50 protein-coding genes (2 of these 50 running past the window's edge) are annotated in these 56,644 nt (G+C 66.1%); 20 read left to right on the top strand and 30 right to left on the bottom strand.

Annotated features, from left to right (window positions below):
* Nucleotides 1–216, top strand: the final stretch of a protein-coding gene (ggt, locus tag RMR04_RS28130; protein WP_311915970.1) for a gamma-glutamyltransferase. The gene continues 1,386 nt to the left of window position 1, outside the view; only the last 216 of its 1,602 coding nucleotides appear in the window; its start codon lies beyond the left edge, outside the window; its stop codon occupies nt 214–216.
* Nucleotides 217–241: 25 nt separating this feature from the next.
* Nucleotides 242–1,207: a 2-hydroxyacid dehydrogenase gene (locus RMR04_RS28135; RefSeq protein ID WP_311911813.1), complete on the top strand. Its 966-nt coding sequence runs from the start codon at nt 242–244 to the stop codon at nt 1,205–1,207.
* 153 nt (nt 1,208–1,360) lie between these two features.
* Here RMR04_RS28135 and RMR04_RS28140 read toward each other — a convergent pair whose 3' ends face one another.
* From RMR04_RS28140 to RMR04_RS28150, 3 genes are all read right to left on the bottom strand, one after another.
* On the bottom strand, nt 1,361–4,543 hold the full coding sequence (locus RMR04_RS28140; RefSeq protein WP_311911814.1) for an efflux RND transporter permease subunit: 3,183 nt from the start codon (nt 4,541–4,543) through the stop codon (nt 1,361–1,363).
* Between the two features lie 99 nt (nt 4,544–4,642).
* The gene (locus RMR04_RS28145; RefSeq protein WP_311911815.1) at nt 4,643–5,848 is read right to left on the bottom strand and encodes an efflux RND transporter periplasmic adaptor subunit; all 1,206 of its coding nucleotides are present in this window, start codon (nt 5,846–5,848) and stop codon (nt 4,643–4,645) included.
* A 52-nt stretch (nt 5,849–5,900) separates the two neighbouring features.
* Nucleotides 5,901–6,737 carry an alpha/beta hydrolase gene (locus RMR04_RS28150; protein WP_311911816.1) on the bottom strand — a complete coding sequence of 279 codons (837 nt, stop codon included), beginning with the start codon at nt 6,735–6,737 and terminating at the stop codon, nt 5,901–5,903.
* A gap of 137 nt (nt 6,738–6,874) precedes the next feature.
* Between RMR04_RS28150 and RMR04_RS28155 the strand changes: the two genes are divergently transcribed.
* Nucleotides 6,875–7,825: a LysR family transcriptional regulator gene (locus RMR04_RS28155; protein WP_311911817.1), complete on the top strand. Its 951-nt coding sequence runs from the start codon at nt 6,875–6,877 to the stop codon at nt 7,823–7,825.
* 283 nt (nt 7,826–8,108) lie between these two features.
* On the opposite strand, the gene RMR04_RS28160 is transcribed toward RMR04_RS28155, so the two are convergent.
* The 4 genes from RMR04_RS28160 to RMR04_RS28175 form a co-directional block, all read right to left on the bottom strand.
* The gene (locus RMR04_RS28160) at nt 8,109–8,801 is read right to left on the bottom strand and encodes an SDR family NAD(P)-dependent oxidoreductase (RefSeq protein WP_311911818.1); all 693 of its coding nucleotides are present in this window, start codon (nt 8,799–8,801) and stop codon (nt 8,109–8,111) included.
* A 30-nt stretch (nt 8,802–8,831) separates the two neighbouring features.
* Nucleotides 8,832–10,148, bottom strand: coding sequence for an MFS transporter (locus RMR04_RS28165; RefSeq protein ID WP_311911819.1), 1,317 nt, complete (start codon nt 10,146–10,148; stop codon nt 8,832–8,834).
* 45 nt (nt 10,149–10,193) lie between these two features.
* A complete protein-coding gene (locus tag RMR04_RS28170; RefSeq protein WP_311911820.1) occupies nt 10,194–10,592 on the bottom strand; it encodes a MarR family winged helix-turn-helix transcriptional regulator in 399 nt (132 codons plus the stop codon).
* Between the two features lie 189 nt (nt 10,593–10,781).
* The gene (locus tag RMR04_RS28175; protein ID WP_311911821.1) at nt 10,782–11,516 is read right to left on the bottom strand and encodes a metallophosphoesterase family protein; all 735 of its coding nucleotides are present in this window, start codon (nt 11,514–11,516) and stop codon (nt 10,782–10,784) included.
* A gap of 148 nt (nt 11,517–11,664) precedes the next feature.
* Here RMR04_RS28175 and RMR04_RS28180 point away from each other — a divergent pair, with 148 nt between their 5' ends.
* The 3 genes from RMR04_RS28180 to RMR04_RS28190 all read left to right on the top strand — a co-directional run bounded on the left by RMR04_RS28180 (nt 11,665) and on the right by RMR04_RS28190 (nt 16,705).
* Nucleotides 11,665–12,567, top strand: a complete 903-nt coding sequence (locus RMR04_RS28180; RefSeq protein ID WP_311911822.1) for a LysR family transcriptional regulator — start codon at nt 11,665–11,667, stop codon at nt 12,565–12,567.
* Between the two features lie 101 nt (nt 12,568–12,668).
* Nucleotides 12,669–14,720 (top strand): hydantoinase/oxoprolinase family protein, encoded by a 2,052-nt coding sequence (locus tag RMR04_RS28185; RefSeq protein ID WP_311911823.1) that lies wholly within the window; start codon nt 12,669–12,671, stop codon nt 14,718–14,720.
* Nucleotides 14,721–14,722: 2 nt separating this feature from the next.
* Nucleotides 14,723–16,705 carry a hydantoinase B/oxoprolinase family protein gene (locus RMR04_RS28190; protein ID WP_311911824.1) on the top strand — a complete coding sequence of 661 codons (1,983 nt, stop codon included), beginning with the start codon at nt 14,723–14,725 and terminating at the stop codon, nt 16,703–16,705.
* A gap of 159 nt (nt 16,706–16,864) precedes the next feature.
* Here the strand turns inward: RMR04_RS28190 and RMR04_RS28195 are convergent, their stop codons facing one another.
* The 6 genes from RMR04_RS28195 to RMR04_RS28220 all read right to left on the bottom strand — a co-directional run bounded on the left by RMR04_RS28195 (nt 16,865) and on the right by RMR04_RS28220 (nt 24,335).
* Nucleotides 16,865–17,968, bottom strand: coding sequence for an NAD(P)/FAD-dependent oxidoreductase (locus tag RMR04_RS28195; RefSeq protein ID WP_311911825.1), 1,104 nt, complete (start codon nt 17,966–17,968; stop codon nt 16,865–16,867).
* Nucleotides 17,969–17,997: 29 nt separating this feature from the next.
* Entirely contained in the window at nt 17,998–18,741 is a 744-nt protein-coding gene (locus RMR04_RS28200; RefSeq protein WP_311911826.1) for an MOSC domain-containing protein, read from the bottom strand.
* 11 nt (nt 18,742–18,752) lie between these two features.
* Nucleotides 18,753–19,652 carry an ABC transporter permease gene (locus RMR04_RS28205; protein ID WP_311911827.1) on the bottom strand — a complete coding sequence of 300 codons (900 nt, stop codon included), beginning with the start codon at nt 19,650–19,652 and terminating at the stop codon, nt 18,753–18,755.
* Nucleotides 19,652–20,605, bottom strand: coding sequence for an ABC transporter permease (locus tag RMR04_RS28210; RefSeq protein WP_310158957.1), 954 nt, complete (start codon nt 20,603–20,605; stop codon nt 19,652–19,654). Before RMR04_RS28210 ends, RMR04_RS28205 begins: the two co-directional genes overlap by 1 nt.
* Before the next feature lie 33 nt (nt 20,606–20,638).
* Nucleotides 20,639–22,327 carry a peptide ABC transporter substrate-binding protein gene (locus RMR04_RS28215; protein ID WP_311911828.1) on the bottom strand — a complete coding sequence of 563 codons (1,689 nt, stop codon included), beginning with the start codon at nt 22,325–22,327 and terminating at the stop codon, nt 20,639–20,641.
* Between the two features lie 331 nt (nt 22,328–22,658).
* A complete protein-coding gene (locus RMR04_RS28220; RefSeq protein ID WP_311911829.1) occupies nt 22,659–24,335 on the bottom strand; it encodes a peptide ABC transporter substrate-binding protein in 1,677 nt (558 codons plus the stop codon).
* A gap of 263 nt (nt 24,336–24,598) precedes the next feature.
* Between RMR04_RS28220 and RMR04_RS28225 the strand changes: the two genes are divergently transcribed.
* The 5 genes from RMR04_RS28225 to RMR04_RS28245 all read left to right on the top strand — a co-directional run bounded on the left by RMR04_RS28225 (nt 24,599) and on the right by RMR04_RS28245 (nt 29,839).
* Entirely contained in the window at nt 24,599–25,231 is a 633-nt protein-coding gene (locus RMR04_RS28225; RefSeq protein WP_311911830.1) for a helix-turn-helix domain-containing protein, read from the top strand.
* Nucleotides 25,232–25,273: 42 nt separating this feature from the next.
* A complete protein-coding gene (locus RMR04_RS28230; protein WP_311911831.1) occupies nt 25,274–26,602 on the top strand; it encodes an NAD(P)/FAD-dependent oxidoreductase in 1,329 nt (442 codons plus the stop codon).
* A gap of 89 nt (nt 26,603–26,691) precedes the next feature.
* Nucleotides 26,692–27,036: a RidA family protein gene (locus tag RMR04_RS28235; protein WP_092174350.1), complete on the top strand. Its 345-nt coding sequence runs from the start codon at nt 26,692–26,694 to the stop codon at nt 27,034–27,036.
* A 41-nt stretch (nt 27,037–27,077) separates the two neighbouring features.
* Nucleotides 27,078–28,424 carry an amidase gene (locus RMR04_RS28240; RefSeq protein WP_311911832.1) on the top strand — a complete coding sequence of 449 codons (1,347 nt, stop codon included), beginning with the start codon at nt 27,078–27,080 and terminating at the stop codon, nt 28,422–28,424.
* An 89-nt stretch (nt 28,425–28,513) separates the two neighbouring features.
* Nucleotides 28,514–29,839: an NAD(P)/FAD-dependent oxidoreductase gene (locus RMR04_RS28245; RefSeq protein WP_311911833.1), complete on the top strand. Its 1,326-nt coding sequence runs from the start codon at nt 28,514–28,516 to the stop codon at nt 29,837–29,839.
* Here the strand turns inward: RMR04_RS28245 and RMR04_RS28250 are convergent.
* Both RMR04_RS28250 and argE read right to left on the bottom strand, forming a co-directional pair.
* Complete coding sequence (locus tag RMR04_RS28250; RefSeq protein ID WP_311911834.1) at nt 29,836–30,216, bottom strand: nuclear transport factor 2 family protein; 381 nt, start codon at nt 30,214–30,216, stop codon at nt 29,836–29,838. The two genes, RMR04_RS28245 and RMR04_RS28250, sit on opposite strands and share 4 nt — an antisense overlap.
* An 80-nt stretch (nt 30,217–30,296) precedes the next feature.
* Nucleotides 30,297–31,442, bottom strand: a complete 1,146-nt coding sequence (argE, locus tag RMR04_RS28255; RefSeq protein ID WP_311911835.1) for an acetylornithine deacetylase — start codon at nt 31,440–31,442, stop codon at nt 30,297–30,299.
* A gap of 247 nt (nt 31,443–31,689) precedes the next feature.
* Here argE and RMR04_RS28260 point away from each other — a divergent pair, with 247 nt between their 5' ends.
* A complete protein-coding gene (locus RMR04_RS28260; RefSeq protein WP_311911836.1) occupies nt 31,690–32,358 on the top strand; it encodes a haloacid dehalogenase type II in 669 nt (222 codons plus the stop codon).
* 5 nt (nt 32,359–32,363) lie between these two features.
* Nucleotides 32,364–33,836, top strand: coding sequence for an aldehyde dehydrogenase family protein (locus RMR04_RS28265; RefSeq protein WP_311911837.1), 1,473 nt, complete (start codon nt 32,364–32,366; stop codon nt 33,834–33,836).
* A gap of 302 nt (nt 33,837–34,138) precedes the next feature.
* On the opposite strand, the gene RMR04_RS28270 is transcribed toward RMR04_RS28265, so the two are convergent.
* Nucleotides 34,139–35,092 (bottom strand): LysR family transcriptional regulator, encoded by a 954-nt coding sequence (locus tag RMR04_RS28270; RefSeq protein WP_311911838.1) that lies wholly within the window; start codon nt 35,090–35,092, stop codon nt 34,139–34,141.
* 233 nt (nt 35,093–35,325) lie between these two features.
* Between RMR04_RS28270 and RMR04_RS28275 the strand changes: the two genes are divergently transcribed.
* From RMR04_RS28275 to RMR04_RS28300, 6 genes are all read left to right on the top strand, one after another.
* Nucleotides 35,326–36,411 carry an ABC transporter ATP-binding protein gene (locus RMR04_RS28275; protein ID WP_311911839.1) on the top strand — a complete coding sequence of 362 codons (1,086 nt, stop codon included), beginning with the start codon at nt 35,326–35,328 and terminating at the stop codon, nt 36,409–36,411.
* 41 nt (nt 36,412–36,452) lie between these two features.
* Nucleotides 36,453–37,157 carry an HAD-IA family hydrolase gene (locus RMR04_RS28280; protein WP_311911840.1) on the top strand — a complete coding sequence of 235 codons (705 nt, stop codon included), beginning with the start codon at nt 36,453–36,455 and terminating at the stop codon, nt 37,155–37,157.
* Nucleotides 37,158–37,163: 6 nt separating this feature from the next.
* Nucleotides 37,164–38,477: an NAD(P)/FAD-dependent oxidoreductase gene (locus RMR04_RS28285; RefSeq protein ID WP_311911841.1), complete on the top strand. Its 1,314-nt coding sequence runs from the start codon at nt 37,164–37,166 to the stop codon at nt 38,475–38,477.
* A gap of 103 nt (nt 38,478–38,580) precedes the next feature.
* The gene (locus RMR04_RS28290; RefSeq protein ID WP_311915972.1) at nt 38,581–39,591 is read left to right on the top strand and encodes an ABC transporter substrate-binding protein; all 1,011 of its coding nucleotides are present in this window, start codon (nt 38,581–38,583) and stop codon (nt 39,589–39,591) included.
* A 101-nt stretch (nt 39,592–39,692) separates the two neighbouring features.
* Nucleotides 39,693–40,556 carry an ABC transporter permease gene (locus tag RMR04_RS28295; protein WP_311911842.1) on the top strand — a complete coding sequence of 288 codons (864 nt, stop codon included), beginning with the start codon at nt 39,693–39,695 and terminating at the stop codon, nt 40,554–40,556.
* Nucleotides 40,553–41,338, top strand: coding sequence for an ABC transporter permease (locus RMR04_RS28300; RefSeq protein WP_311911843.1), 786 nt, complete (start codon nt 40,553–40,555; stop codon nt 41,336–41,338). Before RMR04_RS28295 ends, RMR04_RS28300 begins: the two co-directional genes overlap by 4 nt.
* A 165-nt stretch (nt 41,339–41,503) precedes the next feature.
* On the opposite strand, the gene RMR04_RS28305 is transcribed toward RMR04_RS28300, so the two are convergent.
* Nucleotides 41,504–42,781 (bottom strand): NAD(P)/FAD-dependent oxidoreductase, encoded by a 1,278-nt coding sequence (locus RMR04_RS28305; RefSeq protein ID WP_311911844.1) that lies wholly within the window; start codon nt 42,779–42,781, stop codon nt 41,504–41,506.
* Between the two features lie 208 nt (nt 42,782–42,989).
* Between RMR04_RS28305 and RMR04_RS28310 the strand changes: the two genes are divergently transcribed.
* On the top strand, nt 42,990–43,865 hold the full coding sequence (locus RMR04_RS28310; protein WP_311911845.1) for a GNAT family N-acetyltransferase: 876 nt from the start codon (nt 42,990–42,992) through the stop codon (nt 43,863–43,865).
* Nucleotides 43,866–43,904: 39 nt separating this feature from the next.
* Here RMR04_RS28310 and RMR04_RS28315 read toward each other — a convergent pair whose 3' ends face one another.
* The 13 genes from RMR04_RS28315 to RMR04_RS28375 form a co-directional block, all read right to left on the bottom strand.
* Entirely contained in the window at nt 43,905–44,360 is a 456-nt protein-coding gene (locus RMR04_RS28315) for an Lrp/AsnC family transcriptional regulator (protein ID WP_410492298.1), read from the bottom strand.
* Between the two features lie 149 nt (nt 44,361–44,509).
* Nucleotides 44,510–45,889 (bottom strand): aminotransferase class III-fold pyridoxal phosphate-dependent enzyme, encoded by a 1,380-nt coding sequence (locus RMR04_RS28320; protein ID WP_311911846.1) that lies wholly within the window; start codon nt 45,887–45,889, stop codon nt 44,510–44,512.
* A 51-nt stretch (nt 45,890–45,940) separates the two neighbouring features.
* A complete protein-coding gene (locus RMR04_RS28325) occupies nt 45,941–46,357 on the bottom strand; it encodes a helix-turn-helix transcriptional regulator (protein ID WP_311911847.1) in 417 nt (138 codons plus the stop codon).
* Nucleotides 46,358–46,578: 221 nt separating this feature from the next.
* A complete protein-coding gene (locus RMR04_RS28330; RefSeq protein WP_311911848.1) occupies nt 46,579–47,172 on the bottom strand; it encodes an NAD(P)-dependent oxidoreductase in 594 nt (197 codons plus the stop codon).
* 21 nt (nt 47,173–47,193) lie between these two features.
* Nucleotides 47,194–48,054: a GNAT family N-acetyltransferase gene (locus RMR04_RS28335; protein ID WP_311911849.1), complete on the bottom strand. Its 861-nt coding sequence runs from the start codon at nt 48,052–48,054 to the stop codon at nt 47,194–47,196.
* Nucleotides 48,055–48,095: 41 nt separating this feature from the next.
* Nucleotides 48,096–48,818, bottom strand: a complete 723-nt coding sequence (locus tag RMR04_RS28340; protein WP_311911850.1) for a cupin domain-containing protein — start codon at nt 48,816–48,818, stop codon at nt 48,096–48,098.
* Nucleotides 48,819–48,930: 112 nt separating this feature from the next.
* Nucleotides 48,931–49,956: an SIS domain-containing protein gene (locus RMR04_RS28345; protein ID WP_311911851.1), complete on the bottom strand. Its 1,026-nt coding sequence runs from the start codon at nt 49,954–49,956 to the stop codon at nt 48,931–48,933.
* On the bottom strand, nt 49,949–50,896 hold the full coding sequence (locus tag RMR04_RS28350; protein ID WP_311911852.1) for a carbohydrate kinase family protein: 948 nt from the start codon (nt 50,894–50,896) through the stop codon (nt 49,949–49,951). Before RMR04_RS28350 ends, RMR04_RS28345 begins: the two co-directional genes overlap by 8 nt.
* Nucleotides 50,893–51,969, bottom strand: coding sequence for an ABC transporter ATP-binding protein (locus RMR04_RS28355; RefSeq protein WP_311911853.1), 1,077 nt, complete (start codon nt 51,967–51,969; stop codon nt 50,893–50,895). Before RMR04_RS28355 ends, RMR04_RS28350 begins: the two co-directional genes overlap by 4 nt.
* Nucleotides 51,969–53,486 (bottom strand): argininosuccinate lyase, encoded by a 1,518-nt coding sequence (locus tag RMR04_RS28360; RefSeq protein WP_311911854.1) that lies wholly within the window; start codon nt 53,484–53,486, stop codon nt 51,969–51,971. Before RMR04_RS28360 ends, RMR04_RS28355 begins: the two co-directional genes overlap by 1 nt.
* Nucleotides 53,487–53,490: 4 nt before the next feature.
* Nucleotides 53,491–54,333: a carbohydrate ABC transporter permease gene (locus RMR04_RS28365; protein ID WP_311911855.1), complete on the bottom strand. Its 843-nt coding sequence runs from the start codon at nt 54,331–54,333 to the stop codon at nt 53,491–53,493.
* Nucleotides 54,333–55,253 (bottom strand): carbohydrate ABC transporter permease, encoded by a 921-nt coding sequence (locus tag RMR04_RS28370; RefSeq protein WP_410492299.1) that lies wholly within the window; start codon nt 55,251–55,253, stop codon nt 54,333–54,335. Before RMR04_RS28370 ends, RMR04_RS28365 begins: the two co-directional genes overlap by 1 nt.
* A 177-nt stretch (nt 55,254–55,430) precedes the next feature.
* Nucleotides 55,431–56,644 carry the 3' portion of an extracellular solute-binding protein gene (locus tag RMR04_RS28375; RefSeq protein ID WP_410492165.1) on the bottom strand. The gene runs 46 nt beyond the window's last position, so the window shows 1,214 of its 1,260 coding nt (coding positions 47–1,260); its start codon lies off the right edge, out of view — the gene reads right to left on this strand; its stop codon occupies nt 55,431–55,433.

Genomic DNA, 56,644 nt, shown 5'->3' on the forward strand with positions numbered 1-56,644 from the left:
CTGGAACTGGAGGCCGCGATCCCCGACAGCGTCGCTGACGAACTCACGGCGCGCGGTCACAGGATCGTCCGCATGCCGCGCATCGCCGGTGGCATGAACGCCATCTCCTTCAACCCCGACGGCACGCTGACGGGCGCCGCCTGCTGGCGCGCCGATGGCACCCCCGTCGCGATCTCCGGCGGGCTCGCCCGCGCCGGCGTGCGCTTCACCATCTGACCCTTCTGCGACCGGACCCCTGACCATGCCCGAAACCATCGTTCTGCTCGACATGACCTCTCCCGACCGCGCCGAGAAGCTGCGCGCTCTCCTGCCGCCCGGCTTTGTGCTGACCCACGGCACGGCGCGCGGCGACGAGCATATGAAGGAGATCATCGCCGAGGCCGACTACGCCATCTCCGGCCAGGTCGGCATTTCCGCCGATGTGCTGCGCGCGGCGAAGAAGCTGAAACTCCTGCATAAATGGGGCGTCGGCGTCGACAATATCGACGTCGCCGCGGCGAAGGAGCTTGGCATCAAGGTCGCCCGCACCACCGGCAGCAATGCCGTGCCGGTCGCCGAATTCACGCTCGGACTGATGCTCTCGACGCTGCGCTATATCGGCTATGGCCATGCCGAGCTGAAGAAGGGGCATTGGGCCACCGGACACCTTCCAGGCGAGACCTTCATGCTCTCGGGCAAGACGGTCGGCATCGTCGGGTTTGGGGCCATCGGCAAGAATGTCGCCAAGCTGCTCAAGGGTTTTGGCTGCACGATCCTCTATTCCAAGCGCCAGCCGCTCAGCGCCACTGAGGAAGCCGCGCTCGGCGTGAAGCACGCCACGATGGCCGAGCTTCTGGCCCAGTCCGACGTGGTCTCGCTGCATTGCCCGCTGACGCCGGAGACCACCAATCTGATCGACAAGGCCGCCTTCGCCGCGATGAAGAAGACCGCCGTGCTGATCAATGTCGCGCGCGGTGGCGTCGTCAACGAGGCCGATCTGGTGGTGGCGCTGCGCGCCAAGGACATCGCCGGCGCGGCGATGGATGTGTACTCGGTCGAACCGCTGCCGCCCGAGAGCGAGTTGCTGACGCTCGACAACCTCGTCGTGACGCCGCATCTCGCCGCCATGGCCGCCGATAATTTCGCACCGACGGTGGCGCGGATGTTCGCCAATATGGCCCATGTCTCGCGCGGCGAGCCGGTGCCGCCGCTCGATCTCGTCGTCTGAACGAAACATCGCCGGAGCGGGAAACGCTCCGGCGATGATGTCTTTCGAGAGCGTTTTCGAGCGAAGTGGAAACCGGTTCGCGTGAAGAAAACGCGCTAAAATAAAGAGATCGAGCGGTTTCCGATCCAATTGGATCGGAAACCGCTCGAGACCTTAGGCCGCTTCAGCCAGCGTCTGGGCAGGCGGGTGATCGACCTGCTTCAGCGGCTTATTGCCCGTCAGCTTGCGCATCAGCACGTAGAACACCGGCGTCAGGAAGATGCCGAAGGCGGTGACGCCGATCATACCGGCGAAGACCGCGACGCCCATGGCGTGGCGCATCTCGGCGCCAGCGCCGGTCGACGTCACCAGCGGCACCACGCCCATGATGAAGGCAAGCGAGGTCATCAGGATCGGCCGCAGGCGCAGGCGGCTCGCCTCGATCGCGGCCTGGACCGGCGTCCTGCCCTCGAACTCCAATTCGCGGGCGAATTCGACGATCAGGATCGCGTTCTTGGCCGATAGTCCCACCAGAACGACGAGGCCGATCTGGGTGAAGACGTTGTTGTCGCCTGCCGTCAGCCAGACGCCGGTCATCGCGGCGAGCAGGCCCATCGGGATGATCATGATGATCGCGATCGGCAGGGTCAGGCTCTCATATTGCGCCGCCAGCACCAGGAAGACGAGCAGGATCGCGATCGGGAAGACCAGCATGGCGGAGTTGCCGGCCAGGATCTCCTGATAGGTCAATTCGGTCCACTCGAAGGCGAAGCCCTTGGGCAAGGTCTCGGCAGCAATGCGCTCGACGGCGGCCTGCGCCTGCCCCGAGGAATAGCCCGGAGCCGGACCGGCATTGATGTCCGAGGCCAGGAAGCCGTTATATCGCATCGCCCGTTCGGGACCGGCATCGGCGCGCACGTTCAGCACGGCGCCCAGCGGCACCATCTCACCCGAGGCCGAGCGGACCCGGAGCTGGGCGATCTGTTCGGGATAAGCGCGGAAGGCGGCGTCGGCCTGAGCGCGGACCGTGTAGGTGCGGCCGAACTTGTTGAAGTCGTTGACATAGGATGAGCCGAGATAGATCTGCAGCGTGTCGAAGACATCCGTCACCGCGACGCCAAGCTGGCGCGCCTTGGTGCGATCGATATCGGCAAACAGCTGCGGGACATTGACCTGGAAGCTCGAGAACATGCCGGCGATCTCGGGCGCGGCCGCAGCCTTGGCCATGAAGGCCTTGGTCGCCTCGTCGAGAGCCTTGTAGCCCAGCCCGGCGCGATCCTCGATCTGCAGCTTGAAGCCGCCGATGGTGCCGAGCCCCTGGACGGGCGGCGGCGGGAACATCGCGATGAAGGCCTCCTTGATACCAGCGAATTGCTGGTTGAGCTGCATGGCGATGGCCGCCCCGCCCAGAGACGGGTCCTTGCGCTCCTCGAACGGCTTCAGCGTCACGAAGACGATGCCGGCGTTCGACGAATTGGTGAAGCCGTTGATCGACAGGCCGGGGAAGGCGACCGCACTCTGCACGCCGGGATGCTTCAGGGCGATCTCGCCCATCTTGCGGATGACGTCCTCGGTACGGTCGAGCGTCGCCGCATCGGGCAATTGCGCGAAGCCGACAAGATACTGCTTGTCCTGGCCGGGCACGAAGCCGCCCGGCACCGTGCGGAACAGCACGGCGGTCAGGCCGACCAGCACCAGATAGACCGCCATCATCACCGCCTTGCGCGAGAGGATGCGGCGCACGCCACTGCCATAGGCCTGCGAGGAGCGGTTGAAGAAGCGGTTGAAGCCGCGGAAGAACCAGCCCAGCGTCTTGTCCATGGCGCGCGTCAGCGCATCCTTGGGGGCGTGGTGCGAACGCAGCAGCATGGCAGCCAGTGCGGGCGAGAGCGTCAGCGAGTTCACGGCCGAGATCACTGTCGAGATCGCGATGGTGAGCGCGAACTGGCGGTAGAACTGGCCGGTCAGGCCGCTGATGAAGGCAAGCGGCACGAACACTGCCACCAGCACGAGCGCGATCGCGATGATCGGGCCGGAGACCTCGCGCATCGCCTTATAGGTCGCCTCGCGCGGCTCGAGACCTGCTTCGATGTTGCGCTCGACATTCTCGACCACGACGATGGCATCGTCGACGACGATGCCGATCGCCAGCACCAGGCCGAACAGGCTCAGCGCGTTGATCGAGAAGCCGAAGAGATGCATCACCGCGAAGGTGCCGACGACCGAGATCGGCACGGCGACGAGCGGGATGATCGAGGCCCGCCAGGTCTGCAGGAAGACGATGACGACGAGCACGACGAGCGCGATCGCCTCCAGCAGTGTCGAGACCACCGCATGGATCGAGGCGCGGACGAACTGGGTGGTGTCGTAGACGATCGAATAGTCCACGCCCTCGGGCATGTTCTGCTTGATCTCCTCCATGACCTTGCGGATCTGGTCGGAGATGGTGATCGCGTTCGAGCCCGGCGCCTGGAAGACCGGCACGGCGACGGCGGGCTTGTTGTCGAGCAGCGAGCGCAGCGCATAATCGGCCGCGCCCAGTTCGATGCGGGCGATATCCTTCAACCGCGTCACCGCCCCGGTTGGGCCGGTCTTGACGATGATCTCGCCGAACTCCTCCTCGCTCTGGAGGCGGCCCTGGGCGTTGACAGAAAGCTGGAGGTCGAGGCCCGCCGCGCTCGGCGAGGCGCCGACGACGCCGGCCGCGGCCTGGACGTTCTGGGCGCGGATCTCGCGGACCACGTCGCTCGGGGAAAGCCCGTGCTCGGCGACCTTCTGCGGATCGAGCCAGACGCGCAGCGAATAATCGCCCGAGCCGAAGAGCTGGACCTGGCCGACGCCATCGATCCGCGCCAGCCGGTCCTTGACGTTCAGGACGGCGTAATTGCGCAGATAGGTCATGTCGTAGCGGTTATTGGGCGAGAGCAGATGCACGACCAGCATCAGGTCGGGCGAACTCTTGATCGTGGTGATGCCGAGGCGGCGGACCTCCTCCGGCAGGCGCGGCTCGGCCTGGCTGACGCGGTTCTGCACGAGCTGCTGCGCCTTGTCGGCGTCGGTGCCGAGCTTGAAGGTGACGGTCAGCGTCATCACGCCGTCGGTCGTCGCCTGGCTCGACATGTAGAGCATGTTCTCGACGCCGTTGATCTGCTCCTCGATCGGCGTGGCCACGGTCTCGGCGATGACGCGCGGATTGGCGCCGGGATACTGCGCCCTGACCACCACGGAGGGTGGCACGACCTCGGGATATTCCGAGATCGGCAGGATGCGCAGCGAGATCAGTCCCGCGAGCAGGATCAGCACGGAGAGGACGCCGGCGAAGATCGGCCGGTCGATGAAGAATTTGGACAGGTTCATGGCACGCCCCCTTTGGAGCGGATGTCTTTGAGACGAAACGCGTCGTCGTCCCGGGCGACCCAACGGGTCCGGGACGACGTGGCGTTTGTGTTTGCTGGCTCAGCGTTGCGCGAGTTCGGTCTTGGCCGCGCGCAGTTCGGACTTTTCGGCCATCGGCACGGATTCGGGCGCGACGGTCGCTCCCGGCCGGATGCGCTGCAGGCCATTGACGACGATCCGCTCGCCGGCCTTCAGGCCGCCGGTGACGATGCGCAGCCCGTCATTCGATGCACCGAGCGTGACCTCGCGCCAGGCGGCCTTGCTGTCGGCGCCGACGACGAAGACGAACTTCTTGTTCTGGTCGGTGCCGACGGCGCGCTCGTTGATGACCAGCGCCGGCTCGGAGCGGGCCTGCCCCATCTGAACCCGGACGAACTGGCCCGGCATCAGCTTGCCGCCGGGATTGTCGAGCACGGCGCGTACGCGCACTGTGCCGCTGGCCGCGTCGATGCCGTTGTCGACGAAGCGCAGCTTGCCGGTAAAGGTCGCGCCTTCGCTCGTCGAAGTCGTGAGCCTGACCGGGATCTGCTCAAGCGAGCGATTATTCTCCGGTAGCGAGGCCAGCGCGTCGAGCACCGTCCTCTCATCGGCGTTGAAGGCGGCATAGATCGGATCGACCGAGAGCAGCGTCGTCATCAGCGGCGCGCCGGCTCCCGCCGCGACGAGATTGCCGATGGTGACCTCGAGCCGGCCGATGCGCCCGCTGATCGGCGCGCGGATCTGGGTGTAGTCGAGGTTGAGGCGCGCGGTCTGCTGGGCTGCCTGCGCCGCGCGCAGATTGGCCTGCGCCTCGCGCAGCGCATTGAAGCGCGTGTCGAGATCCCTCTGCGAGACGTTGCGGCTCGCCATCAATTGCTGGCCGCGCTCATTCTCGCCGGCAGCCAGCGCGACGCGGGCTTCCGCCGCCAGCACCTGCGCCTGCGTCCGCTCGAACTCGGCGAGATAGGGAGCCTGGTCGATGCTGATCAGCAGATCGCCCTGCTTGACGAGGCTGCCCTCGCGGAAATGCACGGCCTCGACCACGCCGGAGACGCGCGAACGCACCTCGACGCGCTCGATCGCTTCCAGCCGGCCGGAGAACTCGGCCCAGGCGACGAGATCGCGCTGCTCCACGGTCGCGACCGAGACCGGGGTCGCCGGCGGGGCGACGGGCGGGGTGTCGCCCTGCGCGCGATTGGCGGTGGCATTGACGATGATGATGGCCGCGAGCGAAGCGCTGGCGGCAAGGCCGCCCAAAAGGCGACGACGGGTCGTTCCCTGAAACATGGGTCCACTCCTTCCAAGAGATAAAAATTGAAAATTGCTGCCGGCAGCCCGTCTAGGGCGGTGCGGTCAAGGCATAGAATTCAGTGACATGGTTGCATGCCAGACAGAGGCAGGAGCCTTCCTCGGGAGCGCCGGCATAAGCATCCGGCCATTGCGTCGGGCCAGTCTGCACATGGTGGCGGACCGTCACACCCGCTTCCCGCAACCGCGTTGCATAATGCGCGGCTTCGTCCCGCAGCGGATCGTCCTGCGACGAGATCAGGAGCGCCGGCGCCAGGCCCGTCAGCCGCGAGGCGTTGAGCGGGGCGGCGTAAGGATGGGCCGCCTTGTCCGGCGTGCCGAGATAATCGGCCCAGCCATCGGCCCAGCGACAGCCGACCGGGCCAGCCTCAGCCGTCCGCAGCGAATAGGTGCCGAGGCAGGCATCAAGCATCGGCGAGAACAGGATCTGGCCGGCAAGCTCCGGACCGCGACGATCGCGCGCCATCAAGGCAAGCGCAGCGGCGAGGTTGCCGCCGGCCTCCTCGCCCGCCACATAAAGCGGCGCATGTTTCGAGGCCCAGCGGGCACGGCCCTTGGCGAGTGTCTGGAGCGCGGCATAGGCGGTCTCGAGCGCCTCGGGAAAGCGGTGGCCAGGCGCCAGCGGATAATCGATCGACATAACGATCGCCCCAGCCTCGGCCAGCGCCGTCGCGACCGCCTCGCCTTCGGCCAGCGAACCGCTGCTGAAGGAACCGCCATGGAGATGCAGGACCAGCCCGGCCTCGGGCTCGATCTCGGCCGGGGCATAGAGCCGGGCGGCAAGCGAGCCCTGCGCAGCCGCAATCGTCTCCTGCCGCCAGAAGACGGCGCGCCGGGTACGAAGTTGCGGAAGGAGCGAGACGGACATGGGGTGGCCGATTGGGGTCGCCGACTGGTGTTGCAGTGCAGCGTGATTTAAGTGATGCTCATGGAGCAATAAATGGCATATTTGCTCATTCATTATTTCCACAGGGAAACAATGGTTGAGCCGCCGAGGAGGATGGGATGGACCAGCTCAACGCCATGCGCGCCTTCGTCCGGGTCGTCGAAGCCGGCACCTTCACACGCGCCGCCGATCTGCTCGACATGCCCAAGCCCACCGTGACGAAGCAGATCCAGCAGCTGGAGGCGCATCTGCGCGCCAAGCTGCTCAACCGCACGACCCGGCGCGTGACCGTGACGATGGACGGTGCCGCCTATTACGAGCGCGCCCTGCGCGTGTTGAACGAAATCGACGAGCTCGATTCAAGCTTGGCGCTGTCGCAGGCCCGGCCGGGCGGGCGGTTGCGGGTGGATTGCAGCACCTCGCTGGCGATGGCGGTGCTGATACCCGCATTGCCCGGCTTCCATGCACGCTATCCGGAGATCCAGCTCGACCTCGGCCTGAGCGACCGCCCGGCCGACCTCGTCGCCGAAAATCTCGACTGCGCCATCCGCGCCGGTGAGATCCAGGATCAGAGCCTGATCGCGCGGCGTATCGGGGAAATGTACCTGATCACCTGCGCCGCACCCGACTACATCGCCCGCCACGGCACGCCGCGCCATCCCAGCGAGCTCGAGGCCGACCACTACATCGTCGGCTACCGCGCCGCCGGCACCAGCCGCACCGTGCCCTTCACCTATGTCGACGCCAAGGAGAGCATCGAGGTCCGGGGGCGCTATATCGTCTCGCTCAACGAGGGCGCCGGCTATGTCGCCTCGGCGGTGGCGGGGCTCGGCGTCATCCAGGCGCCGAGCTTCATGGTGCAGGAGCATGTTACGGCGGGGCGGCTCGTACCGCTCTTGGCGAGCTGGTGTTCAGCGCCGAAGCCCCTGCATATCGTCTATCCGCCGAACCGCCATCTCAGCAACAAGGTGCGCGTCTTCGTCGACTGGCTGGCCGAGCTTTTCGGCAAGAACGACCTGATCCAGCGCAAATCCAGCCTGCCGCATAGCGATGCCTGCGCGGCCGGTTAGAGCCCGTCTGGCCACTCCGCGAGCCCTCATCTTGAGAGTCTGGCCGAGAATGTGGTCAATTATTTCAGTGGGTTGGAGTTTCCTACCGAAACGCGCCGTCATCCCGGGCGACCCACCGGGCCCGGCTTTCAGCCGGCCCGATGGCAGGCTCCGGGAGACCCGGGATCCATGCCTGAACCTCTCGCGATAGGCGTTCCGGCATTGATCCCGGGTCTGCGCTTCGCTCCGCCCGGGATGACGGCGCGCTTGTCGCTCAGGGCTAGGCCCTTTGAAAACAAGGACATCAGAAGGTCTCGGCCCACGGCCTGAGATCGACCTCCATCGTCCAGGCATTTCTCGGCTGGCGCAGCACATCGAGATAGCTCTGCGCGATGGCGTCAGGATCGAGCGTATTGTCGGAGGCGTCCGGCCGCTTGGCGCTGCGCACGCCGCCGTCGATGACGAAATGCGCGACATGGATGCCTTTCGGCCCAAGCTCGCGCGCTGCGCTCTGCGCGAGGCCGCGCAAGGCGAATTTACCCATCGCGAAGGGCGCCGAGCGGGCAAAGCCCTTGATCCCGGCGGTGGCGCCGGTGAGCAGGATCGCGCCCCGCTCTCGTGGCAGCATCCGCCGCGCCGCCTGCTGCACGACCAGGAAGGCGCCGAAGGCATTGACCGAGAGCGATTGCGCCACCGTCGCCGGATCAAGCTCGGTGAGCGGCCCGCGCACGGCCATGCTGGCATTGTAGATCACGACATCGGGCTCGCCGAGCCTGGCTTCGACCTCGTCGAAAAGCCGCGCGACGCCATCCTGCTCCGAGGCGTCGACCGAGAAGATCGATGCGCCGGTCTCGACCGCCAATGGCGCGAGCTTCTCGACATGGCGGGCGGCCAGCGCAACCTGCACGCCGCTGGCCGAGAGCTTGCGGGCGAGCGAGGCGCTGATGCCGGGGCCGGCCCCGACGATCAGCGCGGTACGATAGGGGAGGCTCGTCATGGGCTGGCTCCTGCGACAGGTTCGGTGAGATCAGGCCGCGACGGGCTTCAGGCGCGGCATCGCCGTGCCGCGCAGCGTCACCACGAAGGCGGCAGCAAACAGGCAAAGCGCACCGGCGATGAAGAAGGCCGGCAGATAGCTCTGATAGACCGTCCGGCTGAAGCCCGCGCCATAGGCGGCGAAGGCCGCGCCGATCTGGTGCCCGGCAAAAATCCAGCCGAAGACCAGATTGGACTTCTCGCCGAAGCGGTCGGCCGCGATCTTGATCGTCGGCGGCACGGTCGCGACCCAGTCCAGCCCATAGAAGACGGCAAAGAGCGACAGACCGTAGAAGGAGAAATCGGTGAAGGGCAGATAGAGCAGCGAAAGCCCGCGCAAGCCATAATACCAGAACAGCAGCCAGCGGCTGTCATAGCGGTCCGAGAGCCAGCCCGAACCGACCGTGCCGATGAAATCGAAGATGCCGATCATCGCGAGCACGCCGGCCGCCGTCACCGCCGCCATGCCGTAATCGCCGCATAGCGAGACGAAATGGGTCTGGACGAGACCGTTGGTGCTTGCCCCGCAGACGAAGAAGGTGCCGAACAGAACCCAGAAGGTGTGCGTGCGCGAGGCATCCCTGAGCGCAACCAGCGGCGACATCAGCATCGCGCCGAAACTCGCAGCCTGAGCCGGGGCCGGCACGAGCGCGTCAGCGCCATAAGGGGCGAGCCCAATATCGGAGGGGCGATCGCGCATCAAGGCGAGCACGGCGACGACCGCGACGACCAGCATGGCCAGGACGAAGACGAGCGCACTGCGCCAGCCGACCTGCTCGGTCAGGCTCGCGAGCAGCGGCAGGAAGACGAGCTGCCCCGTCGCCGTACTCGCCGTCAGCAGGCCGAGCACGAGGCCCCGCCGATTCGCGAACCAGCGCGTCGCGACCGTCGCGCCGAGCACCATGGCGGTGAGCCCGGTGCCGAGGCCGACGACGATGCCCCAGAGCAATACGAGATGCCAAAGCTGCGTCATGAAGAAGGAGCCGAGGATGCCGCTACCGATCAGCGTGAGCGCGACGATCGCGACCCTGCGCACGCCGAAGCGGTTCATGAAGGCCGCCGCGAATGGACCCATCAAACCAAACAGCATCAGGCGGACCGCCAGGGCTGAGGAGATGTCGGAGGTCGCCCAGCCGAATTCGCGCTGCAGCGGGGTGATCAATACGCCGGGCGCGCCAACCGCGCCGGCCGTCACCAGCATGGTCAGGAAGGTCACGGCCGCGACGACCCAGCCGTAATGGATTCCGCGTCTTGCCAGCAGCCTCGCGAGCGTCGAGGTCGGGGTCAAACTATCGGCGAAGGACGCCATGGCAGTCTCCTGTTGTGGGTATCTACCCGCAAATTGTCGAGAAAATCAGATCCGATTCAGGATCTCGCGCAATTCCTGCGTCGCCTTGGCGCCCATTCGGGCTTCCAGGGCCGCTTGCACCGCCTCCCAATGCGGCGCGGCCTCCTGCAGAACCCGACGTCCCGCCTCGGTCAACGTCACCGTCGCCTCGCGCCGGTCCTTGCCACTGCCGAGCTTCACCAGATCCATCCGCTCGAGCACACGGACATTGCGCCCGATCGTCGAACGATCGAGCTCCATCCGCCGGCCGAGCTCGGTCAGGATGACGGGCTCCAGACGCGCGATCGAGCGCAGCAAGCTGAACTGGGCGATATTGATGCCCAGGGGCGCCATCGCCTCGTCATAGAACGCCGCCATCCGCCGGGTGGCGGATCTCAGGACGGTGCAGTAGCAATCAACCTTCATAATGCGGGTATATGCCCCCATCATGATAATGACAAGCCCCGAGAGCGTCATTCTCGGGCTTGCCCCGAGAATCTCGTGACCAGAGTGCTCTGGTTTACGAGAGGGTCGGGTCAAGCCCGACCATGACGCGCTCCGGCATGGATCCCGGGTTCGCTTCGCTACGCCCGGGATGACGGCGCGATTGTCGCCTTAGCTCATCCAGCCCTTCAACAGGGCCTGCGCCCAATCCTCGCGGCCATTCTCCCGTGCGCGGCGGGCGGCGGCGTCCCAGTCATAAGCAATCGCCTGGAACGCGACCTCGACCTTGTCACCCTCCACGGTCAGGACAGCGAAGCGGGCATGAGGCGAACCGCTTTCCGAGACATGGGCGGGCGCGTCGGGATCGTCATAGGCCGGGCAGCCGACACTGCCGGGATTGACGATGGTGGCGCCGCTCCCCAGCCGCAGAAGACGCGGCAGATGGCTGTGGGCGCATAGGATCAGCCGCGAAGCGTTCCCTTCCAGCCTGCCCTCGACCTCCTCCAGGGAGGCCGGCAGCAGGCAGCCCGCCACGACGCTCTCAAGCAGATAGGTGTTGTCGTCCTGCGGGCTGGCGTGGATGCACAAGGCACCCGCAACGGACAGGCTGAAGGGCAGCGCATGCAGCCAATCGCGCGCGTCCTGATCGAGCTGCGACCGGGCATAGGCATCGGACAGGCCGAGCCCCGTGGAATCGGGCGCGCCGACCACCCGGTCGTGATTGCCCCGGACATGATGGAACCCGCTCTTGCGCAGCAAGGCGACGGACTCGGCCGGCCAGAGCGGGCTCGACGCGCAATCGCCGAGATTAATGACGGCATCGAGCTCCAACCCGGCGAGCCGCTCCATCACGGCCTCCAGAGCCGGGAGGTTGCCGTGAACATCCGCGATGACGCCAAGCCGCATGTCGGGACCAGCCTTTCCGTGTCGATGATCGCTCCGATTCGCCCGGGAGCCTTCGCAGGGTAATCACTCTCGGGAGATCCTGCACGAGCGATTCATCCAATCCCGATGCAAGGCTCATGCTATAAGGCCTCATTATGGAATGAGGCGGATGCGCGCGCGGCAACTCGAAGTCTTTCGCATGGTGATGCGCTGCGGCACGCTGACCAGCGCGGCCGAGGCGCTCAACGTCTCGCAGCCGGCCTTGAGCCAGATCCTGCTGCACACCGAGGACGAGCTCGGCTTCAAGCTGTTCCTGCGGGTCAAGGGTCGATTGATCCCGACGCCCGAGGCGGAGGAACTCTATCCGGAAGTCGACCGGCTGTTCAGCGATTTGGAAGGGTTGAGGCAGCGTGCCGGCGACCTGCGCCAGGGTAAATCCGGCGTGGTGCGGCTCGCAGCTTCGGCGCCGCCATCGCTGGCTCTGGTGCCGGAAGCCTTGCGCCATTTCCGGGCGGCCCATGCCGATATCCGCATCCTGTCCTATGTCGTGCCGGCCGAGGTGATCGTGGCGATGCTGGATCGCGGCCAGGCCGGTCTCGGCATCGCGATGACCGATCAATCGATTCCCCTGATCGACACAGAGATCATCGGCCACACCCGGATCGTCTGCGTCCTGCCCTCGGCCCACCCTCTCGCCTCCCGCGAGGCGATCGGCCCGGCCGATCTGCGTGGCGAAACGCTGATCTCCTATCGCGCTGAATCCCTTCCCGGGCAGTTGCTGCGCGCGGCGCTAGGGCGCGAGGGCGTCAGCTTCCAGCCGGAGATGGAAATCGACGTCTCGATCATCGCGCTCGCCTTCGTGCAGCAGGGGCTCGGCATTGCGATCGTCGACGGGCTTTTGCCCTGGCACAGCTTTCCGGGGCTGGTGACCCGCCCCTTCCGGCCGAATGTCGCCTTGCCGCTTTGCCTGCTGACGAGTTCGCGTCGGCCGCTTTCGCGCAATCACGAATTGCTGCGGGCCCATCTGCGCAGTGCCTGCAAGAGCCTCGGCCTCGAACAGCACGAGCCCTGATTCCATAAGCCAGGCTTATCCGCCCGTCGTATTTTGCTCTTTGACGGTGCCGCCCTCCTGCCCTCAGATTGCCAGCTGCATTCTCGCGAGCGGGCGGATTCATGAGCTGGCGTATCGGCGTCGACATCGGCGGCACCTTCATCGACTTCTGCGCAATGGAGACCGGCACCAACCGGTTCGAGACCATCAAGGTCCTGACCACGCCGAATGAGCCCGGCAAGGAATTGCTCGACGGCTTGAGCCTCCTGCAGGAGCGCCATGGCGTGGCGCCCGAGGAGGTCATCTCCTTCGTCCACGGCACCACGGTCGGCATCAACACCATCATCCAGCGCAAGGGCAGCCGGCTCGCCCTGATCACCACCGCCGGCTTCGAGGACGTGATCGAGCTCGCCCGGCTGCGCATGCCGGAGATGTATTCGCTGTTCTGCGCCAGGCCCGAGCAATTGATCCCGCGCGACCTGATCCATGGCGTCAGGCAGCGCCAGCTCGCCAATGGCGCGATCGCCGAGGAGCTCGACCGCGCGGCGCTGGCCGATGTCATCGCGACGATCCGCAGCAAGGACGTGGACGGCGTCGTCATCTCCTTCCTGCACGCCTATCGCAATCCCGCCCATGAGGCGCAGGCCAAGGCGCTGATCGCAGAGCTTGCGCCGGAACTCTTCGTCTTCACCTCCAGCGAGGTCTGGCCGGTGATCCGCGAATATGAGCGCAGCACGACTGCGATCCTGAACGGCTATGTCCATCCGCGCGTCGCGGGCTATCTCGGCGCGCTCGAGGCTGCGCTGGCCTCGCGCGGCGTGCCGGCCGGGCCGATGCTGACCAAATCAAATGGCGGGCTGATGAATGCGCAGACCGGCAAGCGCGCCTGCGTCAACATGCTGCTCTCGGGCACGGCGTCGGGCGTCATCGGCGCAGCCTATCTCGCCGAACAGACCGGCATCGCCAATGTGCTGACGCTCGATATCGGCGGCACCAGTGCCGACCTCGCCCTGATCATCGACGGCAAGCCGCAATTCGGCACCGGCGAGACCGTCGGCGACTTCCCGCTCTTCGTGCCCAGCGTCTCCGTGACATCCATCGGCAGCGGCGGCGGCTCGATCGCCTGGGCCGACGCCTTCGGCGTGCTCAAGGTCGGGCCGGAAAGCGCCGGCTCGACGCCGGGCCCTGCTTGCTATGGCCGCGGCGGCACGCGCGCGACCGTCACCGACGCGATGGCGGCTTGCGGTTTCCTCGGCCACACCCCGATCGCCTATGACCAGATCGGCATGCGGCGCGACCGGGCGGAGGCCGTGATCGGCGAACTCGCCGGTCTCTTGGGCCTCGCCTCGCAAGCGACGGCAGAGGCGATCATCGCGGTTGCGGTCTCGGAGATGTTCGTCGAGGTCAACAAGCTCGTCGCGCGCTATGGCGTCGATCTGCGCGAGTTCACGCTGATGCCGTTTGGCGGCGCCGGCCCGATGCTGGGCTGCTTCCTGGCGCGCGAGCTCGGCATTCCGCATGTGATGGTGCCGCAACGACCGGGCGTGGTCAGCGCGCTCGGCGGTCTCATCGCCGATGTGAAGGGCGACTTCATCCAGACGATCTTCGCGCCCTCGGCCGCAGAATCCTTGCCGCGTCTCAGGGAAGCGCTTCTCCGGCTCAAGGCCGATGGTTCGAGCTGGATCAGGGATGAGCAAGGCTTCACCGGCCAGGTCATCGAAACCCTCTCGGCCGATATGCGCTATCACGGCCAGTCCTTCGAGATCGAGGTGCCGCTCTCCGAGGCCTGGCTGGCAGGGGGCGACATCGCCGCGATCAACGCCGCCTTCCACCGCCAGCATCTGGCGATCTACGATTTCAACGACGAGGCCGGCGAGGTCCAGATCGTCAATCTGCGCCTCGTCGTCAGTGGGACGACCGAACGGCCGAATCTCGCCCCCGTATTGGAGACAGCAGCCGGGATGGCCGCGCCTGAGCGGCTGATCCCGGTCTGGCTCGACGGATCGAGCCAGCAGGTTGCGCTCTATCACCGCAACGCGCTGCGCCACGGCCACCGCTTTTCCGGCCCTGCCATCGTGGCGCAGGACGACACCACCATCTGCATTCCCGCCGGCTTCGAGGCCCATGTCGATGGTTGGCTGAACCTTCACCTCACCTTGCGGACGGAGGCTTGAGCATGGTCGACAAGGTGACATTGCAGGTTCTGGCGAACCATTGCCGGGCCGCGGCCGAGAACATGGCCTACACGCTCTACCGCACGGCGCACTCGACCTTCGTCAAGGAGACCGAGGACTTCACCGTGATGGTGATGGACCGGACCGGCCGCGTCGTCGCCGTGCCGATGGATCTGGGCGCGACCTGGTATCCGGGCATGAACTACAACCGCGCCATCGACCTCGTCGACGAATACCGGCCGGGCGACATCGCCTTCACCAACGACCCCTATAGCGGCTATCTCGCGACGCACGCCCCCGACACGCATCTCTGGAAGCCGATCTTCCATGAGGGCGAGATCGTCTGCTTCGTCGGCGGCCATGTCCACAACACCGATATGGGCGGCGCGGTGCCCGCTAGCCTGTCGCGCTCGCTGACCGAGATCCACCAGGAAGGCATCCGCTTCCCGCCGATGACATTGATGCGCGATGGCGTCTTCGACGAGAAGGTGCTGCGCATCATGATGATGAATGTGCGCAAGCCAGACCTCAATATGGGCGACCTCAAGGCGCTGGCCGGCGCGCTCAACACCGGCGAGCGCAAGATCCAGGCGATGATCGCGAAGTTCGGCGCCAAGGGCTTCATGGAGGGGCTCGACGGGCTGATGGATTATGCCGAGCACCAGGCTCGCGAGATCCTGCGCTCGATCCCGGACGGCGAATATTTCTTCTCCGACTATGCCGATGAGGACAGCGTCGACGGCAATCCCTGCCGGCTCGCGCTGACGCTGACGATCAAGGGTGACGAGGCGGTGCTCGATTTCACCGGCTCCGACCCGCAGCTCGGCTCCTCGCTCAACGTCCCGACCGGCAGCGACCCGCGCCACACCTTGCTGCTCGTGGGCGTCTATTACGTGCTCTACACGCTCAACCCGCAGCTCCTGCTCAATTCCGGCCTGACGCGCCCCTTCACCTGCATCGCCCCCGAGGGCACGGTGCTGAACCCGTCATTCCCGGCGGCGGTGGGCATGCGCAGCCTGACCTGCGGGCGGGTGCGCAGCCTGATTTTCGGCGCTTTCAGCCTCGCCATCCCCGAGCGTATGCCGGCCGCGCCGGCCGGCTCGAGCTCGATCGTCAATGTGATGACGACCGACGAAAAGACGCATCGCAGCATCATCGCCGCGATCAATCCGGTGGTCGGCGGCGGCGGCGGCATGCCGCATCGCGACGGCCCCAACGGCTCAGGCGCCGACGCCGCCTATCTCAAGAACACGCCGATCGAGATCACCGAGACGGAGGTGCCGATCCAGTTCGTCCGCTATGGCCTGCTGCCCGATTCCGGCGGGGCCGGGCGCTGGCGCGGCGGGCTTGCGACCGTGATGGAGTTCAAGGTCTTCGCGCCCAACACCCGCATCACCGCGCGTAACCGCGACCGCTCGATCTTCCGGCCCTGGGGCACGCTGGGCGGGCTTTCGGCCGAGCCCTCGAACTTCATCATCAACCCCGGCGCCGCCAACGAGCGCGTGCTCGGCAACACCGACATCGCCGTCACCGAGCCCGGCGACATCATCCACATCCATTCGCCGGGCGGCGGTGGCCGCGGCTCGCCGCTGGAGCGCGAACCCGAGCGCGTGCTGCTCGACGTCGCGCGCGGCTATGTCAGCGTGGCGGCGGCGCGCGCCCGTTATGGCGTGGCGATCCGGGACGGAGCGGTCGATGCCGAGGCGACGGCAGCACTCAGGGCCGAGATGAAGCAGACCGCGCATGGCGGGCATTTCCATTTCGGCCCGGAGCGCGACGCTTTTGAGCGCGTCTGGCACGACGGGAACTACGCAGCCCTGACGCGCCTGCTCGCCGCCCTGCCGGTGCATTGGCGCTTCTTCACCAAGACGAAGATCTTTGCGGCGATGCGCGAGGCCGGCTCGCAAGCCGACGTCACGAGCGCTTTCGGCAGCGTCCGGCGCGATTATCCGCAGGTGCCGGAGATCGCGCTCGCGGCGGAGTAGAGCCGGACTGACTGAAAACCGTGCGCCGTCATTCCGGGCAAGCGAAGCGCAGACCCGGAATCCATTGTAGAGCGCAGTACCCTCCGATGGATTCCGGATCGGCGCCGCTGCGCGGCTTGTCCGGAATGACGGGATGAAGGCTCACGCTGTTGCGTGCACTCAATATCCCGCCGCCCAATGGGCGAGATCGTTTGCGCTCTCCTCGCCTGCGAACATGCCAAGAATGCGCTCGCCGAGGAGCGGGCCGAATTTGAACATCTGGCCGTCGCAGTTCGTGACCACCAGGCCGCGCCCTGTCTGCGCGACCTCGAAGCGCCGCGTGGCGTCGAGCACGTAATAGCCGACCTGAATGCGCGTCGGCCGATAGGCCTCGAAGTCGCGAAAATAGGGCTTGAAGGCGCCGAGAATGGCGCGGCTCTCATTTTCCAGATCGGAGCCGAAGCCTTCCTTTTCGGGGCGCGCCAAGCGGCGATGCGCGGAGTAACCGATCTTGAGGCCGGCGCCGCGACGATCGGGCAGCGTATAGCCAGTGTGGTCGCCAAGGGCCGCGATCGCCGGGGCGTCACGCCAGGATTGCTCGTATTGCGCCGGCGGCTCGACATAGCAGAGCCCCTGCCGATAGACCGAGGCCTCGCCATAACGCTCCGGCAGCAGCGCCGGCAGCCAGGCCCCGGCCGCGACCAGAAGCAGATCGCCGGCGACCTCCGAGCCGTCGGCGCGGACAGCGATGCCGGCCTCCAGATCGACCCGCGCGACGCGGCAATCATGCTCGATGACCCCGCCATGCTCGCGCACCCATTGCGCCAGCTCGGTCACGATACGGCCGGCGAAGAGCGGCCCGCCGGGGAAGGAGACCACGCCCCAGGCATGAGCGGGCAAGCTCAGATGCGGGCAAAGCGCCTCGACACCGTCGCGGGAGAGCACCTCATGGGGCAGCCCGACAGCCTTGAAGGTGTCGAGGGTCTTCTGCGCGTAGTCGCCGGCCTCCAACGAAATCGCGATCGCGCCCGTATTCTCGAAATGCACCGTACCGAGATCCGACCAGAGCCGGTCCCAGGCTGAAAAGGCCTCGGTGACCATGCGCGTGTAGCCAGCGGCCAAACCATAGGGGTAGCGGATCATGCGGTGGTTATCGAAGGAGGCCGCCTGCGGGTTGGGCGCCGGTCCCTGCTCCAGAACGATGACGTCATCGCCGCGCTTGAGGGCCGCGCGGGCAACCGACAGGCCAACGATGCCGGCCCCGATGATGACGATACGGCTCATGATTGGATATCCTCGGCAGCATGGCGCCTTCAGGCGCTGACAGGAGCAACCGTCACGGTGTCTCCGGGCTTGATCTCGCCGGGAACCAGGACGTCGCAGTAGATTCCGAAATTGCGGTTATGACGCTTCACCACCGTGCGCAGCAGCTCGATATCGAGCGGGATGCCCTCCTGCGCGATGGTGATGAAACCGCAGCGCCCACAGGGGATACTGCCTCTCAGGACGGCATCGCCGATGCGGATCTCGCGGCCGAGCCAGCCATTTTCTGGGATCGGCTCCTGCTCGTCTGGCCAATCGACGACGATGTTGGGCCGGAAGCGGCGCTCGTCGACGATGCTGCCCGGCATCTCGCGCTCCAGGCTGCGCATCGCGGCCGTGCTCAGGAGATGGATCGGCGCATGCTCGTAGCGCGGCCGAAACCCCTCCTGCCCGCGCCGGACGAACGGCTTCAGCTGCGCCGGGAAGCCGAAGAGCAAGGACAGCCTCTCGATGACCTCCGCATCGTCAGGCTTTGCCCAGGCGGTGCCGTCGGCCGAGATGGCAGCACCATCCAGAGCCGTCCAGCGGGCGTATCCGCGGGGGACTTCGATGAAATGCTTCTCGCGGCCGGGCGAGGCGATGCGCTCGCTGGACGCATCGACGACGCCCCATAGCCGATCGCCGACGACGCCGGACGCCTCGAGCGGGGCGACCTCCAGCCGTTCGCCCGCCATCGAACTGACCGGATAGCGCCAAAGCGCCGCAACGCTGCCGCTCATGGCAGGCCGCGTCATGGCAAGTCGCGTCACGGCAAATCCAGGCGCGGGTCGAGCGCATCGCGCAAGCCGTCGCCGACGAAGTTGAAGCTGGTGACGGCGAGCGTGATCGCGGCTCCCGGCAGGATCGCGAGCCAGGGCGCGCTGGTGAGATAGCTCTGCGCGCCCTCCAGCATGTTGCCCCAGCTCGGCGTCGGCGGCTGGATGCCGTAGCCGAGGAAGGAGATATAGCTCTCGGCCAGGATCGCATGGGCGACGTTCAGCGTCGCCGCCACGACGATCGGCGCGACCGCGTTCGGCAGCAATTCGCGAAACATGATGCGCGCATTGCTGGAGCCCATCGCGACGGCGGCCACGGCGAAATCGCGCGTCCGCAGCGAGCGCATCTGCGCCTCGACGACGCGCGCCACCTCCATCCAGGAGGTCATCGCGATCAGCATCACGATCGAGGGAACCGAGGGCGAGATCAGCGCCGAGATGGCAAGCAGCAGGAAGATCGAGGGAAAGCACAGCATCGCATCGACGAAGCGCATCAGCGTGGCGCCGATCACGCCTTCATAGAAGCCGGCGACCATGCCGACGCAGATGCCGATCGCCATGCTGATCACCATCGCGGCGAAGCCGACCGCGAGCGAGATGCGTCCCGCCATCAGCAAGCGCGCGAGGATGTCGCGCCCCAGCGGGTCGGTGCCCAGCACATGCGGCCCGGAGAAGGGCGGAGCGAAGCGCTGGCGGATGTCGATGAAGGTGTCGTTATAGGGCAGCAGCAGCGGCCCAACGATGCAGGCAAGCGTCATCAGGATGATCGCCGTCGCGCCGAAGACCGCGAGCTTGTGGCGGCGGAAACGGCGGAAGCCCGGGCTGTTCCAGAAGCTCGGCGGCGGGGCCAGGCTGGGCTCGGCGGTGCTGATCAGTTCGGTGCCGCTCATCAGCCGTTCCTCGCGATACGGGGATCGGCAATGCCGTAGAGCAGATCCGCGATCAGGCTGCCGAGCAGGACGAGCACGGCGGTGAACATCAGGATGCCCATCACGACGGGATAGTCGCGATAGCTGATCGAATCGAGAAAGAGCCGGCCCATGCCCGGCCAGGTGAAGACGGTCTCCGTCACCAGCGCCCCGCTGAGCAGCGTCGGCACATGCAGGCCGGTGATGGTGATCATCGGCAGGAGCGCGTTGCGGAAGGCGTGGCGCAGCAGGACGCTGCGTTCGGGCAGGCCCTTGGCGCGGGCGGTGCGGATATAGTCCTGGTTGACCACCTCCAGCATCGACGAGCGCATATAGCGGCTCCAGACCGCGGTCGAGACCAGGGCCAGCACGATGCAGGGCCCGATCAGATGGTGCAGCTGGTTGAGCAAGGAGCCGTCGCCGATGGTGTAGCGATTGCCCGAAGGCAGCCAGCCGAGCCCGACCGAGAAGACATAGATCACGACCAGGCCGAACCAGAAGGTCGGGATCGAGAGCGCGATCATCGCGCCGATCGTCGCCAGGCTGTCGAACAGCGAATAGCGCTTGATCGCGCCCAGAATGCCGATCCAGGCGCCGAGCAGCATGGCGAGCAGCGTCGAGGTCAGCATCAATTCCAGCGTTGCCCCGATATGGGAGGCGATGATGTGGAGCACCGGCTGCTGGTCGCGATAGGACAGGCCCCAATCGCCGCGCAGCATGCGCCAGAGCCATTCGACATATTGCACCGGCAAGGGCCGGTTGAGGCCGAGCTGCTCGGCGATGCGGTCGAGATCGGCCTGGGTCATCTCGCCGCTCGCCGCGAATTGCGAGAGCGGCCCGCCCGGGGCCAGGTGCAGGATGGCGAAGCCGATCATCGAGACGATGAGCAGCAGGACCAGCGCCTGCATCAGCCTTTGCACGAGGAACGTGCTCATGGTGCGTGGTTCCGGGCGGAGCGCGTCATGGTCTCAGCGCGCCCAGTACCAGCTGCCCATGTTCCAGGTGTTCTGGCGGGCGTTGATGTTGGGCTCGAAGCCAATGAGGCCTTCCTTGTAGCCCTCGATCGGAGCGTACTGGAAGATCGGCAGGATCGGCAGCTCCTCGCGGGCGATCTCCTGCAGCTTCCAGTAGATCTCCTTGCGCTTGGCCTGGTCGAAGGTCTCCTGGCCGGCCTTGAGCAGCTTGTCGACCTCGGCGTTCTGCCATTGCATCTGGTTGGCACCGCTGCCGTTCTTGGCCGGGATCGCATCGGACGCGAAGCGCGAGGCCGGATCGGGATCGATCACGGTGCGGAAGGCGGTGCCGACGAGCAGCGACTGGAATTTCGAGCGGGTGTAGAAATCGCCCCAGATCACGGCTGCCGGCATGTTGTTGATCGTCATCTTGACGCCGACCTGCTGCCAGTCCTGCATCATCAATTGCTGGCACTGCTCGCGCAGCGCGGCGCCCGTCGTGGTCGAGACCGCGAATTCGAGCGGCACATTGTTCTTCATGCGCACGCCCGAACCCGAGCGCTTCCAGCCGGCCTCGTCGAGAATCTTGTTGGCCTTGGCGAGATCGTATTGCTGCTTGGGCAGATTGGGATTGTAGGCCCAGGATTCCTGCGGCGCGAAGGATTCAGTCGGCTTGTGGGTGCCGTAGTAGATGATGTCGATGATCGCCTGCTTGTTGATCGAGGCGTAGAGCGCCTGGCGCACCGCCTTCTCGGCCAGGACCGGGTTCTCGAGGTTCGGCATCAGGATCTCGAGCGAGGCGTTCGGGATCATCACGACCTTGCGGCCCGGCAGCTTCTTGGCTTCCTCGTAGAAGTTCGCGGGGATGCCGGTGCCGATGATCAGATCGACCTGGCCAGTACGGAACTGGGCGTAGAGCGCGGTCTGGTCGGGCACATATTTGAGGACGGCCTTCTCCAGATAAGGCCCCTTGCCATGGTACTTCTCATTGGCGACGAGGGTGATGTTGTCGCCCGGCTGGCGCGTGCCCCATTTGAACGGGCCGGTGCCGACAGGCGCGCCGTTGAAGGGGGCGGTGTTGGGGTCGGTCGCCTTCTCCAGCAGATGCTTGGGCACGATGAAGGTGTTGGAGAGCAGCGCGAGATAAGGCGCATAAGCCTTCTCCATGCGCCAAGTGATCTCAAGCGGCCCGGTGACCTTGATGTCCTTGACCAGGGCATGGCCGACGCGGGTCCGGCTCTTGAAACCCGGCGCATTGATGAGTTCGAGCGTGTATTTCACGTCCTCGGCGGTGAACGGCGTACCGTCATGCCAGGTCACGCCCGCGCGCAGCTTGACCTTCCAGGCGAGGCCGCCCTCGGAGATGCCGCCATTCGCCTCGCTGGGGATCTCGACCGCGAGGTCGGGTATCAGATTGCCCTGCGGATCGGCCAGCCACATCGTATTGAAGACCTGCATCCAGACGGTCTCGTCGACCTCGATGCCCGGCATCAGCGGATTGAAGGCGGTCGGCTCCTGCGACAGGCCGACGACGACCTGTCCGGTCGGCTTGGCGGGGGGCGGCGGAGCGGCCTTGGTCTGGGCGCGGGCGCTGAGGCCGGAGGCGGCGAGCAGGCCACCCGCGCCGAGCGCGAGAATTTCGCGGCGATGCAAAGCAGGCATCGGGAAGGTCGATTTGATCGTCTCGTCGGAATGCTTGGTCATCGAGAAACCCCTCTGTTCTTTGTTTTGCGGAAGGCGGGAGGCAATCCGGACCGGCGCGACGCGCGCCCCGGCCTGATCCAGATCAGTTCGACCGCTTGACCACGCGCTCCCACTTCGTCTGGCGGGCTGCTCATGGTTGGTCGATCTTTTGGTTGGCAGATCCTTTGGTTGGCCGATCTTGCAACCTTCCCCCTAGGTTAGGCTTGCGGCGCCCTCATTCGGATACCGATCGCGGCCACAGGCCGGATAGAATCTGCCGATTCGACCGCCATCGACGGCATAGGCTTCTGCGCCGGCTCGGCTTCTCGCCGGAACCTTCCCCGGCGCGGCCTCAAGCCCAGTACCAACTGCCAGCATTCCAGGCGTTGGAGAGCACGTTGACGTTGTTGGCGAAGCCGATGAGCCCGACCTTGGTGCCCTCGACCTGAACAGACTGGAAGATCGGCAGCATCGGCAGATCGTCGAGGATCAGCGCCTGCGCCTCCCGGTAAATCTCGGCCCGCTGGGCCATATCGGTCATGGCGATGCCTTTCGCCAGCAAGCCGTCGACCTTCGGGTTTTCGTACTGGCTGACATTGGAGCCCGTGCCGGCCTTGAGCGGGATCGCGTTGCCGCCGAAGCGGTGCATCACGTCGGGATCGGAGGCGACCGTATAGGTCGTATTGGTCATCAGGCTGTCGAACTGGGATTCGGCCCAGAATTTCGCCCAGAGCACCGCGGCCGGCAGATTCTTGATGGTCATCTCGGCGCCGATCTGGGCCCAATCTTGCACCAGCAGCTGCTGGGCCTGTTCGCGCGTCGGATTGCCGGTCGTGGTCGAGTTGGTGAAGGCGAGACGCACGCCATCCTTCACGCGCACGCCATCGGGGCCGGGCTTCCAGCCGGCCGCATCGAGAATGGCCCTGGCCTTGGCGGGATCATGGATCTGGTGCGGAAGCGCGTCGTTGAAGGCCCAGCTCTGCGGCGGCATGAAGCTCGAAGCCGGAAGGGGAAGCCCGTAATAGAGCGCCTCGACGATCGCCTTCTTGTCCATGGCGAGATAGAGCGCCTGCCGGACCGCCTTCTCCTTCAATGCGGGATGGGCGAGATTGAGCGTGAAGTTCTCGACGGAAGCCCGTGGGCAGAGATGCACGACGACGTTCTTGAGCGTCTTTGCCTCGGCGTAGTGGTTCGGCGGAATACCCTGGAGGCCGATATAGTCGATCTCGCCCGTCCGGAACTGCGTGTACATCGCGTTGAGGTCGGGCACATAACGGAAGACCAGCCGCTCCAGATAGGGCCCTTCGCCGAAATAGGCCGTGTTGGCCGCGAGCAGGACATGGCTGCCGGTCCTGCGCTCGACGAATTTGAACGGGCCCGTACCGACAGGGTTGGCATGGAAAGGCGTCGCATTCGGATCGGCCGCACCATCGAGCAGATGCCTGGGCACGATGAAGGTCCAGGCGAGGAAGGACAGGAACGGCGCAAAGGGCTCCTTCATCCGCCAGCTGATCGTGCTGCCTTCCGTCTTCACATCCTCGACGAGGCTGAAGCCGGAGCGGCTGCGCGTACGGAACTGCGGATTCCGGATGAGATCGAAGGTGAACCGGACGTCTTCAGCCGAGAAATCCCGGCCGTCATGCCATTTGACACCCTCGCGCAGTGTCACCTTCCAGACCAATCCATCGGCGGAAATCCCGCCATTGGCCACGGTCGGCACGTCCTTGGCCAATACGGGGACGAATTTGCCAGCGTGATCCAGCGCCCATAGCGGGCTGAACAGGTTCCACCAGACGCCCTGATCGACCTCGTTCGCCGGCATCAGCGGGTGCAGGACGGTGATCTCCTGCGAATAGCCGATGACCACCTGTCCCTTTGGCGCGGATGGCGGCCCCTTCGGCTTCGGCGCCGGCTGTGCCTGGAGTTGCGAGCCCCAGGGCGTGAGCCCAAGGACAGAGGCACCCAGCAACAGCGCGCGGCGGGAGACGGCCCCGCCCCCGGACGGCTCGGCTTCACGGCGATCTGTCATCGCATGGCCCCCTGTTGCGGCGGACGGCGATCCGCGCATGGACCGAAATATTCATTTTATTGATTTTCGCGTCAAGCGGATTGCACGTCACGCAGATATGGAGCGAGACGCCCACCCCTGGCGGAAAACCCCGCACCGGGCAGTCCCAAGCATTTTTCGTATCAATGCCGTTGAAAGAACGAGATTTTCGAGACTTGAGGCGCTGCGGCCGATTGCATGGCTCGGCGCAATCCCATATGAATCTCATTCATTAAGATGGAAATATGAGCATCATGCCCGCAAATCATGCGCGCGACATCAAGGTGACCGAGGCGATGTCTCCCCCCGAGGGCGGCGCCAAGCAGATCGGCGAGAGGCTGCGCAGCCTGCGCGGCGAGCGCAATCTCACCATTCTCGATCTCGCGGCCAAGGCAGGCGTCTCGGCCGGCATCATCAGCCAGATCGAACGCGGCAACTCCAACCCGTCGATGAAGACGCTGCAGCGCATCAGGGCGGCGCTCGGCGTGAACCTCTGGGAGTTCCTGGCGCATCGCGAGCCACAGACGACCGAAGATCCGCCCTTCGTGCGACGTGGCGCACAGCGGCCGCGCATCGTCGTCGGCGAGACACGGCTGGTGAAGGAACTGCTCTCGCCCCGCAATGACGAGAATCTGCGCTTCATGATCGTGACGCTGCCGCCGGGCGGAAACAGCGAGGACGTGCTCATCGGCACCGGGCAGAAGGGCGGCTATGTCATGTCGGGCTGCATCGAGCTGACCGTCGGCGAGCGCATGGCCAGGCTTGCCGAGGGTGACAGCTTCCAATTCAAGAGCGATGCTCCCCACCACATCGCCAACCGCTCGGATGCGGACGCCAAGCTGCTCTGGATCATGAGCGTCCTCGACACGCATCTCTAGAACCCTTCCCCCGAAATACGCCACGCCAAGGAAAGCCAGCCCATGTCGCCTCCGGTCACGCGCATTCGCAGCGATGAGACGCTGCCGAATTCAGCCGATGTCGTCGTGATCGGCGGCGGCATCGCCGGCATCACCACCGCCTATCATCTCGCGAGGAAGGGCCATTCCGTCGCGGTGGTCGAGAAGGGCTATGTCGCGGGCGAGCAATCGAGCCGGAACTGGGGCTGGTGCCGCCAGCAGAATCGCGACCTGCGCGAATTGCCGCTGGCCCAGCGCGCCGTCGAGATGTGGAACGGGCTCAACGAGGAACTGGGCGCGGATACGGGCTTCCGGCGCACCGGCCTGGTCTATGTGACGACCAAGCAATCCGATCTCGACGCCTGGTCCAACTGGACCGACAAGGCACGCGAGATGCAGATGCATAGCCGCGTGCTCTCCGCCGCCGAGGCCAAGGCGATGTCGCCGGGCTCGACCGAGAACTGGGTCGGCGGCATCCATTCGCCGACCGACGGCAAGGCCGAGCCGGCGCTCGCCACCCCGGCCTTCGCGGAAGCGGCCCGCAGGCTCGGCGTGACAATCCACCAGGATTGCGCGGCGCGCGGGCTTGAGACCTCGGCGGGCCGCGTCTCGGCGGTCGTCACCGAGAAGGGCACGATCCGCACCAGCACCGTGCTCGTCGCCGGCGGCGTCTGGACCTCGATGTTTTGCCGGCACCACGGCATCGACATGCCATTGGCCGGCGTGCAGTCGACCTCGTTCTTCACAGCGCCGGCGCCGGAGGTCACCGTCGGCGGCATCTCGACGCCGGACGTCACCTTCAGGCGCCGGCTCGACGGCGGCTACACGATCGGCATCAGCGGGCGCGGGCTGCTTCGCCTCAGCCCGCAGGGGATGATGTATGCCAAGCCGTTCTGGGCCACCTTCAAGAAGCGCCACAGGCTGCTGACGATCCGCGCCGACAAGACCTTCTTTTCGGGCCCCGAGGCCCTGATGCGCTGGAGCAACGACAGCATCTCGCCTTTCGAAAAGATGCGAACCTACGATCCGCCGCCGCAGGAAAAGCTGATCAGCTTCGCGCTGAAGCGCATCGGCGAGATCTATCCGCAGCTCGCCGATGTGAAGATCGCGCACAAATATGGCGGCCTGATCGACTTCACGCCCGACTGGGTGCCGGTGATCTCGGCCATCGACAAGCTGCCGGGCCTGCATGTCTCGGCCGGCTTCAGCGGCCATGGCTTCGGCGTCGGGCCGGCGGCCGGCCGGCTCGCGGCCGATATCATCGCGGGCGACGCACCGATCGTCGATCCCCACCCCTATCGCTATAGCCGCCTCGTCGATGGCAGCGATCTCGGCGAACCCGGATTGATGTGAAAGCGGGCAGCGCGCTGTTCCCATCACCCCCTTTTTTCCTTCCCCTGCCATCCGCCTCTGCGGTGCGGCCAATCACGGACACGACCGATATGATCACCCGTCACGAGAAGAGCGCCCGGCTGAGCCGCGTCGTCGTCGCCAACGGCTTCGCCTTCCTCTCCGGCATCACGGCCAAGGATCGCAGCGGCGGCGCCAAGGAACAGACCGCCGACATCCTGGCGCAGATCGACCATTTCCTGGCGCTCGCCGGCACCAGCAAATCGAAGATCGTCACCGCCAATATCTGGCTGAAGGATATCGGCGCGTTCAATGAAATGAACGCGGCCTGGGACGCATGGGTCGATCCCGAAGCGCCTCCGGCACGCGCCACCGTCGAGTCCCGCCTTGCAGCCGAGGCGATTCTCGTCGAAATCCAGGTGCAGGCCCTGGTCTGACGCAGATCGTGCTGCGCGGGTGGGCGAAGGAGACGGACGAGATGCGCACCCTGCAGGACACCGCCAAGGCACTGGCAAACGAGACGCTCACCGCCCGCGCCCTCGTGGAGGAATGCCTGGCGAAGATCGCCGATCCCGCTGGTGAAGGCGCACGCGCCTTCACCAGCGTCTCCGCGGACACAGCCCGCAGTTCCGCCGACGCGCATGACGCGCTACGGCGCGCCGGCCGCGCAGCCGGCGCCTTCGCCGGCATCCCCTTTGCGGTGAAGGATCTCTACGACGTCGCCGGCGAACGCAGCATGGCCGGCTCGCGCGCGCTCGCCGACAGCGCGCCGGCGAAAGCCCATGCGCCGACGATCGCGCGCATGCTGGCCGCCGGGTTCATCCCCATCGGCCGCGCCAACATGACCGAATTCGCCTATTCCGGCATCGGCGCAAACCCGCATTACGGCACGCCGCTCAGCCCCTGGGACCGCGCCTCGCGCCGCATTCCCGGCGGCAGTTCGTCGGGCTCGGCCGTGGCGGTTGCGGATGGGATGGCTATTGTCGCGCTTGGCAGCGACACCGGCGGCTCCTGCCGCATTCCAGCCGCGCTATGCGGCATCGTCGGCTACAAGCCGACCGCGCGGCGGGTGCCACTCGACGGCGTCATCCCGCTTTCCGGCAGCCTGGATTCACTCGGGCCGCTCGGCGCCAGCGTCGGCTGCTGCGCCATCGTCGATGGCGTGCTGGCGGGCGAGACGCCTGCCCTGCCCGCGACGCGGCCAGTGTCGGGCCTGCGCCTGGCGATCCCGACCCAGATCGTGCGTGACGGCATGGATGCAGCGGTTTCCGCTGCCTTCGACAAGGCGATCGCGCGACTGAGCGGGCTCGGGGCGCGCATCGTCGAAGTCGATTTCGCGCCGCTGTCCGAGATCGGCCGGGCGATGGTCGCGGCCAAGGGAGGCTTTGCGGCGCCCGAGGCCTTTGCCTGGCACCGTGAGTTGCTGGCAAGCAAGGGCGATCTCTATGATCCACGCGTAAGCAGCCGGATCGCGACCGGAGCGCAGATGCTGGCCGCCGACTATGTCAATCTAGTTCAGGCGCGGCGCGATATCATCGCCGCGATGGACGCGCAGACAGCCGGTTACGACGCTCTGGTGATGCCGACCTGCCCGATCATCGCGCCGCGCCTCGACGAGTTAGTCGAGGATGCCGAGTATTTCCGGCTCAATACGCTGCTGCTGCGCAATCCGAGCCTCGGCAATTTTCTCGATCGCTGCTCGATCAGCCTGCCCTGCCACGAGCCGGGACAAGCGCCGGTCGGATTGATGCTGACGGGCGAAACCGGTGGCGACCACGCCTTGTTTTCGATCGCGGCCGGGGTCGAGGCCGCCCTGCGGCATTGAGACCGACGCCAGGCGCAAAGATGATCCAATGCCGGCGGCAGTTCGCGCGTTAACGTCGCGACGAGACTGTCCCCCGGAGCCTTGGATTCATGTCACCGACGATCGAACGCATCGCCAGCGACGAGCGCCTGCCGACCGAGGTCGATGTCGTGGTGATCGGCGCCGGCATCGTCGGCAGCGCGGCGGCCTATTACCTGGCGAAGCGCGGCCATTCCGTCGCGTTGCTGGAGAAGGGCGTCGTCGGCGGCGAACAATCGAGCCGCAACTGGGGCTGGTGCCGGCAACAGAACCGCGATGCGCGCGAATTGCCGCTCGCCATGCGCGCCATGGAATTGTGGGAGCGCCTCAACGGCGATATCGGCCGCGATATCGGCTTTCGCCGCACTGGGCTGGTCTATGCCAGCAACGATGCCGGCCAGATCGCGCAATGGGAGAAATGGCGCGGAACGGCCCGGCAATTCGGCATCGAGACACACATGCTGTCAGGTGCCGAGGCCAGTGCCATGACGAGCGGCACCGGCCGGTCCTGGCTCGGCGGCGTGCATTCGGTCAGCGACGGCAAGGCCGAACCCGCCCTGGCCGCTCCCGTGCTCGCCCATGGCGCAAGATTGAACGGCGCGACGATCCATCAGGATTGCGCGGCGCGCGGGCTCGACATCACCAATGGCGCCGTCACGGGCGTGATCACCGAGAAGGGGTCGATCCGGACCCGCTCCGTCATTCTCTCCGGCGGAGCCTGGGCTTCGGCCTTCTGCCGCCGCCACGGTCTTCGGTTCCCCCAGGCGAGCGCTCGCCAGTCAATTCTGCGGACGGAGATCGCGCCGCAACTGCTCGATGCGCTCTATACGCCCGACTGCGCGCTGACACGCCGGCTCGACGGCAGCTATACGATCGCGATCAGCGGCAAGGCGACGCTCGATGTGACGCCGCAGGGTCTGCGCTATGCCCGCGATTTCATGCCGATGTTCGTCCGACGCCTGAAGGCGCTCGAGTTCGGAATCGGCCCCTCCTTCTTCAAGGGGCCCGAAGCCATGATGGGGAGCTGGGCCTTCGACAAGGAAACGCCGTTCGAACGCATCCGCGTGCTCGATCCCGCCCCCAGCCGCAGTGCCATCGCATTGACGATGGCGCGGGCTCGCGCGCTCTATCCCGCGCTCAAGGATGTCGGCGTCCGCGAAAGCTGGAGCGGTTATGTCGATTCGACGCCCGACGCCGTGCCGGTGATCTCGCCCGTAGCCGGGCTGAAGGGCTTTGTGCTCGCGGCCGGCTGCAGCGGACATGGCTTCGGGCTCGGGCCCGGCATCGGCCATCTCGCCGCCGATCTTGCGGTCGGGGACACGCCGATCGTCGATCCCCGCCCCTTCCGGCATTCACGGCTGATCGACGGTTCGAAGGGCGAGATCGGCGAGTTCTAGCCCGGCTCAACCACGCGCCAGGCCGTGGCCGTGTCATAGAAGAAGCGCTCCTCGGCAATGCGGTCACCGCGCCAGCGCTGGATCGCGAGTTCCTCGAGCCGCCTGGTCACGCCGCTCTGGTCGGTCGCGTCGAACACCCAGTTGATCACCACCCTGTCGCCATCGACGAGGACGGCGCGGGCGGGGTGGGTGTGCATTCGCTGCAATCGGGCCAAGGCCTTGGCCTCATGGGCCATCAGAACATCTCGTCCCTGGCGCGGCTCGGTCGCGTTCTCCTGCATGGAGGCGTCCTCACAATAGAAATCCCGGATGGCGCCGACATGATCACCGCTGACGACGGCGGCGACGAAGGCCTCGACACGCTTGCGATCAGGCATGCGCTGCTCCCTGCTCATGATCTTCAGCAGTCTTCTACTCGGTTTTCTCCAAGCCGCATCGTTCGAAAGCGCGGGCTCCGTCAGGCGGCCAGCGTATCGGCAAGCCGTGCGATCATTGCCATCGCGCCGGCAAGTTCGCCATCGGTGATGTATTCCTCAGGCCTGTGGGCGCGGTTGACGTCGCCCGGCCCGCACACGATCGAGGCGATGCCCGCCGCCTGATAGAGCCCGGCCTCGGTGCCGAAGCTGACCGCCTGCTGGCGCGGCAGCCCTGACGCCGCTTCGGTCAACGCGACCAGCGGATCGGCCTCGTCGAGATCGAGCGGCGGGTAGTCGCTCATCGTCTCGAAGCCGAAGGCGACGCGATGGCCGGTCTTCTCGGCCGCCGCGCGAATGCGCTCGGCCTCCCCTGGCAGGAAAGCCAGCAGGCTGGCCGGCTCCTGGCCGGCGATGGCGCGCGCCTCGATCTCGAAGACGCATTGCGCCGGCACGATATTGATGCCGGTGCCGCCATGGATGGTGCCGACTTGGATCGTCGAATAGGGCGGCGCGAAGGCGGGCGCGAACGGGCCTGCTATGGCGTGCCGCAACGCCTCGTCCTGCACGGCGGCGATCAATTGCGCGGCATAGTGGATCGCGTTGTCGCCGAGATCGGGGCGGGAGGAGTGCCCGGCCTTGCCATCGACGGTGACGCGCTGGGCGATCTTGCCCTTATGCCGCAACACCGGGTGCAAGCCGCTCGGCTCGCCGACGATGCAGCCCAAGGGCTGCGGGCAGAGCTCCGGCAGCCGCGCGATGAGATGGCGCACGCCGACGCAGCCGACCTCCTCGTCATAGGACAAGGCGATATGGACCGGGCGGGTCAGCTTGCGCGAGACGAGATCGGGCACGCTCGCCAGCACGCAGGCGACGAAGCCCTTCATGTCGACAGCGCCGCGCCCGATCAAGCGCTCGCCATCGCGCCGCAAGCTGAAGGGATCGCCGAGCCAACCCTCGGGAGCCGCCGGCACGACATCGAGATGCGCCGACAGGATAATGCCGCCGGGCAGGCGCGGCCCGATCGTGGCGAAGAGGTTCGAGCGGTCTCCCTCCGGCCCGGGCAGGACCACGCTCTCGACGCCGTAGCCGGCAAGAAAGCCGCGGACATGCTCGATGATAGCGCCGTTCGGCGTGCGGCAGATCGACGGAAAGGCCACGAGATCGGCCAGCACGGATTCGACAGTCATTGAGTATCCGCCATCAGGTCATAGGCGCTCGGTCGAGCAGCGATGGCAGGAGCCTAACAGAGCCCGTCGGCTTGACCTCGCATCCTTTCGCCTGCTGCGGCAATCCATGCCGAAGCGGGCCATCTGATCGGCAGAATCTTCGTTGGGCCGGACGCAATTCCATCTCCGTGCCCACGCATGCACCCTAATCTTAGGCGCAACGTGGCGGATTGGGCCGTCGCGGCCACATCCGAAGACGAGAGACGCAATGAGCACCGCTCGGCCGAAATTCATCACCTTCGACTGCTACGGCACGCTGATCGATTTCCAGATGGGGCCGGCCGCACGGCGGGTCTACAGCTCCAGGCTGACGCCCGAAGTGATGGACGGGTTCTACGAGAGTTTCCGAGGCTATCGTCTCGACGAGGTCCTGGGCGCCTGGAAGCCGTTCGACGAAGTCGTCCACAACGCGGTCGAGCGCAGCTGCAAGGCCTGGAACGTGACGTTCGACCCAGCCGATGCCCAGCGGATCTATGACGAGATTCCGAGCTGGATTCCGCATCCCGACGTGCCCGCGGGCCTCGCCAAGGTCGCCAAGGACATCCCGCTCGTCGTCCTCTCGAATTCGATGACGGACCTTATCCCTCATTCCATGGCCAAGCTCGGCGCGCCCTTCCATGCCGCCTATACGGCGCAGGAGGCGCAAGCCTACAAGCCGCTGCAGCGGGCTTTCGAATACATGTTCGACATGCTGGGCTGCGGGCCGGCCGATGTCATGCATTGTTCGTCGAGCCTGCGCTACGATCTGATGACCGCCTACGACATGAAGATCGGCCAGCGTGTCTTCGTGAATCGCGGCCATGAGCCGGGCATCGATTTCTACGGCTATCGCGAGATCAAGAGCATCGAGCAACTCCCCGGCCTGCTTGGGCTTTGACGCGCATGCGCGATTTCAATCCCGACAGCGTCGCCTTCGCCAAGGGCCATTTCATCGCCGGCGCCGTCGTCGATGAGCCTGGCGAGCGATTGACCGTCGCAAGACCGTCCGACGCGGCAGATTATGCCGAATTGCCAATCGCGTCGGTCGAGACGGTCGATCGCGCGGTCAAGGACGCGACCGAGGCGGTGAAGCGCAGCGGCTGGGCGACGCGGCCGCCGCGCGAGCGGGCGCGCGCCATGCAGCGCTGGGCCGAATTGATCGAGGCGAAGGCCGAGGAGCTGGGGCAGCTGGAGGCGCTGGGCTCGACCCGGCCGATCGCCCAGGCCGTGACCGGCGACGTGATGGGCACGGCGGAAGGCATCCGCTTCTTCTCCGAATATGCCGACAAGCTCGGCGGCGAGGTCGCGGCGACGCGAACCGACCATTTCGGCATGATCGTCTCCGAGCCCTATGGCGTCGTCGGCGCGATCACGCCGTGGAATTTCCCCCTCAGCATGGCGTCCTGGAAGGCCGGCCCGGCACTGGCGGCGGGCAACGCCATCGTGCTGAAGCCCTCCGAGCTGACACCGTTCTCGACCGTACGGCTGGCGCAACTCGCCGTTGAGGCCGGTATTCCCGCCGGCATCTTCAATGTCGTGCAGGGCACGGGAGCGGTCACCGGCGATGCGCTGAGCCGCCATCCCGGCATCGCAAAGCTCTCCTTCACCGGCTCGACCCGCACCGGCATCGCGATCATGAAGGCCGCGGCCGAAAGCGGCATCAAGCCGGTGACGCTGGAGCTCGGCGGCAAGAGCCCGCAGCTCGTCTTCGCCGATGCCGATCTCGATAAAGCGGCCGACTGCATAGCCGGCTCATTGCTCGCCAATGCCGGGCAGGCCTGCGTCGCAGGCTCGCGCCTGATCGTGCAGCGGCAGGTCGCTGACGCGCTGGTGGCGGCATTGAAAGGCCGGCTCGCACGCGTGGCACCCGGACCGACCTGGAAATCCTCGACCGGCTTCGCGCCGATCATCTCGGAATTGCAGGCGCGCCGGATCGACACCATCCTGGCGCGCAGCCGTGAGCAAGGCGCCGAATTGCTGCTGGGCGGCAGCCGGATCGAGGGGCATGGCGGCGCGTTCTACCAGCCGACCCTGCTCGCGGGCGTCACGACCGAGAATGCCGCCGTGCGAGAGGAAATCTTCGGCCCGGTGCTCACCATCCAGAGCTTCGAGACGGAGGAAGAGGGTTTCGCGCTCGCCGACCATCCCGAATATGGGCTGGCGGCCGGCGTCTACACCGCCGATCTCGGCCGGGGCCTGCGGGCCGTGCGCCAGCTCAAGGCCGGCACGGTCTGGATCAACCGCTATAGCCGCACGCTCGACTTCATCCTGCCGACCGGCGGCTACAAAAGCTCCGGCATCGGCAAGGATCTCGGCCGGCAGGCTGTCGAGGCCAATCTGCGGCACAAGACGGTACTGATCGATATCGGGGTGTGAGGCGCAGCGTCACGCCGCGCCGTCCTTCCCTCATCCGTTATGCTCGGGCTCGTGGCGAGCATCTCGTGCCATGAGCCTTTCCTTGCCAAGCTAGATGCGGGGAACCCTCTCCCGGATGGGAGAGGGCAGGGTGAGGGTGTGCCCTTTCAGTAGAAGGCGCTGCGCCTCCGTTGCGCCTCAATAATCAGCGGCAGGCCCTCATCCCTGCCCTTCTCCCATCCGGGAGACGGGTTCCCCGCGTATGATCTCATGAGGACAGTGCCTCGAAGTCTCCCTGGAACGGGGCGTAGGATCATGACTGGCTAATAGCTCGCGCGCAGCAGGCCAAGGGCAGGGTGAAGCTTGTCGATCGCCTCGATCTCGGCGCGCAGCTCGGCGATGATCCAGTCGCGGATCTCCTTCACGATCGGCCGGGCCGGACGGTTGGGCGGCGTGACCAGCACGCAGACACGGGCTCCCGCTGTCAGCCGGTCGGACGCAGGTGTCAGCGCGCCCGAGATCAGCGCATGCGAGACGACCGTGCTCCAGCCGAAGGCGATGCCCTGCCCGAGCAGCGCCGCCTGCACGACCACCGCATAATCGGAGAAGCTCAGCGTCTTGACCGGGCCGGAGCGGCCGGTGGCGAAGGGCGGGTACTGGCTCGGCCAGTCCAACGAACTGTCGGTCAAGTGGATAATGGTGTTGCCGTCCTCGGCAGAGCCCGGCCCGGCCGATCCCGGCCGGCAATAACCTGGACTGCACACCGGCAGCATGACTTCGCGGATGACGAATGAACCCGGCTGGACGACCTCGTCGGCTGCTGCGAAGCGCATGCCGAGATCGACATTCTCGACCGGGCCGCGCAACGACCCGGCGATCATCTGGAAACGCAGATCGGCGGCCGGAAAACGCCGCTGGAAGCGGTCCATGCGCGGCATCAGCCAATGCGTGGTGAAGGCCGAGGAGACCGAAAGCGTCACCGTCTCCTTGCCCGCACGCAATTGCTCGATCTCGCGCAATCCCGCCTCGATGCTGCGGAAGCCGTCGGAGACGCGCCGGTACAGCGTCTCCCCTTCCGGCGTCAGGACCGCGCCCTTACCGCCACGCTCGAACAGCCGGACGCCGAGATAACTTTCGAAGCGCGCCAGCATGCGGCTCACAGCCGGCTGGGTGACGTTCAACTCATCCGCGGCGCGCGTGAAGCTGCCGCCGCGGGCCGCCGCCTCGAACACGAAGAGCGCATTGCTAGACGACACCATGCGGCGCAAGTCAGACATTACATGAAGTTATGATCTTCCTGATTATTTGGCAATTGCCGTCTCCCGCCGAAAACCCTTTCATGATCGGGTCGAATGCAGCTTGCGGCGACGGGTTCACAGAGACCCGCACCGCTAGATGGCATGCTCCGGAAGGCACCACCAGGTCATAAGCCCTCCTTATGGCGTGGCCTGAAATCGGTCCTTGTCCGTTCGCGCCAGCAACCGCTGTATTCATGACGGGAGAGTTCGAAATGGCAGAGTTGGGCGGCGAGCGCGTCGAAATCCGGTCCGCAAGCAAGATCTACGGGTCGGTGCGGGCGCTCGACGACGTGTCGCTCGATGTCGCGCCCCATGAATTCGTCTCGTTGCTCGGCCCTTCCGGCTCGGGCAAGACCACTCTGCTCGGCATCCTCGGCGGCTTCATCCAGCCTTCGGGCGGCTCGATCCATTTCGGCGGGCGCGACGTCACCTTCACCCCGCCGCATAAGCGCGACATCGGCATCGTCTTCCAGAATTACGCGCTGTTTCCGCATATGAGCGTCGGCGAGAACGTCGCCTTTCCCCTGCGGGCACGGCGCTTGCCGAAATCGACCTATGCCGAGCGCGTCAAGGGCGCGCTCGCGATGGTCGACCTCGCCGGCTACGAGGAGCGCGGCATCGCCCAGCTCTCGGGCGGCCAGCGCCAGCGCGTCGCGCTCGCCCGCGCCATGATCTTCGAGCCGCGCCTGATCCTGATGGACGAGCCCTTGTCGGCGCTCGACAAGCAATTGCGCGAGACCATGCAGATCGAACTGCGCCAGCTCCACAAGCGGCTCGGCGCCACCATCATCTATGTCACGCATGACCAGCGCGAGGCGCTGACGATGAGCGACCGTGTCGCCATCCTGAAGGACGGCAAGCTCGTCCAGATCGATGCGCCGGCCCGCCTGCACGACCACCCGGCCAACGCCTTCGTGGCGAGTTTCATCGGCGAGGCGACCCTGCTGCCGGTCAAGCGGATCGATGCCTCGAGCGTCGCGCTCGCCGGCGCAGTGCTCAAGACCAGCCGCCCGATCGCGCCTACGGGCGATCTCGTGCTGGCGATCCAGACCGAGAAGCTGCTGATCGAGGACGGCACCGGCGCGCCCGAGCGCAACCGCTTCTCGGCCCGCGTGACCGATGTCGTCTTCCAGGGCGAGAGCCTGCGCGTCTTCCTGGCGCTCGATGACGGCGCCTCCTTGAGCCTGCGCCAGCCCAGCCACTACGAGGCCGCCCGCCGCATCCCGCCGATCGGCGAGCGGCTCGCGGTCAGCCTGCACCCGCAAGACACGATCATCGTCCCGAAAACGGACGGCTGATCGAGCCCGTTCCTTCCAACTGTCCAAGAGAAGACGACGCCATGGCGCTCAGCGATTTCAAGGTTCTCACATTCGATGTCGTCGGCACGCTGATCGACTTCGAAAGCGGCGTTCTCAATGCCGTGCGCCGCATCGGCGGGCCAGCGGCGGCGAAGCTGAGCGACGACGAGATCTTCGCGCCCTATCTCAGGGGGCGCGAGCTCAATTACGAGCGCTCCAGCGAGGTGATGAAGCTGGTCTACATCCACCTTGCCAAGGAACTCGGCCTGCCCGCCGACGAGGCCTCCGCCGACTCTTTCCAGTACGCCATTTTGCAGCATCCGGCCTTCCCGGATTCCGTCCAGGCGCTGGCGCGGCTGCGCAAGCACTACCGGCTGGTCGCGATGACCAATGCCGACCGCTCGACCTTCACCTTCTATTCGCACACGCTCGGCAACCCGTTCCACGACAGCGTCACCGCCGACGAGGCGCTCCACCCCAAGCCCGATCCGCTGTTCTTCGCCTTCAACCGCGGCCGCCAATCGGCCTTCGGCTACAAGCAGGAAGAGATTCTGCACGTCGCCCAGAGCCAGTATCACGACATCGGCGTGGCGAAATCGCTCGGCTACAAGACCTGCTGGATCGAGCGGCGCCAGGGCCAGAAGGGCTTCGGCGGCACGCCGGCCGTGCCGGAGCTGACCAGGCCCGACTACCACTTCCCGACCCTGGCGGCGCTCGCCAACGCGGTCGAGGCCGAGAAGGCATAAGCGCCGGTGTCCAGCGGAGCGCCCTGGCAAGCCCTCGATCCCGCGCCGTCGCTCTGGCAGGCGACGGCCGCGCCATTGTGCGACCTGCCGCCTCTGCAGGGCGACGCGCAGGCCGATGTCGTCATCATCGGCGCGGGCTATACCGGGCTGTCGGCGGCGCATCACCTGGCACAGAGCGGTCTCCAGCCGATCGTGCTGGAGGCCAACCATCCCGGCTGGGGCGCAAGCGGGCGCAATGGCGGCGTCATCACCGCGAAGTTCCGCATCTCCTTCCCCGCCATTGCCGCCGCTTATGGCCGGGACATGGCTCGGCGCATGTACGATATCGCGCTCGAGGCGACCGATATCGTCTCGGAGCTCGTCGATGAATTCGGCATCGAGAATGCGGCCCTGACGCGCTCGGGCCAGGTCAAGGCGGCGCATAACCATGAGACCCTGACCTACGCCATCACCGAGGCGCAATGGCTGAAGGCCGAACTCGGCGACACCACCATGTCGGTGCTCAGCGCCGATCAGGTGCGTGAGGAGACCGGCTCGGACGGCTTCGTCGGCGGCGTGCTCAATGCCGGCTCCGGTGGCATCCACCCGCTGAACTACCTGCATGGCCTCGCCAGGGGCGTCGCCAAACGCGGCATCGCGATCCATGCGGAGACGCCGGCCTTGCGGCTGCGGCGCGAGGGCAGCGGCGTGCTGGTCGAGACGCCGAGCGGGATCGTCCGGGCGCGGCAGGCGATCATCGCCACCAACAGCTATTCCGACCTGACCCCGGCGACGGCCGCGTTCCGCACCACGCTGATCCCGTTCCGCAGCGCCATCATCGCGACGGACACCCTCTCGCCCAATCTGGCGGCGAGCGTGATGCCGACGCGGCGGACCTATACCGAGACCAAGCGGATGATGCGCTGGTTCCGCATGGTCGACGACCGGGTGATTTTTGGCGGACGCGGCGCCTTCGGGAAGAAGGATTCGCCGGCCGCCTTCCGTGCCTTGCACAAGGCGATGACCGGCATCTTCCCGCAGCTTTCGGAGGTGCCCCTGGCCTATCGCTGGTCCGGGCTGGTCGCGATGACGCTCGACTCGGTGCCCCATGTCGGGCGTCTCGACGACCGCGTGCTGTTCGCCATGGGCTACAATGGCGCAGGCGTCGCGATGTCGAGCCTGATGGGGCGCTACCTTGCCGCCTACGCGCGTGGCGAGGCGCCCGATCTCGGGCTGCTCGACGCCGCCCGGATGCGGCGCGTGCCCTTCTACCCGCTTCGAGAACCGGCCGTCCGCATGGTCGCCGGCTGGTATCAGTTTCTAGACGCGATCGGACGGTAGCTCGAAGATCCGATCCAAAAACAGGGGACTAGACATGCTTAAGCACGATTTGGCCAAACGACGCCTGAACACCCGGCTTGCCTGCACCGTCGCAGGTCTCGCCATGGCGCTGATGAGCGCGGTCCCGGCATCCGCCGCCGAGCAGATGCTCTTCGTCTCGCAGGGCGGCGCCTATCAGAAGGCGCAGACGATCGCGATCCTCGACCCTGCCGCCAAGAAGCTCGGCATCACCATCAACCAGGACAGCGTGCCCGACGCCTGGCCGATCATGCGCTCGCAGGTCGCCACGGGTAAGCCGACCTGGGACGTCGTCGACGTCGCCACCAATTTCTGCCTGCGCGGCGGCGAGCAGGGCATCGTCGAGAAGCTCGACTTCAGCAAGATTCCGAACGCGGCGGCGATGCCGGCGGAGTATCGCAGCGATTATTCGATCGCCTACGAGTTCTATTCCAGCGTGATGGGCTACAGCCTGAAGAAATTCCCGGACGCGGCCACCGCGCCCAAGACCTGGGCCGATTTCTGGGATGTGAAGAAGTTCCCCGGCCGGCGCTCGCTGCGCAACCACCCGCTCGCCACGCTCGAAGCCGCGCTGATGGCCGACGGCGTCGCGCCCGACAAGCTCTACCCGCTCGATGTCGACCGCGCCTTCAAGAAGCTCGAGGAGATCAAGCCCAACATCACCGTCTGGTGGACCTCGGGCGCACAGTCGGCCCAGCTCCTCAATGATGGCGAGGTCGACATGGTGATGGCCTGGAACGGCCGTATCAGCGCGCTGGTCAAGGAAGGCGCCAAGGTCACCTACACCTATAACCAGGGCATCCTGCAGAGCACCTCGCTCTGCGTGCTCAAGGGCGCGCCGAACCTGCCGACCGCGATCAAGTTCCTGAACGAGGCGGTCGACCCGGTGCACCAGGCCAATCTGCCGATGCAGATCGATTACGGCCCGGCCAACCCGAAAGCCTATGACACCGGCGTGATCCCGGCCGCGCGCGTCGCGGAACTGCCGAGCGCGCCGGCGAACGCCAAGGCCCAGGCGTTGATGTCCTATGCCTGGTGGACCTCGGCTGACGGCGAAGCGGCGGAAAAGCGCTGGCTCGCCTTCACCCAGAAGTGAGCCAAGCCCCGTAGCGTCATTCTCGGGCCGCGCTCGCGCGGACCCGAGAACCGCTTGCAGGAGATGCTCGGGGTGAGCCCGAGCATGACGGGAGAGACGAGATGAGCGCCATCGACCCATCCCTCCGCTACCAGCGCCGCGAACAGGGGCTGATGCTCCTGCTCGCCTCGCCGGCCGTGATCGTGATCGTGGCGCTCGTCGTGCTGCCCGTGGGCTGGCTGATGGGCCAGTCCTTCTACGATGGCGGCTTCACGCTGGAGCACTACAAGCGCATCTTCAGCGAGGACATCTATTGGCGCAGCTTCCTGCTGACCTTCCGCATCGCCTTCACGGTCACGGTGCTGACGCTCATCCTCGGCTATCCCGTCGCCTATGCCGCCGCCCATGCCAGGCGCCCCTGGGACATGCTGATCCTGTCCTTCGTGATCCTGCCATTCTGGACCAGCGTCCTGGTGCGCGCCTATGCCTGGCTCGTGCTGCTGCAGCGCACGGGCGTGGCCAATCAGGTGCTCGAACGGTTCGGATTGATCAGCGACCCGCTGGCGCTGGTGCATAACGAGCTCGGCACGGTGATCGCGACCGTCCACATCCTGCTGCCCTTCATGGTGCTGCCGCTCTACTCGACCATGCAGAAGATCCCGCGCGACCTGATGCTGGCTGGCGCCAGCCTCGGCGGCGGGCCGCTCCACACCTTCCTGCGCGTGTTCCTGCCCTTGTCCCTGCCTGGCGTCGTCGCCGGGCTGACGCTGGTCTTCGTGCTGACGCTCGGCTTCTACATCACGCCGGAGCTGCTCGGCGGCGGCCGGACGATCATGATCTCGATGGTCGTGAGCCGGAATGTCGAGCTCTACAATCAATGGGGCGCGGCGAGCGCGATCGGCGTCGTGCTGCTCGTCTGCGTGCTGGCGATCTTCATGTTGGTCGGACGCATCATCCCGCTCGACAAGATGCTGGGGCAGAAATGAAACATCCCCTCCTCCCGCGTCTCGTCTTCGGCCTCTTCGTCGGGCTGGTGCTGGCCTATCTGATCGTGCCGCTCGCGATCATCGTGCCGATGTCGTTCTCCGGCACGCGCTTCCTGACCTTCCCGCCGCCGTCCTTCTCGCTGCGCTGGTATGAGGAGTATTTCGGCAACCCGGCCTGGATGCAGGCGACCAGGGTGAGCCTGACGATCGCGGCGCTGACGGTCGCGCTCGCGACGCCGCTGGGCGTGGCCGCCGCCTATGCCATCAGCAACTCGCAAAGCCGGCTGATGCGCTCGTTTCACATGGTGCTGATGCTGCCGCTGATCGTGCCGATCATCATCATCGCGATCGGCATCTTCTTCGTCTATGCGAAGGTCGGCCTGATCGCGACGCTGCCCGGGCTCGTTCTCGCCAATGTCATGCTCGGCCTGCCCTATGTCATCACCTCTGTGGTCGCCGGGCTGCAGAGCTTCGATCCGGCGCAGGAGATGGTGGCGCGCAGCCTCGGCATGAACCGCCTGCGCGCCTTCCTCACCGTGACGCTGCCGCAGATCAAGGCCAGCGTCTTCGCCGGCGGCATCTTCGCCTTCATCTCGGCGATCGACGAGACGATCATCTCGCTCTTCGTCTCCGGCGGGCAGTATCAGACGCTGACGCGGCGGATGTTCACCGCGCTGCGCGACGAGATCGACCCGACCATCGCCTCGATCTCGACCTTGCTGACGGCAGCCTCCTTCGTGCTCGTGCTGCTGGCGATGAGCGGGCAGAAGAAGGCCGCGTAACGAGCGCAGGACGCTCTACCCCATAGAGACTGTTCCGAAACTCGCTCCGGTGAGTCGGCTGGCGCGGATTTCAAGAACCGGAGCGCAGCGGACTTCATGTCCGTGAGCACCGGAAGCGCAGAAAGCTGCGTCAGGCGGCCGCCGGAGTAGAGTTTCGGGACAGGCTCAGTGGCGCCAGTCCTGATAGCGGTAATAGGCGCCAACGAAGGGCAGGAACCAGGGCGGGCCGAAATGACCGGGTACGGCCGGCCAGTCGAGCCCGGCCAGCGGGTTCGCCTCGGCGTCGCCGCCCATGACGCGGGCCATGATCTGCCCCATATGCACCGACATCTGGGTGCCATGGCCGCTATAGCCCAGCGCGTAGAACAGACCGTCGCGCTCACCAGCGCGCGGCAGGCGGTCCGAGGTCATGTCGACCAGCCCGCCCCAGCAATAATCGATGCGTGTGCCGGCGAGCTGGGGGAAGAGCTCGAGCATCCGCGCCTGGAGGATCGCGCCGCTCTTGGCGTCCGATTTCGGGCTCGACAGCGCAAAGCGGGCCCGCCCACCGAAGATCAGCCGGTTGTCGGGCGTCAGGCGAAAGTAATTGCCGATATTCTTGGTCGTCGTCGCGGTGCGCCGCGTCGGCATGATCGAGGCTGCGAGATTGTCCGAGAGCGGCTCGGTCGCGATGATGAAGCTGCCGACCGGAACGATACGCCGCCGCAGCCAGGCGAAGGGGCCCTCTCGGGACGCGCCGGTCGCCAGCAGAACCTGCCCGGCCTCGATCTCGCCGCGCGTCGTCACGACCCGATGCGCGTTGCCGTTCAAGCGGTGAAGGCCGGTCACGCGGGCATTCTCGAAGATGCCGGCGCCGCGCCGCGCCGCCGCATTCGCAAGGCCCACGCCGAAGCGGCCCATATGCATATGGGCACCGCGCGGGAAGACGAGGCCGCCATAGAAGCCGTCCGAGCCGATCTCGGTCCTGGTCTCTTCCGGCCGCACGATGACGAGATCGGGCTCGACCGTGCGCTGCAGCAATTCGGCGCTTTTTTCGAGCTTGGCGAAATGCCCGGGCTTGGCGGCAAGCTTGATCTTGCCGGTGCGACGGAAATCGCAATCGATCGCCTCCTCCGCGACCAGCGCCTCGACCTGATCGACGGCGGTGTCGAAAGCGCGGTAGAGCGCGCTCGCACGTTCGAGCCCGAGGCTGGCGGCGAGGCCTGCGAGATCATGCGCCGTACCGTTGTTGCAATGCCCGCCATTGCGGCCCGACGCCTCGCCAATGACGCGGCCCGCTTCCAAGACAGCCACGGTCGCGCCGGATTTTGCCAGCGCCAGCGCCGCCGACAGGCCGGTGAAACCGCCGCCGACAACGGCGACATCGACCTTGCCGGCAAGAGGTCCAGCCATATCCGCATCGAAACGCGGCGCCGAATCGAGCCAATAGGGTTCCAGTTTCATGAGCATACGGGTCCGCGCGTCGGCATGAGCTATCAGGGTCCGTGAAGCGTATCGAGCCAATTCAGGGCAAATGTCGACCCTGGATCAGATCCAGCCCCGCCGCCTCAGCTTGCACCAAGTTAAGCCTCTGTATTGTATGAATTTTACTATTCTCGAATGCTCCCGACGGACCTATACTTGCGTTCCATTTCGCACGAGGCCAGCAGCGGTGGTTTACAGAACGGCCAAGCGCAAACTCGACTACGACATCGATATCCGGGCGATGACCGAGGCCGATCTGGTGCAGGCGCATCAGCTCTCGATCGGCGTCGGCTGGCCGCACCGCCCCGAGGATTGGCGGCTGGTGCTCGAGGTCGGGCACGGCTTCGTCGCCTGCGACGGGATCGGACGCGCGCTCGGCTCGGCGATGTGGTGGCCCTTCGGCGAGCATTTCGCCACCTGCGGCATGGTCATTACCTCGCCCAGGCTGCAGGCGCAGGGTGCGGGGCGGCGCCTGATGGACACGATCTTCGAGCAGTCAGGCGCGCGCGATCTGCGTCTCAATTCGACACGGGCCGGCTATCGGCTCTATCGCTCGCTCGGCTTCGAACCGGTCGGCCGCGTCTTCCAGCATCAGGGTCGGGCCCGGCTTGCGGCCCCCGCGGCTGAGGATGGCATCGCAGTGCGCGACATCGTCGCAGCTGACCGCGACGCGATCGCCCGGCTGGATAGCATGGCCTATGGCGCAGACCGGACGCGGGTGATCGCGGCTTTGATGGCGCAGTCGGCCGGGACGATCGTCGAGCGCAATGGCGAAGCGGTCGGCTTCGCGCTGTGCCGGCGCTTCGGCCGCGGCCATGTCGTCGGGCCGATCGTCGCCGAGGACGACGCGATGGCGATCGCACTGACGAGGCCGCATGTCGCCGCGCATGAAGACGCCTTCCTGCGCGTCGACACCGCCCAGGAGCAAGGCTTGTTCGGCGGCTTCCTCGAAGCCAGCGGCATGACGATTTTCGACAGCGTGACGACGATGATCCGCGGCCGCAATCACGGGGCGCAGGGCGCGGCACGCACCTTCGGGCTGGTCAACCAGGCCTTGGGCTGACCTAGAGCAATTTCTGATCGCTCGAAAACGCTCTCGCGATCAGACTTCGAACAGCACCGGCAGCGGATAACCCGATTTCTGGATCGGCGTCTTGATGACGATGTAGCTGAAATATTTCGAGATGCCGAGATTCCGGTCGAGCAGCGTCTCGATCAGCGACTGGTAATGCGTCAGCCCGCGCGTCACGAACTTGACCAGATAGTCATAGCCGCCGCTGACCAGATGGCATTCCACCACCTCGTCGACCCGCCGCAGCGCGGTCTCGAAGCGGATGAAATACTCCTTGGTATGGTCGGCCAGCGTGATCTCGGTGAAAACCGTGATGGTCTCGCCGAGCTTCTGCAGGTTGATCGTCGCGCCATAGCCGGAAATGAAACCGGCCTGTTCCAGCCGCTTCACCCGCAGCAGGCAGGGGCTTGGCGACAAGCCCACCGCATCGGCCAGGGTGACATTGGTCATCCGGCCATTGTTCTGGAGCTCGACCAGAATCTTCATGTCGATGCGGTCGAGCCGCACGCCTGGTGTCACGACGAAAGCCTCACCATCACGCTCCTCAAGCCGGACATTCTCGTCTCGCCGGCCGGGCGAGCGTAGACGGTTCGGCTGGCCACGGCAAAGCGAGGATCATGCCGGCATCGCCGCGCTCAGCGCAGCTCCGCCTTGACCTCGGGAATGGCGAGCATGTCGTCGAGCGTCTGGCGCAGGCGCGCGACGATCAGGTCGATCTCGCTCTCGTTGCAGCATAGCGGCGGAGCGAGCCCGATGATGTCGTCGCCGAAGGCCCGGAAGATCACACCGTTAGCGTAACCGCGCGCGAAGAGATGCTCCGGCAGCCTGGCTGCGCGGGAGAATTTCTCCTTGCTCGCCTTGTCCGCGACGAGCTCGATGCCGGCGAGCAGGCCGCGCGCCCGGACCTCGCCGACGAGGGGATGATCGGCGAGCGTTGCCAGCTTCTTTTCGAAATAAGCGCCGACACGCTGGCCATTGGCGAGGATGCCGCCTTCGTCATAGAGCCGCAGCACCTCGAGCGCGACGGCGGCCGAAACGGGATGGCCGGAATAGGTCTGGCCATGGCCGACCGGCCCACCGTCGGGGGCATTATCCTTGATGCCGTTGTAAATCTTCTCGCCGATCGCGAGCGCACCCAGCGGCGCATAGCCTGAAGTCAGCCCCTTCGCCATCGTCATCATGTCGGGCACCACGCCCTCGCCCTCGCAGGCGAACATCGGACCGGTGCGGCCGAAGCCGGTGATGACCTCGTCGGCCAGGAAGAGGATGTCGAGTTCGGCCGCCGTGTCGCGCATCGCCTTGAGCCAACCCTTCGGCGGCACGATGACGCCGCCGGAGCCTACGACCGGCTCGCAGAAGAAGGCCGCGACATTGTCCGCCCCGAGCTCCTCGACCTTGGCGCGCAGCGAGGCGACGCTGGCCGCGATCACCGCCGCATCGTCGGAACCGGTCGGGTTGCGATAGGCGTAAGGAGCGGCAACGTAGTGCCGGACATGGGAGGGGAAGTCGAAATTCGCATGGAAGGCCGGCAGCGCGGTGACGCCGGCGCCCGTCGAGCTCGAGCCGTGATAGCCGCGCTCCAGCGAGAGGATCGCCTTCTTCGTCGGCCGGCCGGTGACATTGTAGTAGAACTGGATCAGGCGCAGCGCAGCATCGATCGCGTCCGACCCGCCCAGCGAGAAATAGATGTGGTTGAGGTCGCCGGGGGTGAGTTCGGCGAGCTTGGCCGCGAGCCTGATCGTGGGCTCGCTGCCAAAACTGAAATAGCCGGTCGCATAGGGCAGTTCGCGCATCTGCGCCGCGGCCGCCTCGACGATGCTCTCATGCCCATAGCCGACATTGACGCACCAGAGGCCGGCGAAGCCGTCGATCAATTCATGCCCGTCCGTATCCGTGATGAAGGCGCCCTTGGCCGACTTCATGATGGTAACGCCGCGCTTCTCATGACCGGCCCAGTTTGCCACCGGGTGGACCCAGTGCATGCGGTCGAGAGCTTCGAGCGAATTGACGGTCATGGGCATAGGCCTTGGTGAGTGGATGCTCTGGAGAAGGAACGATCGGGCTCGTCAGACCGCGACGGCCTGGACATAGCCGCCGCGGGCAGCCCGAGGCCTCTCGGGCTGCGCCAGGTCACGCAGATAGCGCCCGGGCGTCACGCCGCAGATGCTCTTGAAATGGCGCGAGAGATGGCTTTGGTCGAAGAAGCCGGCCTCGGATGCGGCCTGCGCCATCGGCACGCCCTCGCGCAGCAGCGCCTTGGCATGGCGAATGCGCCGGTGACAGATGAAGCGATGCGGCGTCAGGCCAACCTGCCGGCGAAACACCGTGACGAAGCGACAGACGCTCAGGCCTGCGAGAACGGCGAGGTCCTCGAGATAGACGCTATCCGTGAAATTCCGCTCGATATGGACAAGCGCACGTTGGATTCCGGGATTGATCCCGGGCGGGAGCTTTTCGCCGAAATCAAGAACGGGCTCTTGCATGGATCCGCTTTCCTCGCTCACGGCGCCGGCGCCGCTTCGTCACAAGGCTAGAGGCAAGCCGCCATGCTGTCGGCGGGGTGTGATAGGCTGCGGCGATATCCCCTGCGCTATTGGCTCGCGGCGACAGCAGATCGTGCTTCGATGTCTCTCAATCGCGGTTGGCGATCGGCCGATCCGGGCAGTGCTCCCCCGGGCGCAACGGCGCCGCACGGCGTCGCCGGCTAGATCATGCCAGTGATATGGCTGGTGATCAGCACGCGGGGATCGCTCCAGAGCGCATGGCCCTTAGGAAGCTGCTCCTCGGAGGAGACATCGAGCACAGCAGCCGAAACCTGGCCATCGTCGAGCGCGGCGAGCAGCGCATCCTGATCGAGATGATCGCGGCCGCCCGCGCTCAGCAGCCTCGCCCCACGCGGCAGTTTCGCAAAAAGCGCGGCATCGAGTCTGATGCGCGCCTCTTCGGCCGGCGGCGGCAGGCACACCAGGATCTCGCTGCGGGCGAGAAACTCCGCCATCTCGTCGGGACCGGCAGAACAGGCGACGCCATCGATCTCGCAGCGCGAACCGCTCCAGCCCACGACCTGGAAGCCGAAGCCCGCGAGCTTGCGGCAAGCCGCCTGGCCCAGCGCACCCAGCCCGAGGACACCGACATGGCGGCTCGAAGCGGGCAGGATTCGCATCTGCTGCCAGCCCTGGCTGCGCTGCATGGCGATATAGGGCACGAGGTCGCGATGCAGCGCCAGAACCGACACGGTGACGTATTCGACCCTGCCATCGACGATGTCCGGCCGGTCGGATTTGGAAAGAAGCACCATCATATCCGCCTGTTCTGAGACTCAGCCGAGTGCCTGGTTGATCACCGCGTAGAGTTGCGCGGGCCCTGACGGAACCGGTTTTTCGCCGCGCACCATCGAGGTCACGGGGCCCGCAGGTTTCAGGCCATTCTGCATCAGCCAATCCTCCAGCCCGGTATCCAAGGGAATATCGATCCGCAGGAACTGGCCGCGTCGTTCATAGAGCCAATGCGCGATCAGAGTTTGCGCATCGCCGCCATTGGTGGCGACCACCGGGCCGATGACATGCCCCCGGCCGAAACGGCGCAGGATACTGAAGCCGACAGCTTCGCCGTCTCGCTCCAGCACGATGCATTCGCCGCAAGCGAGGAGCACCTTGAGCGCCGGCTCGCGTGGCAGTCCCGTTGCCTGCGTATCGAACCGCTCCAACAGCGGCAGGTCATCGGGGCCGCCAAGGCGCAGCGTCTCGCCGGGTTGCAGCACCGACGAGGCGGCGGCCAGCGATACGCCATGATACTGGAGCACGCCGCCCCAGGGCACGAAGCCGTTCCTGGCATAAAGCGGCTCGCCCGCCACCGTGGCATTGAGCAGCAGCGAGCGCCCCTGCGTCTGCTCGAACAAAGCGCTCATCAAGCGCTTGCCGATGCCGCCGCCCTGCTGCGCGGGCGAGACGATGATCGAGCCGAGCGTGGCATGGGTCTCGCCATAGGGCCACCACAGCGCCGTCGCCACGATCTCCTCGCCCAGCGTCGCGACGACGCCATGGCCGAGGCCGATCAACATTTCCCAATCCTCGACGCGATGCGGCCAGCCGACAGCCTGCGACAGAAGCTGGCCGGCAGCAGCGTCGGCCAGCGCGACCTCGCGCAGGGTCAAAGCCTCTTGAGGGGCGGTGTCGGACATGACGAGCTCCATGGCAGGGATCGCGGCGCGAGCGCTCACGCTCAGCCCGCGACCTCCTGCACGACATAGAACTTGGCGACATGAACGCTGCTGTCCCAGGCGCAGGGCGCGCCATGGGCGACGAAGACGCTGTCGCCTTGATCGACACGCGTGACGGTTCCATCCGGCCCGGTCAGGTCGATGCTGCCCGTCACCACATGCATCAGCTCATTGAGGCGGTGCGGACGCAAGATCCGGCGATAGGGCGTCGAATCCCAGGTGCCGGCCCGGAAGCGCGTGGCCTCGTCGGTGAAGGCGTTGAAGCTGCGGCATTGCGGCGTCGGCCCGACCAGCGCCTCGGCCGGCGGTGCAGCGGAGGGCGAAAGCGGCGCATCCGCCAGGATCTCCTGCAGACCGGGCGCTGCCGAGGATGTGCCGGTCGCAACGCAGAAAACAAGGCGCGTGCCGGGTGCGGCCTCGGCCTTCACCACGGTTCCGCGCGCGATCACGGCGCCGCGGCCGGGCGAAAGCTCCAGGGCGGCCTTGCCGGGCTCGGCAAGACGCAGATGGCCGGCGACGACCACGACGAATTCGGTGTGCGGAAACGCTGCGCTCTCATAGGCACCTGCCAGAGTCACCCGGCCGGCAGCCATGGCGTCAGGCCCCGTCCAGGCGATCTCGCGCCCGACGCCGAAGGGGTCGTTCTCGCCCAGCGCGGCCGACCGGAAGGGCGTGGCGAGCGGCGCATCGCCGGCCCGGTTGAGAAGAAGGATTCCTGAGGACATCAGCCGCTGTTCCATCATTCGAGATGTCCCCGAGCTAACGCGAATGGCCCGGCCGTGATTGGACGGTTTTGTCGGCGCGCGCCGGAACTGTTCCATGCGCAGCCGATCCGGCTCAGAGCGTCCGGGTCACCTTGTTGAGATGCGGGGGATTGTCGGGATCGAGCCCGCGCGCGACCGCAAGCGCGGCAATGCCGCCATAGAAAGCCCGCGCCTGGACCAGCGGGGCGAGCGCGGGAGAGACGTCAGGCGGCATCGGCAGGGCCGTACCGACATCCGGGCCATGTCCGGCATAGGCGATCTCGGCGCCGAAACGCGCGAGCGCCGCCGCGACGGACAAGGTGCTGTCGCGCCCCTCATCGGCCGGATCGAGCACGATCGCCGGGAAGCCGGGGCCGACCAGCGCCAAGGGCCCATGCAGCACTTCGGCGGCGCTGAAGGCCTCGGCGTGGATGCGGCAGGTCTCCTTGAACTTCAACGCCATTTCCTGCGCGATACCCAGGCCGAGGCCACGACCGATCACATAGAGGCTGGCGGCATCTTTCAGCCCTGCGAACATGGGCGACCAGTCGCAACCGCCCGCCTCAGTGAGCAGTCGCGGCGCCTGTTCCAAGGCAGTGACGAGCGCCTCGTCCTGGCTCCAGGCCGCCGTGAGATGAAGGAAGGCGATGCAGGTGGCGAGGAAGCTCTTCGTCGCGGCGACGCTTTTCTCCGGCCCCGCCCGCAACGGAATCAGCACATCGACCAGGCCGGCCAGCGGCGAAGCCTCGTCATTGATGAAGCCGACCACCAGCGCGCCGCCGCGCTTGGCAGCCTCGGTCAAGCGCAAGGCGTCGGGGCTGTGGCCGGATTGCGAGACGGCGATGAACAGCGCGCCGGAGAGATCGAGCTTGCCGCCATAGACTGAGGCGAGGCTCGGGCCGAGCGACGCCACCGGCAAGCCCAGCGTCCGCTCGATCAGGTATTTGCCATAGGTCGCGGCATGGTCCGACGAGCCGCGCGCGCAGCTGGCGACAAAGGCGGGCCTTTGCCGGCGCAAGCGCTCGCCAAGCTCTGCCATGACCGCCGCATTGCCCGTGATCTGCCTTTCGGCGACCCGTGCGGCCTCGGCGGCCTCGCTCGTCAGAAGCGCTTCAGGCATCGATGCGACCATGCTCCTCGAGCAGCGTCTTGCTGATATCGGCGACCCGGCCGCGAGCGAGCCGCACGCCGGCGCCGCCCACCCCCTGGACGGACAGCGTCCCGCACGCGATCCCCTCGGCAAGGGCCTGGCTTGGCGGATGGCCCGCAATCCAGGCCGCGATGAAGCCAGCGTTGAAGGCATCGCCCGCGCCGGTGGTATCGAGAACCGGGCCGCCCTGTGGAGCGGGCAGGTTCAAACTCTGCTCGCGCTGGAACAGTTTCGCACCGGCCGCACCATCCTTGATGACGACGACGGGGAAATGACGGGCGAGCCGGCGGCCCGCCTGGTCGAGATCCTCGCAGCCGGCAATCGCCCGGGCCTCGGCGGCATTGGGCAGGAAGATATCGGTGCCGGTCGAGCGCAGGACGAGATCGGGATCGTGGATCAAGGCGTCGTCCCAACTCGGATCGAGGGAGACGGTGAGGCCTGCGAGCTTGGCGAGCGAGACCAGTTCCGGGCTCTCGGCGAGCGTCGCGAATTCGGCGATGTGCAGATGGCGCGCCTCGGCATCCGCCAGGGCAGCTTCGAGGGTGGTTGGCCGCGCCTTGCCGGCCCGGCGGGACAGGAAGGCGCGTTCGCCTGCTTGCACCATCACCACGGTGGGTTGCGGCCCGGCGTCGGGCGCCCGCTCGAGCCAGCGCAGATCGACGCCGCTCTGCTGCAAAGCCGGTGCGATGACCTCCGACAAGGGATCGGTTCCAATGCGCGCGAGCAGAGCCGCCCGCTCGCCCAGCGACGCCAGATGGGCCGCCGTGATGAAGCCGCCGCCGCCGGGCACGACCGAAACCTCCTTGGCGAAGCGCTCCTCGCCGAGCCTGGGCAGCGCCTCCAATCCCCGGAAGACGAGATCGCAATAGAGTCGGCCGATGCTGAGGACGAGATTGCGTCCGTCTTTCATAGCGCGCGCTCGCTTGCGGCATCGAACAGCGTCAAGGCGGCCACGGGTGCGCCGAGCCGCACGGCCGCGCCGACAACCGGGGGCGACTTGGCGGGAGCCGAGGCCAGGATCAGCCCGCCACCGAACTCGACATGGACGAAAGTCTCGGAGCCGAGCGGCTCGATCACCGCGACAGTGCCGGTCAGCACGAGATCGGCCGGCTCGTCGCCCGCCAGAACGCGCAATTGCTGCGGCCTGACGCCGACAAGGACATCCGTTGGCACCGTGCCGACGGTGGCGGGCAAAACGACGGGCTTCTCGCCCAGAGCAAGCGTCGCGATGCCGGCCTCAGTCGCCACGCGGCCGGGCAGGACGTTCATGGTCGGAGAGCCGATGAAGCGGGCGGTGAACACATCGGCGGGCTTCTCATAGAGCTCCATCGGCGCGCCGACCTGGAGGATGCGGCCGTCGCGCATCACGACGATGCGATCGGCGAGCGTCATTGCCTCGACCTGGTCATGCGTGACGAAGACGATGGTGGTGCCGAGCCGCTGATGCAGGCGCTTGATCTCCAGCCGCATCTGCGCGCGCAATTGCGCGTCGAGATTGGAGAGCGGCTCGTCGAAGAGGAAGACCGTGGGGTCGCGCACCATGGCGCGGCCGATGGCGACGCGCTGGCGCTGGCCGCCGGACAAGGCCGAGGGCCTGCGCTCCAACAACGGCTCCAGGCCGAGAATGCCGGCGACCTGCTCGACCCGCTTGCGCTTCTCGGCCTTGTCGAGCTTGGCGGTATGGAGGCCGAAGCCGATATTCTCGGCAACGCTCATATGCGGGTAGATCGCATAGTTCTGGAACACCATCGCGATGTTGCGATCCTTCGGCTCCAGCCGGTTCACGACCCTGCCGCCGATGCTGATCTGCCCGCCGTCGATGTCCTCAAGCCCGGCGATCATGCGCAAGGTCGTCGACTTGCCGCAGCCGGAGGGGCCGACGAAGACGACGAACTCGCCATCGGCGACGGTGAGGTCGATGCCGTGAACGACCTGCGTCGCGCCATAGCGCTTGACCAGCCCTTGAAGTTCGATACCCGCCATTACGTCGTTTCCATCAGGGCGGCGAAGGCCGCGTCGAGTTCCTGCCGCGCGGCTTGTTCGCGCGCGGCGATATCGGCCGCAGCGCCATCAGCCGCATCGAGTTTGGCGCGATAGCCCGCCAGCGCCTGGCCCAGCGCCTGCGGTCCCGGCCCGCCGAAGCGCTCGCGCACCGCGACGAAGTTTTCCGGTGAGACCACGCCCGCGAAATCGCCTGCCGTCAGCGCCGGCTCACGGCCGGTGTGATGGCGGAAGGCCTCGAGGAAGGGGGCATAGCCATCGCGCGGCAGATCGCCGTCGAGCGCGACGACGGCGCGCGCGACGCTGGCTGCAATCTCATGCGCGGCGCGGAAGGAGAGCCCCTCGCGGCGCACCAGCGTATCGGCGAGTTCGGTGATGGTGATGCAGGAGCGGCGGATGTTCTCGGCGACACGGCGGCCGTCGACGCTCATCGATGGCAGCAGCGCGGCGAGCAGATCGAGCACGCGCTCGCCGGTCGCGAAGGCCTGGTAGCCGGCCTCGTTGGTCTCAGCCTCCGCGTCGTTCATGTCGGTGAAGGGGGTGTTGTGGACGACGTCCCTGACCAGCCGGGCGCGCGCCATCGCCTGCGAAGAGAGATGGCGCAGATGTTCGATCGGCACCGGATTGCGCTTCTGCGGCATGATCGAGGAAATCTGCACGAAGGCATTGGGCACGTAGAGCTGGCCGACCTCGAAGGCGGTCCAGACCTGGAGATCCTGGATCAACCGGCCGAGATGCAGGAAGGTGAGTTCGACCGCGCTATAGGTCGCGGTGACGTAGTCGATCGCGGCGATGCAGCCATAGGAGTTTTCCAGCGGCGCGGCGAAACCCAGGAGATGAGCAATGTGGGCCCGGTCGAGCGGGAATCCGGAGGTGGTGATCGCGGCCGCACCCATCGGCGAAAGGTCGAGCAATGCGCGCGCCTGCATCAATCGCTCATGGTCGCGCAGCATCACCTCGATGGCCGCCGCCAGATAATGCCCGAAGGTCGTCGGCTGGGCCGGCTGGCCATGGGTGTAGGCGACGATCAGCGTCGCCTTCTCGCGCTCGGCCAGGGCCAGCGTCGCGGTGATCAGCGCGCGCAGCCTGGCCGCAAGCCGGTCGAGGCGCGGCTTCAGCGCCAGCTTGAACAAGGTATGGTCGATGTCGTTGCGCGAGCGGCCGGTGTGCAGGCGGCCGGTGTCGTCGGGGCTGAGCCGCTTGCGCAACTCCGCTTCGATCAGGAAGAAGAAATCCTCGACCTCGCCGGTATAGCTCAACGCGGCCGGATCGATCTCCGCATCGATCTCACCCAGCGCCCTAGCGATCCGGCCGGCGGTCGCGCGCGGCAAGATGCCGGTCTCGGCGAGCATGACGAGATGAGCGCGGTCGATGGCGCGGAAAGCCTCGACATGATGCGTCTTGGCACCGTCGAAGAGCGGGCGCAGCACCGTTTCCTTGTAGACGGGATCGGGGAAGACGGAGGTGTCGCTCAGGCGCGGATCTGCATGTCTGCTCATCGGATCAACCCTTCAGGCCGGCCATCACCACGCCGCGCACGATGTAGCGCTGCAGCACGAGGAAGACCGTCAGCGTCGGCAGCGTCGCGAGCGCCGCGCCCGTCATGATCAGCTCCCACTGGATCTGCGACTCCACGGCGAAGCTCGAGAGACCGACGGGCAGCGTGTAGAGTTCCTTGCTGGTGGTCACGATCAGCGGCCAGATGAAGGCCGTCCAGTTGCTCAGGAAGGTGAAGATCGCGAGCGCCGAGAGCGCCGGCGTCACCAGCGGCATGGCGATGCGCCAGAAGATCGAAAATTCGTTGAGCCCGTCGATGCGGGCGGCTTCGAGGAAGTCGTCGGGCACCGTCTCGAAGAACTGCTTCATCAGGAAGGTGCCGAAGGCCGTCATCATGCCCGGGAACATGATGCCCCAATAGGTGTCGAGCCAGCCGAAATTCCGGGCCATGACATACCAGGGAATGACCAGCATCTCGGTCGGGATCATCAGGGTCGAGAGGATCGCCAGGAAGACGATGTAGCGCCCGCGGAACTGGAATTTCGCCAGGGTGTAGCCGACCAGGCTGTCGAAGAAGACGTTCGACAGCGTCACCGCCGTGGCGATGCCCAGCGAATTGCCGAACCAGCGCAGGAAGCGGCCGTCGGACAGCACCGTGACATAGTTGTCGAGCGTCGGATGGGCCGGCACCAATCTCAGATCATAGACCTCGGAGGCGTCCTTCAGCGAGGTCGAGAACATGAAGAGCAGCGGCGTGATCATCACCAGGCCGCCCGCGAGCAGCAGCAGCCAGATGGCGACGCGGCCGGGTTGGAAACGGTTGGGCATGGTAAGGGACAACGCGGGCATTAGCGGTCCCTCAGCAGGCGCAATTGCAGGAAGGAGACGGCGAGCAGGACGAGGAAGAGCACCACCGTCTGCGCCGCCGCATAGCCCATCTCGAAGGACGAGAAGGCGGTCTGGTAGATCATCAGCACCAGCGGCTTGGTGGCGTTCAAAGGCCCGCCGGGATCGCCGCTCGTCATGTTGTAGACCTGGTCGAAGATGCGCAGGAAGCCGATCGAGGAGAACACGACGAGGAAGATGATCGTCGGCTTCAACAGGGGAATCGTGATCCGGCGCAGGATCGTCAGATTGGAGACGCCGTCGATGCGGGCCGCCTCGTAATAGGTGTTGGGGATGGCGCGCAGGCCGGCGAGGAAGATCACCACCTGGAAGCCTAAGCCCGCCCAGATCGCCGGCGCCAGCACCGAGGGCAGAGCCTGGCTGGTCGAACGCAGGAAGGGCTGCTGCGGCAGGCCGAAGCTTGAGAGCAGATCGTTGATCATGCCGATCGGCACCGGCTGGTAGAACCAGCGCCAGACCCAGGCCATGGCCGCCGCCGTCGTCAGGAAGGGCAGGAAATAGAGCGCCCGGATGAAGCCATGCAGAAAGCGGACGCGGTCGAGGTGATAGGCGATGGTGAAGGCCAGGATCAGGCTCACCGGCGTGCCGATGGCGAGATAGAGCACGGTATTGCGGAACACCTGCCAGAACACGACATCGGCCCAGAGCCGCTGGAAGTTCGCCAATCCGACGAAGCCGGGCTTGGAGAACAGGTTCCAATTGGTCGTCGACAGATAGAACGCCTCGATCGTCGGGTAGAAGCGGATCAGCGCGTAGAACAGGATCGGGACGGCCAGGAAGGCCCAGGCCCAGACGACCTGCTTCCGGCGCAGGGAGAGCCCGCCCCAAAAGCGGCCGCCGGAGGTTTCCTGTTGGATTGGCATGCTCATCGCGACGAGATCTGAACTCTAGTTTTCGGTCGCCCCGCCACGTCATTCCGGGTGGAGCGAAGCGGAGGCCCGGAATCCATCGGAGGGTTCCGGAGCTCTAGGATGGATTCCGGATCGGCGCGGCTTCGCCGCTTGTCCGGAATGACGATGCGGTTCCGAGGAAACTCGCCCCTACTTCTTGTAGAACTTGTCGAGGATCGCCTGCTCGGCCTTGGCCGCATCAGTGAGCGAGGCCTTGGCGTCCTGGTTCTGGATCAGCACGCGGTTGATCATGTCGAGCGAGACCTGGCGCTGGCCCATCTCGTCGACGAAGACCGTGGCGTAGGAATAATTCAGCGCCTTGAGGAAGGGCCCGTAGATCGGGTGGTTCAGGTTCTTCTCGGTCTCGGCCGCGGCCTTGCGGGCCGGCAGTTCGCCGACAGTCTCGAGCCAGAGCTGCATCGCCTCGGGCGAGGTGACGAAGGCCATGAACTTCTTGGCGGCTTCAAGCTTCTCGCCGGTGGGCTTGGCGGTGATGGCGTTGACCCAGTAGCTGGCGAAGTTCGCCTTCTTGCCGTCGGCGCCCGCCGGCAGTTCGGCGACGCCCCACTCGAAGGCCTTGATCGCCCCGAACCCGCCGAGCCGGAACGAGCCGTCGATGGTCATTGCGGCGCGGCCGGCGCGGAAGGCGGCCTGTCCTTCATCCATGAAGCCGACCTGGCCGACCTTGTGGACGCGCTGGAGATCGGCATACCAGTTCAGGGACTTGGCGCCGGCCTCGCTGTCATAGGTGACCTTCCTATTGTCATCGCTATAGGGCGCGCCGCCATTCTGGCGCAGCAGCGTCTCGCGCCACCAATGATAGTCCTGCCCGGGGAAATCGAGCGTGATGCCAGCCGAGAGCATGTTGCCGGCGGCGTCGCGCTTGGTCGTCTTCTTGGCCATGTCGAGGAGTTCGTCGATCGTCGCCGGCGGCTTGGTCGGATCGAGACCAGCCTCCTGGAACAGCTTCTTGTTGTAGAATAACGCCAGCGAGCGCACCGCGGTCGGCAGGCCGTAATACTCGCCATCGCGCTTCATCGCGGAGACGATCGGATAGAATTCCTTCTCGATCATCGCCGGCGGAAAGGCGTCGCGCGGCAGCGGCTGGATGAATTTGGCGGCGACGAAATTGTCGAGCCAGCCATAGAACAGCTGCACCACATCCGGCCCCTGACCAGCAGGGACGGCAGCCGCGATCTTGGTCTGGTAGTCGGCATAGGGGAAGGTCGTGTGCTTGACCTTGATATTGGGATTGGCAGCCTCGAACCGCTTGATCAGCTCGTTCATCGCCTTGATGCGAGCGTCGAAGACATATTGCCAGTATTCGATCTCGACGGTCTGAGCCGCCGCGCCGGTGACGGCAC

It is taken from the genome of Bosea sp. 685 (genome assembly GCF_031884435.1).
Lineage (GTDB): Bacteria > Pseudomonadota > Alphaproteobacteria > Rhizobiales > Beijerinckiaceae > Allobosea.

What these genes read in the sequence shown, in the direction of transcription:
- RMR04_RS28135 (WP_311911813.1), top strand. Translation starts at nt 242, where the DNA reads ATGCCCGAAACCATCGTTCTGCTCGACATGACCTCTCCCGACCGCGCC.
- RMR04_RS28140 (WP_311911814.1), bottom strand. Translation starts at nt 4,543, where the DNA reads ATGAACCTGTCCAAATTCTTCATCGACCGGCCGATCTTCGCCGGCGTC.
- RMR04_RS28145 (WP_311911815.1), bottom strand. Translation starts at nt 5,848, where the DNA reads ATGTTTCAGGGAACGACCCGTCGTCGCCTTTTGGGCGGCCTTGCCGCC.
- RMR04_RS28150 (WP_311911816.1), bottom strand. Translation starts at nt 6,737, where the DNA reads ATGTCCGTCTCGCTCCTTCCGCAACTTCGTACCCGGCGCGCCGTCTTC.
- RMR04_RS28155 (WP_311911817.1), top strand. Translation starts at nt 6,875, where the DNA reads ATGGACCAGCTCAACGCCATGCGCGCCTTCGTCCGGGTCGTCGAAGCC.
- RMR04_RS28160 (WP_311911818.1), bottom strand. Translation starts at nt 8,801, where the DNA reads ATGACGAGCCTCCCCTATCGTACCGCGCTGATCGTCGGGGCCGGCCCC.
- RMR04_RS28165 (WP_311911819.1), bottom strand. Translation starts at nt 10,148, where the DNA reads ATGGCGTCCTTCGCCGATAGTTTGACCCCGACCTCGACGCTCGCGAGG.
- RMR04_RS28170 (WP_311911820.1), bottom strand. Translation starts at nt 10,592, where the DNA reads ATGAAGGTTGATTGCTACTGCACCGTCCTGAGATCCGCCACCCGGCGG.
- RMR04_RS28175 (WP_311911821.1), bottom strand. Translation starts at nt 11,516, where the DNA reads ATGCGGCTTGGCGTCATCGCGGATGTTCACGGCAACCTCCCGGCTCTG.
- RMR04_RS28180 (WP_311911822.1), top strand. Translation starts at nt 11,665, where the DNA reads ATGCGCGCGCGGCAACTCGAAGTCTTTCGCATGGTGATGCGCTGCGGC.
- RMR04_RS28185 (WP_311911823.1), top strand. Translation starts at nt 12,669, where the DNA reads ATGAGCTGGCGTATCGGCGTCGACATCGGCGGCACCTTCATCGACTTC.
- RMR04_RS28190 (WP_311911824.1), top strand. Translation starts at nt 14,723, where the DNA reads ATGGTCGACAAGGTGACATTGCAGGTTCTGGCGAACCATTGCCGGGCC.
- RMR04_RS28195 (WP_311911825.1), bottom strand. Translation starts at nt 17,968, where the DNA reads ATGAGCCGTATCGTCATCATCGGGGCCGGCATCGTTGGCCTGTCGGTT.
- RMR04_RS28200 (WP_311911826.1), bottom strand. Translation starts at nt 18,741, where the DNA reads ATGACGCGGCCTGCCATGAGCGGCAGCGTTGCGGCGCTTTGGCGCTAT.
- RMR04_RS28205 (WP_311911827.1), bottom strand. Translation starts at nt 19,652, where the DNA reads ATGAGCGGCACCGAACTGATCAGCACCGCCGAGCCCAGCCTGGCCCCG.
- RMR04_RS28210 (WP_310158957.1), bottom strand. Translation starts at nt 20,605, where the DNA reads ATGAGCACGTTCCTCGTGCAAAGGCTGATGCAGGCGCTGGTCCTGCTG.
- RMR04_RS28215 (WP_311911828.1), bottom strand. Translation starts at nt 22,327, where the DNA reads ATGACCAAGCATTCCGACGAGACGATCAAATCGACCTTCCCGATGCCT.
- RMR04_RS28220 (WP_311911829.1), bottom strand. Translation starts at nt 24,335, where the DNA reads ATGACAGATCGCCGTGAAGCCGAGCCGTCCGGGGGCGGGGCCGTCTCC.
- RMR04_RS28225 (WP_311911830.1), top strand. Translation starts at nt 24,599, where the DNA reads ATGAGCATCATGCCCGCAAATCATGCGCGCGACATCAAGGTGACCGAG.
- RMR04_RS28230 (WP_311911831.1), top strand. Translation starts at nt 25,274, where the DNA reads ATGTCGCCTCCGGTCACGCGCATTCGCAGCGATGAGACGCTGCCGAAT.
- RMR04_RS28235 (WP_092174350.1), top strand. Translation starts at nt 26,692, where the DNA reads ATGATCACCCGTCACGAGAAGAGCGCCCGGCTGAGCCGCGTCGTCGTC.
- RMR04_RS28240 (WP_311911832.1), top strand. Translation starts at nt 27,078, where the DNA reads ATGCGCACCCTGCAGGACACCGCCAAGGCACTGGCAAACGAGACGCTC.
- RMR04_RS28245 (WP_311911833.1), top strand. Translation starts at nt 28,514, where the DNA reads ATGTCACCGACGATCGAACGCATCGCCAGCGACGAGCGCCTGCCGACC.
- RMR04_RS28250 (WP_311911834.1), bottom strand. Translation starts at nt 30,216, where the DNA reads ATGCCTGATCGCAAGCGTGTCGAGGCCTTCGTCGCCGCCGTCGTCAGC.
- argE (WP_311911835.1), bottom strand. Translation starts at nt 31,442, where the DNA reads ATGACTGTCGAATCCGTGCTGGCCGATCTCGTGGCCTTTCCGTCGATC.
- RMR04_RS28260 (WP_311911836.1), top strand. Translation starts at nt 31,690, where the DNA reads ATGAGCACCGCTCGGCCGAAATTCATCACCTTCGACTGCTACGGCACG.
- RMR04_RS28265 (WP_311911837.1), top strand. Translation starts at nt 32,364, where the DNA reads ATGCGCGATTTCAATCCCGACAGCGTCGCCTTCGCCAAGGGCCATTTC.
- RMR04_RS28270 (WP_311911838.1), bottom strand. Translation starts at nt 35,092, where the DNA reads ATGTCTGACTTGCGCCGCATGGTGTCGTCTAGCAATGCGCTCTTCGTG.
- RMR04_RS28275 (WP_311911839.1), top strand. Translation starts at nt 35,326, where the DNA reads ATGGCAGAGTTGGGCGGCGAGCGCGTCGAAATCCGGTCCGCAAGCAAG.
- RMR04_RS28280 (WP_311911840.1), top strand. Translation starts at nt 36,453, where the DNA reads ATGGCGCTCAGCGATTTCAAGGTTCTCACATTCGATGTCGTCGGCACG.
- RMR04_RS28290 (WP_311915972.1), top strand. Translation starts at nt 38,581, where the DNA reads ATGGCGCTGATGAGCGCGGTCCCGGCATCCGCCGCCGAGCAGATGCTC.
- RMR04_RS28295 (WP_311911842.1), top strand. Translation starts at nt 39,693, where the DNA reads ATGAGCGCCATCGACCCATCCCTCCGCTACCAGCGCCGCGAACAGGGG.
- RMR04_RS28300 (WP_311911843.1), top strand. Translation starts at nt 40,553, where the DNA reads ATGAAACATCCCCTCCTCCCGCGTCTCGTCTTCGGCCTCTTCGTCGGG.
- RMR04_RS28305 (WP_311911844.1), bottom strand. Translation starts at nt 42,781, where the DNA reads ATGAAACTGGAACCCTATTGGCTCGATTCGGCGCCGCGTTTCGATGCG.
- RMR04_RS28315 (WP_410492298.1), bottom strand. Translation starts at nt 44,360, where the DNA reads ATGAAGATTCTGGTCGAGCTCCAGAACAATGGCCGGATGACCAATGTC.
- RMR04_RS28320 (WP_311911846.1), bottom strand. Translation starts at nt 45,889, where the DNA reads ATGACCGTCAATTCGCTCGAAGCTCTCGACCGCATGCACTGGGTCCAC.
- RMR04_RS28325 (WP_311911847.1), bottom strand. Translation starts at nt 46,357, where the DNA reads ATGCAAGAGCCCGTTCTTGATTTCGGCGAAAAGCTCCCGCCCGGGATC.
- RMR04_RS28330 (WP_311911848.1), bottom strand. Translation starts at nt 47,172, where the DNA reads ATGGTGCTTCTTTCCAAATCCGACCGGCCGGACATCGTCGATGGCAGG.
- RMR04_RS28335 (WP_311911849.1), bottom strand. Translation starts at nt 48,054, where the DNA reads ATGTCCGACACCGCCCCTCAAGAGGCTTTGACCCTGCGCGAGGTCGCG.
- RMR04_RS28340 (WP_311911850.1), bottom strand. Translation starts at nt 48,818, where the DNA reads ATGTCCTCAGGAATCCTTCTTCTCAACCGGGCCGGCGATGCGCCGCTC.
- RMR04_RS28345 (WP_311911851.1), bottom strand. Translation starts at nt 49,956, where the DNA reads ATGCCTGAAGCGCTTCTGACGAGCGAGGCCGCCGAGGCCGCACGGGTC.
- RMR04_RS28350 (WP_311911852.1), bottom strand. Translation starts at nt 50,896, where the DNA reads ATGAAAGACGGACGCAATCTCGTCCTCAGCATCGGCCGACTCTATTGC.
- RMR04_RS28355 (WP_311911853.1), bottom strand. Translation starts at nt 51,969, where the DNA reads ATGGCGGGTATCGAACTTCAAGGGCTGGTCAAGCGCTATGGCGCGACG.
- RMR04_RS28360 (WP_311911854.1), bottom strand. Translation starts at nt 53,486, where the DNA reads ATGAGCAGACATGCAGATCCGCGCCTGAGCGACACCTCCGTCTTCCCC.
- RMR04_RS28365 (WP_311911855.1), bottom strand. Translation starts at nt 54,333, where the DNA reads ATGCCCGCGTTGTCCCTTACCATGCCCAACCGTTTCCAACCCGGCCGC.
- RMR04_RS28370 (WP_410492299.1), bottom strand. Translation starts at nt 55,253, where the DNA reads ATGCCAATCCAACAGGAAACCTCCGGCGGCCGCTTTTGGGGCGGGCTC.